The organism is Adlercreutzia sp. CNCM I-6216 (assembly GCF_977113345.1).
The window spans coordinates 1-57,671 of the sequence record NZ_CDSBIE010000001.1 but is presented as its reverse complement, the minus strand read 5'-3'; the positions used below and the strand labels follow the sequence as shown (position 1 = coordinate 57,671).

Here is a 57,671-nt window from a genome sequence, read left to right as displayed (position 1 = left end):
ACGAGGGCCCACTGGTCGAGCGGCTCGAGCGCGTCCCAGTCCTCCACGAAGTCATCCGGCGTGAAATCGTTCAAGTTGCCGAGCAGGAAGCGGAAGGTGTTGCGGAAACGGCGGTAGGCGTCCGAGACCTGCTTCAAGATGTTCTCCGAGATGGACACGTCCTGGGAGTAGTCGCAGGACGACACCCAAAGGCGCAGCACGTCGGCGCCGAACTTGTTGCACATCTCCTCCGGATCGATGCCGTTGCCGAGCGACTTCGACATCTTGCGGCCCTCTTCGTCCACGGTGAAGCCGCAGTGCATGACCGACTTGTAGGGAGGCACGCCGTAGGCGCCGATGGAGGTGAGCAGCGACGACTGGAACCAGCCGCGGTGCTGGTCGGAGCCCTCCAGGTACATGTCGGCCGGGAAGGTGAGGCCGTCGGTCTCGGCGCGATGGCGGCAGACGCTCGTGTGCGAGACGCCGGACTCCCACCACACGTCCAGGATGTCCTTTTCGGGGATGAGCTCGGTGCCCCCGCACACCTCGCACTTGGTGCCGCGGGGCAGATACTCGCTCGGAGCCTCGGTGAACCAGGCATCGGCGCCCTTGGTGTTGAACAGCTCGATGACCGCATCGAAGGTTTCGGCCGTGGCCACGGTGTTGCCGCACTTGGCGCACTTGAACACGGGAATGGGCACGCCCCAGCTGCGCTGGCGCGAGATGCACCAGTCGGGACGGTCGGCCACCATGGCGCCGATGCGGTTCTTGGCCCAAGCGGGAATCCACTCCACTTCCGAGTTGATGGCGCGCAGGGCGTCCTCGCGCAGGGCGTTCTTGTCCATGGAGACGAACCACTGGTCCGTGGCGCGGAAGATGACCGGCTCGTGGCAGCGCCAGCAGTGCGGGTAGGAGTGGTTGATCTTCTTCTCGGCCACCAGCGTCCCCTGCTCGCGCAGCCAGTCGATGATGACCGGGTTGGCCTCGTCGGTGGAAAGGCCGGCGAACTGGCCCGCCTCGCCGGTGAACACGCCGTTGTCGTCCACGGGCATGAGCATGGGGATGTCGAACTCCAGCGCCACGAGGTAGTCGTCCTGGCCGTGGCCGGGGGCCGTGTGCACGGCGCCGGTGCCGGTGTCCAAGGTGACGTGGTCGCCGTAGATGACCGTGCCTTTGATGTCGCGGCGGACGGGCGCGGTGTAGGTGAGGCCGAACAGCTGCTTGCCCGTCAGCGCCACCGGCTCGCCGTCGGCGCCGCGCACAAAATCATAGTCCTCCCAGCCGGCCACCTCGGCCACGGTTTCCACCAGCTCCTTGGCCATGATGAGGTTGTCACCGCCCACCGTGACCATGACGTAGTCGGCGTCCGGCGCCAGCGACACCGCCGTGTTCGCCGGCAGCGTCCAGGGGGTGGTCGTCCAAATGAGCAGGTAGGCGTCGCCCTCGGCTCCGGAGGCCTCGAACACGCCGGGCATGGCGTCCAGCTTGAACTTCACGTAGATGGAAGGCGACACCTCGTCGGAGTACTCGATCTCCGCTTCGGCGAGCGCCGTATGGCAGTGGGTGCACCAGTGGATGGGCTTGCGGCCGCGGTAGACCGAGCCTTTCAGGTACAGATCCTTGAAGATCTCCACGTTGCCGGCCTCGTAGTTCGGAATGAACGTGAGGTAGGGGTGTTCCCAGTCGGCGTTCACGCCGAGGCGCTTGAAACCGTTGCGCTGGATGTCGACGTACTTCTCGGCCCACTCGCGGCAGCGTTGGCGCAGCTCCACCTGGGAGATCTCGGCCATCTTCTCTGGCCCGAGCGTCACTTCCACCATATGCTCGATGGGCTGTCCGTGGCAGTCCCAACCGGGGATGTAGGGGGTGAAGTACCCGCGCTGGGCGTGGCTTTTAACGACGAAGTCCTTGAGGATCTTGTTGAAGGCGTGACCGATGTGAATGGGGCCGTTGGCATAAGGAGGGCCGTCGTGCAGCACGAAGGGCTTGCCGTCGGCGTTCTTCTCCAGCACATGGCGGTAGATGTCCATTTCCTGCCACTGGGCGAGCCGCTCGGGCTCGCGGGCCGGCAGGTTCCCCCGCATGGGGAAATCGGTCTCGGGCAGGTTCATGGTGTCCTTGTAGCTGTTCGACACAGTTCGTCCCTCTTCCACGTCTCGGGTTCCTCTATATCACGGCCGTCGAAGTGCGACGGCGGCGCCTGTGAGCGTATCTTGCAAAGTATACGGCAAGGGGGCGCGACGCGGGCAATGGTTACAACTTTTTCTCAGGAAAGGCTTCATTAGCCGCAGCAGGTGCAATGGGTCCGATTTGCGCTAGAATATCGGATGCGCAGCAGCGTGCCGCAAAATGCAGCCCCCTACCCGATAAGGAGCCCTCCATGGCCTTCGCCATCGTCACCGATTCCTCCTCCAATCTCACTGAGGAGGTCATCGACCAGTTCGACCTACATATCCTTCCGCTCACGTTCATGGTGGATGGCGAGGAGCATCACAGTTACCTCAAGGGGCAGAAGACCGACCTTAAGCAGTTCTACACCATGATGCGCGAGGGCAAGGTCATCACGACGTCGCTGCCGAATCTGAAGGACTCCCGCGAGCTGCTGAAGGGGCTTCTTGCCTCGGGCCAGGATGTGCTCTACATCGGGTTCTCCAGCGGGCTTTCCGGCACCTACCAGGCCATCGACCTTCTGCTGGCCGAGCTGGCCGACGCCTACCCGGACCGCACGGTGCTCGCGGTGGACACCCTGGCCGCCTCCATGGGCGAAGGGCTGCTCGTCTGGTACGCCGCCAAGATGCGCGAGGAGGGTGCGTCCATCACCGAGGTTCGCGACTGGCTGGAGGCCAACAAGCTGCATCTGGCCCACTGGTTCACCGTGGACGACCTCATGTTCCTGTTCCGCGGCGGCCGCGTCTCCCGCACGAGCGCCTGGGCCGGCACCCTTCTGAACATCAAGCCGGTCATGCACGTGGACGACGAGGGCCACCTCATTCCGCTGGAGAAGGTGCGCGGGCGCAAAAAGTCGCTGAAGGCGCTGGTCGATCATATGGAGCAGACGGCCACCTCTCCCGTGGCGGATCAGACCGTGTTCATCAGCCACGGCGACTGCATCGAGGACGCCGAGTACGTGGCCGACCTCGTGAGAGAGCGCTTCGGCGTCACCGACATCCTCATCAACTACGTGGATCCGGTCATCGGCGCCCATTCCGGCCCCGGCACTATGGCCCTGTTCTTCCTGGCCAGTGAACGATAGCGACGCTTACCTGCCGCCGTGGGAGGGCCCGGCCATCCTGTTGGTGGATCTGGACGCCTTCTTCGCCTCCGTCGAGCAGCTTGACCACCCGGCCTGGCGGGGCAAGCCCGTCATCGTCGGCGGCGATGCGGACGCCCACGGGGTCGTCTCCACCTGCTCCTACGAGGCCCGCGCCTTCGGAGTGCGCAGCGCCATGGCCTCGTCGCTAGCACGAGCGCTGTGTCCCGAGGCCATTTGGACGCATGGCCATTTCCACCGCTACCGCGAGGTGTCCGCCGCCATCATGGCCATCCTGCGAGACGAGACGCCCCACGTGCAACAGGTCTCCATCGACGAGGCCTTTATGGACGTCACCCCCACTGCCGTGAACACCGAGCACCCGGTTCTCGTGGCCCAGCGCATCCAGGAGCGCGTGACCGCCCTCGGCGTCACCTGCTCCATCGGCGTGGGCACCTCCAAGTCCGTGGCGAAAATCGCCTCGGACCGCGACAAGCCCCGAGGACTCACCGTGGTCTTCCCCGGCACGGAGGCGGCCTTCCTGGAAAAGCTGCCCGTGCGCACGCTCTCCGGCGTGGGGGCAGCCGCCGAGAGGACGCTCCTTTCCCACGGCGTGCGCACCTTGGGAGCCATGGGCCGGGCCGACGGCGCCCTTCTGCGGAAGATCTTCGGGAAGAACGGCGAGATGATGCGCGACCGGGCCTTAGGGCGCGACCGGTCGGAAGTGGCCGAGGACGACGAGGTGAAGTCGGTCTCCAACGAGGTAACCTACGCCCATGATCTGGAGACGCGCGAGGACATTATGGCGGCGCTTTCCACCATTTCGGCGAAGGTGGGGCGTCGCCTGCGTCGCAAGGGGCTCAAGGGACGCACCGTGGCCGTGAAGATGCGCTACGACAATCGCACGACGCGCTCAGCCCAGTGCGCGCTGGTCGTCCCCACCGACGACGACATCGCCTTCGCCCCCGTGGTGCACCGCCTGGCGAGGGAGCTGTGGGCGCCGGGCATGAAGGTGCGCCTGCTCGGCGTCGCCGTGACTCATTTCGAGGAGGACGGCGCCCCGGTGCAGGAAGCGCTTTTCGACGCCGCCGTCCTTGGGGGCGATGACAACGCAGACGCGGTTGAAAGCGAGGCGCTCATCCGCGACGAGGAAAAGCGCCGCAGCCTTCTGGCCGCCACCGACGCTTTGCAGGAGCGTTTCGGCGACGGCACGGTGCGCTTCGGCTTCGAGCTGCGCCAATCCGGCAACACCACCGGCTCCTCCTCCAAAAACGTCGAGGACTACAAGTAGCTCCCTACCAGCGGGCCCATCATGTACTCGAGTTTTTCGAAAACTCACGAGCAAATGCCACTTCGAGCCCGTTTTGGCACCCCGGGATGCCAGTTGAAGCCCGTAATGGTACGAAATGCCATTTGAGGCCCGAAATGGCCATGGGTGGATTACCATTTCGGGGTCGAAGTGGCATTCACTCATCCCCAAAACGAAAAATTTCCGCTAAAACAGGGCCACGCGAGACATCACTGGCGGAAAGTACACGAGCGGAACAAGTGAAAAGAGGAGCGATTATGGCGCTGGTTTTGGCGATCGACATACGGAACACGCGGACGCGGATCGGGCTGGCAGTTGATGGACGACTCGTCTCCCAGTGGGCCGTTCCCACAGATTCCGCCGAGACAGCCGACGGCGCCGTGGCCTGCGTTCTCGGCTTCTTCGACGCCCTCGCCCGCAATCTCGCGCCCATCGAAAAGGACGCGCCCGACGCCATCGACCTGCCCGAGAGCGCTCCTTTGGCCGACGGGACCATCATCGCCTCGGTCATCCCTGCCCTCACCGGCGTGTGGTCCGATGCGGCGCGGCGCCTCACGGACGCGCGCCCGCTCACCGTAGGCCCAGGTCTTAAGACGGGGCTGAAGATGAACTTCTCCGATCCCACGGCCGTGGGCGCCGACCGCGTCGCCGAGATGGTGGGCGCCAAGAGCACCTACGGCGCGCCGGCCCTCGTCATCGATCTGGGTACCTCCACCACCTTCGAGCTTTTGGACGAGACGGGAGCCTTCCGCGGCGGCATCATCGCCCCGGGCATGAAACTCGGCGCCCAGGCGCTGGCCCGCGGGGCCGCCCAGCTGGCCGCCGTGGAGCTTCGAGCCCCCAAGTCGCTGCTCGGCCGCACCACCGTCGAGGCCATGCAGGCGGGCATCGTCATGGGGGAGGTGGCCCGCATCGACGGCCTCATCGACATGATCTGGGCCGATTGCGGCTACACGACCCCCGTCATCCTCGTGGGCCAAGACGCCGAGACCATCGCCGCGCTCATGGCGCACGCCGTCACCGTCGACCAGACCCTCGCCCTCCGCGGCCTTCTGGAGCTCTATACCGCGAACACACGACGTTAATTAAACTTGAAGATTTTCTGGGCGATCTGGTAGCCCTTGAGTCCGATCTTCTCGCCGGCCTCCGTGGGCAGATTCGTGGCCAGATTCAGCGCGTTGGAGCGGACCCGGCGGTACAGCGACGGGTTTTGCTCCTTCAAATAGGCCCATATGTCCTTCAGATCCTGCTCGTCGGTCTCGCCTCCGCGCATGCGCAGAAACACCGAGCAGATGCACATCATCATGGAGAGGTAGTTGCGCAGGTAGTGGCGCAGATGGCGGTTGCGCACAGCCTGCGGATCCACGTTGTCGATCATCTGCCGCGTGACGCGCAGCTGCTGGTCCATGCGACCCATCATGACCTTCTCGTTGACCGACTGGTCCTCGCGCCCGATGAAGTAATGGTAGGCGTCCACGTTGAAGTAGCGCATGGTGCGCACGTAGACCAAAGGCTCGTAGACGAAGATGTTGTCCACGTAGAAGGTGTGCTCGGGCAGCGTAAGATGCATCTTGCGCAGCATCTCGGTGCGGTAGTACACCGAGTGCATGAGCAGGTACTGGCTCGGCAGGAAGGTGCCCACCTCGTCCCAGCCGAACTCATAGCCCTCGGGCAGCACATTGCCGTAGCCCATGACCTTTTGCTCGCCTTCGTCTACCTTGTCGTAGACGTAATTGGCCACCACCATGTCGCAGGGTACCGGCGCGTCCAGCTGGCTGCGCAAGTACACCATGAGCGGGAACATGGCCGCCGGATCGAGCCAGTCGTCGGAGTCGACCACCTTGAAGTAGAAGCCCGTCGCGTGAGCGAGCCCCGTGTTCACTGCGCCGCCATGGCCCTTGTTGGGCTGATGGATAGCGCGCACGATGTCCGGGTACTCGTTCTGCCAGCGGTCGCAGATGGCCGCCGTGTCGTCCTTGGTCGAGCCGTCGTCCACGAGCAGGATCTCGATGTCCTCGCCGCAGGCGAGCAGCGTCTCCACGCAATGATCCATGTAGGCTGCCGAGTTGTAGCAGGGCACGGCGAACGTGATGGTCTTCAAAAGCGCCTCCTTCGTCGGGGTCTCGGTGCGCGGGCGTGCTGCCTCGCGCGGCGTCCTAGGCGTCGGCCGTCTCCGTCAAGATCTTCTCGGAGGCAGCCAGGGCGTCGGCGACCACCTTGTCCATGTTGAAGTAGCGGTACTCGGCCAAACGTCCCAGCGGATGGAAGTTCGGCAGCGCGTCGGTCAGGCGGCGGTAGCGCGCATAGAGCGCATCGTTGTCGTCGTTGATGATGGCATAGTAGGGAATCTGCGTCGCCGGATCCTCGTAGGCCCGGGAGTACTCGCGCATGATGGTGGTCTTGTCGCCGGTCTGCTCTGTGAGCCACTTGAACTCCGTGATGCGGGTGTAGTCCTCGGTCACCGTGTAGTTCACGGTGCCGCAGGGCAAGTGGTAGGTCTCGTCGAAGGTCTCGTAGACGAAATCGAGGGAGCGGTAGGGCAAACGGCCGAAGCGCCCCAGGAACAGCTCGTCAAGCGGACCGGTGTAGACGATAGGGCCTGCGAACGGCACGCCCTTGATGTGGATGGCCTCCAAAGGGGCATCCTCTTCGCGGCCGGCGAAGACGAGATCGAACACGCTCTCCGCCTCGGTGTTCAGGCAGACGGTGATCTTCTCGTGGCCGAGCAGGTTCTCGAACAGGCGCGTGTAGCCATCGACCGGCATTCCCTGGAAGGCGTCCTGGAAGTAGCGGTTGTCCCGGGAGATGAACACCGGCACGCGCGCGGTCACCGAGGGATCCACTTCCTCGGGAGTGAGGCCCCATTGCTTCTGGGTGTAGTAGAGGAACACGTTCTGGTAGACGAAGTCCGCCACCTCCTGCAGCTCCGGATCCTCCTGGGCGCGCAGCTCGTTGATGGTGACCTTGCGCTCGTCGCCGAAGGTGTCGACGAGCTTCTCGATGAGCCGGGCCGCCTTCTCGTCGCCGAAGGCGATTTCCATAGAGTTCTTGTTGAAGGGCACGGGCATGTAGGTGCCGTACCAATCGGCGAGCACCCGGTGCTGGTAGCTCGACCACTCGGTGAAGCGGGCAAGATAGTCGTAGGCGCGCTGATCGTTGGTATGGAAGATGTGCGGCCCGTAGCGGTGCACGAGCACCCCGGCCTCGTCGTACTCGTCGTACATGTTGCCGGCGATGTGCGCGCGCTTCTCGATGATGAGCACGCGAAGACCGCCCTCTTCGGCAAGCTGCCGGGCACTGACAGCCCCGGCAAAACCGGAGCCGACAACGACGGCGTCGTAGTCTTCGATGGCGATATCGCGGAAATCGGCGTAATTAACGGCCATAACGGGTTCTCTCCCTCGTACTCGTTGATGCGAATGGGGCGCCGGCGCTCGGGCGGCGTCGTTCGGAGGATATTGTACCCAGCCCGCATCCGATGGCCTCCAAACCCCATACAAACCGAATAAATGAACCTGCCGCGCGGTCGCGCCGTGCGGGGCGGCGGCCCGTGCTCTATCATGAGGGCAGGATACCCGTGAGAAAGGACGTTCCCGTGAGCCAGTTCCTCGATTCCATGATCGCCCGCGCGAAGGCCGACAAGAAGACCATCGTGCTTCCCGAGGGCAACGACATCCGCACCCTCAAGGCCGCCGAGGCGATTCTCGCCGAGGGCATCGCCGACCTCATCGTCTTGGGCGACGCCGACGACATCGCCGCTGCCGGCTGCAACTTGGAGGGCGCCCGCATCGTCGACTTCCGCACCTCCGAGCTGCGCGAGCCCTATGCCGAGAAGCTGGCCGAGCTGCGCGCGGCGAAGGGCATGACGCTCGAGCAAGCCCTCGAGCTTATGGACAACGAGCTGTACTTCGGCATGATGATGGTGAAGATGGGCGAAGCGGACGGCCTCGTCTCGGGCGCCTGCCACTCCACCGGCGACGTGCTGCGCCCGGCCCTTCAGATCCTGAAGACCGCTCCCGGCGCGCAGATGGTGAGCTCGTTCTTCGTCATGAACGTGCCCGACTGCGACTTGGGCCACCACGGCACCTTCATCTTCTCCGACTGCGGCCTGGAAGTGCAGCCCGATGCCGACCGTCTGGCCCAGATCGCCATCAACGCCGAGGCGGCGTGGCGGTCGCTGTTCGCCGATGCCGAGCCGGTCATCGCCATGCTGTCGCACTCCTCCTACGGCTCGGCCAAAAACGACGATTCCGACAAGGTGGTGCGCGCGACGGCCAAGGTGAAGGAGCTCGCGCCCGAACTCGCGGTAGACGGCGAGCTGCAGCTGGACGCCGCCATCGTTCCCGAGATCGGCGCGGCGAAGGCGCCGGCCTCCCCTGTCGCGGGCCGCGCCAACGTGCTCGTGTTCCCGGACATCGATGCGGGCAACATCGGCTACAAGCTAGTGCAGCGCTTGGCGAAGGCCGAGGCGCTCGGCCCCATCCTGCAGGGCATCGCCGCCCCGGTGAACGACTTGTCCCGAGGGTGCTCGGCTGACGACATCGTGGGCGTGGTGGCCATCACCGCCGTGCAGGCGCAGGGGAAATAGCGCTCCTTCTTGCCTTTCCATCCCTCCGGGCGCGAGGTGGCCGAGGGGGTGTCGTGCTCAGACAACATTGAAGTGCAGGGCTCGACGCGGGTCGTCTCATTTTTCTATGCACTTCAATGAACTGCGCGCGGCACCCCCTCGGCCACCTCGCGCCCTGCTCTTCTGGGATTGGGCGGATTTCTCCTCTCTACCCTTTTTTCTCTTCTCTCTCGATGCCGAGTTTCTCGAAGAGCTCGTCGCGGCTGTGGACGCCGAGCTTCTTGTAGACGTGGCGGATGTGCGACTTCGCCGTGCCGTTGGCCACGACCATGGCAGAGGCCACCTCGCTGGCCGAGCACCCCTCTAAGAGCAGCGTGAGCACCTCCTTCTCGCGCTCGCCCAAACCGCAGGCGGCAGCCACGCGATCCACTTTGGCGCGACGGGCCGCATCGAGATCTCCCGTCGCCTGCTCGCCCTCGAAAAGCTCCGCCGAACGAGTCGGCGTGACACCCCGTCTCACGAGGATGATCATGGCGGCGTTGGCAGCCAGAATAGACAGCAGAACCATGATGTTCGACGCGAATTGCTCGGCGAATGCGAAGCAGAGCGCCATGCACAGGCGGCCGACGAGACATCCGGCGGCAAACGCCACCATGAGGCTCGTGAAGGCCGCAAGAGTGCGCCGCCGACTCCCCTGCGCGCTGGCGCACAGGAGCACGACGGCATAGGCGAGGAAAAGGAACATGCCGAGCGCTGCCAGATCGAAGGAAAGCGCAGGCTCGAGGTGAAGATAGGAGGCAGCTATGACGGCCACGATGATAGCGGGCACGGCGATGGTCGTCAGCGGGAGGACTGCCGCATTTGCCAAGAGCACCACAGCGCAGATAAGCAGCATCGGGGCGAAGAAATCCCCCGAAGCATAGGAGGCGCTGTCGCCCCCGATACCGGCAAAGGCGATGGCCGTGATGAAGGAGAAGCTGAACAGAAACGTCGCCGAGGCCGGGTAGCGGAAGGCATCCGCCGGCACGGCCGCGGGCGCAGCGGCGTCGTCTCCCTCCTTGGCCTGCTCCGTGCGCAGCTTGCGAGAGAGCACGAACGTCCCCAGGAACATGAGCACCCCCATGCACACGCACAGCTTTACCGCCTCCAGGCCCGAGAACACCCAGATGACGAAGGAGGCGAACACGCCCGCCAGCACGATATTCCAAATCACCGAAAAGGAGCGGCGATCGATGTGCACGGCGAACCACGAGGTCATGGCCACGGGCAGATAGACGCCGAAGATAGCGCCGCAAACCCAGTTGACGGGCTCGGGCACGTGGATGCCCGCCCCGAACAGCACGCAGTACAGCACCAAGCTCGCCTGCACGAGGAGGGCCAAAGTCCAAAGCCATCGGCTGCCCACGGCAAGGCGCCCGCTCTGCCGCAGACGCAGCCCAAGCATCAGCGCGCAGAGGACCTCGGCGACATAGGAAGCATCGGTATAGGAGAACATGAACGCCGAGGTGTGCCACATGGCCGGCCAGAAGTACACCTGGCCCACGAAGGCCAAGTTGCAGGCCAGACCTACGAACAGACTTATGGATCCAGCGCTTCTGAAATGCTCCTCGAACCCGAGGCGCAGCCCCGCGATCGTGTCTCTCAGATGTTTCATCGATTGCCCCTCCCCTTTTCGCTGCCACCCATGAAACCACAAAAGGCAGATAAGCGCCAGCGGCAAATTGGCAGTCTCTCCTCATTTCCAGAAAGGTGGGTTAGCGGGATAGGTTAGCAAGTTCCGCCATCGCTAACCTACAGGTTATCTCTCACGCTAACCTCAATGCTGCCGCTAAAGTGACCAGCGTGATCGGGGACACCGCGATCCCCGGAGCGCCGGAGCGAATGCGTCACGCGACGTCTTCGCCAGACATCAACCCGGCGCGAAGACACCGACCACAAGGGAGTGGAAAATGGGAAAATATACCCGCCGACAGTTCATCACCAGCGCTGGTGTCGGCATGGCCGCCGTCGCCGGCCTCGGCCTTGCCGGCTGCGCGCCGCAGACCCCGGCCGATAAGGCCATGGCCAACACGGGCAACGGGGGAACCACCTTCGCCGACACCATCGCTTGGGACGGCGAGTACGACGTCGTCGTCATCGGCTTCGGCGGCGCCGGTGCCGTGTCCGCCTGCTACGCCGCCGACGCCGGCGCGAAGGTGCTGCTCATCGATAAGGCCCCTCAGGGCATGGAGGGCGGCAACACGCGCTTCTGCGGCCAGATCATCCTGAACTCCGACGACAAGGAGGCCATGCTCGCCTACAACAAGGCCATGGCCGGCGATTTCGCCGTGGACGACGAGCTCATGGACGTGTACGCCGAGGGCCTGACTCAGACGAAGACCATGCTGCGCGACTTCTTCGGCGTCCCCGAGGAGAACTTCCTCGATTGGAAGGAGGACTCCTCCGCCCAGCCGATGATCGCCATGTTCATCCCCGAGTACCCCGAGCTCGAAGGCGGCGAGGCGCTGCACGTGCTGACCGTGAGCGACAACGTGTGCAACTCCGCGCTGTGGAAGACCTACCGCAACAAGGTCATGTCCATGAGCGACAACATCGACGTGTGGTACATGTCCCCGGCCACGAAGCTCTTCCAAGACCCGGTCAGCCGCGCCGTCATCGGCGTGGAGATCGACAAGGCCGGCGACACGGTGAACATCCGCGCCAAGAACGGCGTCGTCATGACCATGGGCGGCTTCGAGAACAACAAGCAGATGGTCGAGGACTTCCTGGGCCTCACCAAGAGCACCCCGGCCGGCACCCTGTTCAATACCGGCGACGGCGTGAAGATGGCCATGGGCGTCGGCGCCGATCTGTGGCACATGGAGGCCTACGAGGGCAACTGCTTCGCGCTCGGCGGCATCTCCTTCGTGGTGAACGAGGATCAGCACGCCAAGACGTTCAACGACCTGCGCAACCTTTCCGGCAGCGTCATCGTCGTGGGCAACGGCGGCGAGCGCTACCTGCGCGAGGACGTGTACAACCGCCACGGCCATGTGCCGAGCAACGGCGACTGGGTAAATGTGAAGCGCCCGCGCAACACCTACATGGTGTGGGACGCCGCCCAGAACGAGGCCATCGCCGAGTACCACGGCATCCCGGCCGGGTTCGAGGATCAGGTCGTCTCCGCCGCCACCATCGCCGAGCTCGAGAGCGCCCTCGGCATTCCGGCCGGCAAGCTCGAGCAGACCGTGACCGATTTCAACAAGATGGCCAACGATGGCTATGACCCGGCCTTCTTCCGCGCCGCCGAGACCATGCGCGCCTTCGGCGAGGGCCCCTTCTACGCCATCGAGATGATCCAGGCCTTCCTGAACACCCAGGGCGGCGCCCGCCGCAACGCCCGTGCCGAGGTCGTGGGCACCGACGGCGAGCCCATTCCGCACCTCTACTCCGCCGGCGAGTTCGGCGGCATGACCCCGTACCAGTACAACGGCGGCGGCAACATGGCCGAGTGCCTCATTTTCGGCCAGCTGGCCGGCGTGGGCGCGGCGGCCGAGAAGGATCCGCTGCCGGTGCTCCCCCTGGGCGTGGCCTCCGAGATCGTCTACACCCAGGGCAGCGGCAGCCACGAGGTCGATCCTGACCCGACCGCGTCCGCGAAGCTCGGCGAGAACGAGTACCTCGGCACCTCGACCCTGTGCATGGGCAACGAGCTGGCGGTGAAGGTGAAGGTGGAGGGCGGCAAGATCGCTGCCATCGACATCGTGCAGCAGCAGGAGACCGCTGGTGTGGGCAGCTTGGCACTCGACGCCCTGCCGGCCCGGATCATCGAGGCCCAGTCCACCGAGGTGGATGCCGTAGCCGGCGCCACCGTCTCCTCCACGGCTCTGAAAGACGCCGTGAACAACGCCCTCGCCCAGGTGAAGTAGCTCGCCTGATGCGATAGGGGCGCACCCGAGCGCCCCGCAATCCCTCCCCACGAGATCGTGGCCCGCTCTGGGCCTCGATCTCGTTTTTTTCAGCCGCAAATCGACGATTGTTCCGTTAGAACCGTCGATTTGTGGCTAGCATTTTCCCGAAACAGCCTGATCCGGAGAAAAAGAAGCCCCGGATTGACGATCTTTACAGAACAACCGTCAATCCGGGGCTAGTTTTTCGGAGCCGAAAGCGCCTACGCAAGCTCGGTGATCTCGAGCGTGCCCTCCTTCACCAGCTGATAGGTGTCGCGGGCGATCATGTACTCCTCGTCGGTGGGAATGATAACGATGCGCACCTCGGAGTCGTCCGTGGAGATCTCGCGCTCGCCGCGCAGGCCCTTGCGGTTCTTCTCCAGGTCGATCTTGATGCCGAGCGGCTGCAGGCCCGCGAAGATCATGCGGCGCATCTTGTCGCAGTTCTCGCCCACGCCGGCCGTGAGCACGATGGCATCGACGCCGCCCATGACGGCGATGTACTGGCCGATGTATTTCTTCGCGGAGTTCGAGTACATGTCGTAGGCGAGCTGGGCGCGCTCGTCACCCTCCTCGGAGGCCTGGCGCACGCTGCGCAGGTCGTTGGAGATGCCAGAGATGCCCAAAAGCCCGCTCTTCTTGTTCATGAGGTCGTTCACCTCGGCCGCCGTGAGGTTCTCCTTCTCCATGATGAAGGGGACGATGGCCGGGTCGATGGCGCCGCAGCGGGTGCCCATCATAAGGCCATCGAGAGGCGTGAGACCCATGGAGGTGTCAACGGCCACGCCGTGGTCGATGGCGGAGATGGAGCAGCCGTTGCCCAGATGGCAGGTGATGAGCTTCAGGTCCTCCAAGGGCTCGTCCATGAAGGCGGCCGCGCGCTCGGCAATGTAGCGATGCGAGGTGCCGTGGGCGCCGTACTTGCGGATGGCGTGCTTCTCGTACAGCTCGTAGGGCAACGGGTACATGTAGGCCTTCGGCGGAATGGTCTGGAAGAACGAGGTGTCGAAGACGGCCACCATGGGCTTGCCGGGCATCTGCTCGCGGCAGGCCTCGATGCCCATGAGCGCGGCCTTGTTGTGCAGAGGCGCGAGCTCCGCCAGCTCGTCGATCTTGGCGACGACATCGTCATCGATGAGCACGGAGCGATCGAAGTACTTGCCGCCCTGCACCACGCGGTGCCCCACGGCGTCGATGTCGTCCAAAGAGTCGATGGCCTTGGTGGGGCCGCTCGTCAGCGCCTCCAGCACGAGGGCCATGGCGGCGTTGTGATCGGGCATGGGGGTGTCGATGACCACCTCATTCTCGTCGATGCCGTGCTTGTGGAAGGCCTCGGCGGAACCGACACGCTCGCAGATGCCCTTGGCGAGCACTTCATGGGTTTCAACATTGATGAGCTGGTACTTCAGAGAGGAAGAACCGGCGTTGAGGACGAGGACGTTCAATGACTTACCTCCTAATCAATAGTTTCCCCTATTTTAGGAGTGCACGCAGGGCGCGTCGCACCTGCTCGCGTCCTTATCGGCAAGCGGAGCGCCGCTCACCGATTGACACCCCGTCATCTTTTCCGTTGAATTGCGGAGGCGGCTCCCCGTAGAGGGCGACCTTGATCCCCCCCCTTCCAACTGAAGACATCATTCCGGTCGAATGGGCAGATCAAGGTCTGCCCCTACGGAATCTGTCGCGCCGTCACCGTTCTAGGAGAGGGTCGTGTCCTGGGTCTCGTCGTCGGGGGCGGCCACCAGCTCGCCCATGAGCACCTCCACCTGCTGCTCGGCGGCGCCCAAGCGCTTCTGCAGCGAGCCCAAGAGCACCACGCCGCGCTCGTAGGCGGCGAGGGACTCCTCCAGTTCCAGCGTATTGCTCTCCAGCACGGAGACGATGGACTCCAGCTCGCTCAAGGCCTCGCGGAAGGTCAGCTCTTCCACCGGCTTCTTCTCGTCAAGGTTCGCGGCATCGCTCATGGCGCTTCCTTTCTCATCGTTGCGTGTATCACTCGTCGCTGCGCGTATCGTCAGTCCCAAGCCTCGACGGCGCTGTGGATGCGGCGGATATCGTCCACCGTGCAGTCCAGCTCACCGTCGGAGAGGGTCACCACGAGGCGCCCCCCCGCCGCGACGCCGTCCACCGAGCTCACCACTCGGCCGTCCTCCCCCTTGGCCATGGCGTAACCGCGGCCGATGATGGCCAGAGGCGACAGATCGTGCAGGCGCGCCGCGCTCACGGCCACCGACGCGCGATAGGGGTCGGTCATCGCCGCGCCGGCGCGCATCAGGCGCCCCCGCGCCCCATCGAGCTGCTGCCGGGAGCGCTCGCCGAAGTGCTCGCCGAGGTAGCCGAGGCGCCCTGCAGCGGCGCCCACCGCTCCTCTGGGCGCCGAGAGCAGCCCGGGCAGCATGCGGCCCAGCGCCTCGCCGATAAGCCCCAGCCTGTGGCGATCCTCGCGCAGCGCCTCCGGCAGCGCGCGGCCGAGGCGGTCGGACAGGTCGTCCAAGGCCAGCGCCTCGCCGTCGAACAGGCGCGTCGGCTCGCGGAACAGCGGCAGGGAAGCCACCCGTTCCATCTTGATCGACAGCGCGTCCAAACGACGGCTCTCGGCATGGCCCATGGCGGCGCCGAGCCCCTGGATGCGGGCGGCGATCTCGCCCTGAGCCGGCGCCACGGCCTCGGCGGCCGCCGTGGGAGTCGAGACCCGCACGTCGGCCACCATATCGGCGATGGAGGTGTCCGGCTCATGCCCGATGCCTGTCACCACGGGCACGGGACAGGCGGCAATGGTGCGCGCCAGCCGACGGTCGTTGAAGGGCATGAGATCCTCGAAGGATCCGCCGCCGCGCACGAGGAGCACCACCTCAGCGCCGGCAAAGACCACCTTGGCCAGACCGTCCACGAGCCCATCGGCCGCCCCGGGGCCCTCCACGGGAACGCCGGCGAACAGGATGCGGGCCAGAGGATAGCGCCTGCGCAGGGTTCGCAGCACATCGTGGACGGCCGCGCCGCGCGGCGAGGTGACGAGCCCTATGGTCTCGGGATAGGCGGGCAAAGGACGCTTGCGGGCCGGATCCATCAGCCCCATGGCCTCGAGCTCCCGCGCCAAGTTGGCCACCTGCAGCCGCAGCTGCCCTTCGCCGGCCAACGACACCGAGAACACGTCGAAGTTCATGCGCCCCTTGGCCGCGTACAGGGAGAAACGCCCCGTGAGCTCCACCAAAGCGCCGACGGAAAGCGCCACACCCGAGGCCTGGTAGCGGTTCATCCACATCATGCACGGAAGCGAGGCCTTCTCGTCCTTCACGGTGAAGTACACGGCCTTGTAGCCGGGCTTGTCGTTCACCTCGGAGACCTCGCCCACCAGGCGCACCACGACCTCTTCCAGGGCATTCTTGGCCAGGCCCATGGCCGCCGACACCGACAGGGCCGGGGCGGCCTCCTCTTCCGTTGTCGTCTCGCGCTCTTCCACCGCCACAGCAGGCTCCGTTTACTCCTGGCGCTGGCCGAGCAGCCACAGAAGCTGCAGGATGGAGGTGAGGGCCGCGGCCAGATAGGTGAAGGCGCAGGCGCGCAGCACGTCGAAGGCGCCCTTGCGCTCCTGGGCGGGCAGGCCAATCTGGCCCATGTAGGCCATGGCGCGCTGGGAGGCGTTGAACTCGACGGGCAGCGTGACCAGCTGGAAGAGCACCACCACGGCGTACATGATGATGGCCGCCGTGGTAAGCCCGGCGATGTTTAAGACGATGCCGGCCATGAGCAGAAAGATCCAGGCGTTCGAGGCCAGGTTCACCGCCGGCACGATGGCCCCGCGGATCTTCATGGGCGTGTAGTCCTGGGCGTACTGGCAGGCATGGCCCACCTCGTGGCAGGCCGTCGCCGTGGCGGTGATGGTGCGCCCATCGAAGGCCTCGGGCGAGAGCGTCACCGAGTTGCTGCGCGGATCGAAGTAGTCCTGACCCGGGCCCCCGCGGAAGACCTGCACATTCGAGATGCCGTAATAGGAAAGCATCTGGCGCGCCGCCTCGGCGCCGGTCAGCCCCGTGGAGTTCGCCACATGGGAGTAGGTCTTCAGCTTGTGGTTCACGTACCATTGAGCGCCCATGCCGATGACGAGCGTCGCGACGATGAGCATAAGGTAACTGCTGGAAATCATAGGGTTCTCCTTGCGTATGCCTTGCATTTTTGGCAGTCAATTATAGGCATGGGAGCGCCCCGGTCGCCCGGGAGGCGCCGAAAGCGTGAAAGATACGTAACCGCCTCAGGAACGCGGCGTCACCACGAGTCCTTCGGGGCCGAGCGATAGGGCGAGCCGGCCGGCGAGAAGCTCCAGCAGCTCGTCGCCCACCATAGCGCGGCGCCAGCCGCGCAGCACATCGACGTCGGCGGTGTAGCCCCGGGCGACGCGGGCGAGCTCCGACCGGGAGGCCAGCGTCTGCATGGCGATGTCGTTCTCCTTGGCGCGCAGCCGCACGAGCGCCTCCATGAGATCGAGCTCGGCATCGACGTTGCGCTCGCTCTTCGGCGACTTGTCCAGCTCGGGCCACGTATCGGGCGCGGCATCGAGACCCCGGACGAGCACGGTGGCCACAGCCCGGGCGTCCCGAGTGTTCAGCTTCTCGCGCACGCCGCGGATCAGGAACAGGTCGTCGATGGTGCGGGACTCGCGACGGCAGGCCTCGACGATCTGCTCGTCGGTGAGCACCCACTTGCGCGGCATATCGCGCTCCTGAGCCGTCACCTCGCGCCAGCACGCCACCTCCCGAGCCGCCGAGAGCTGCCGGCGCGTAAGCTGCCCCACGCGCTTGAGCCGCTTGTAGCGCTCGAAGGGGTCGCTCTCGTAGTTCGCCGGATCGCTCATGGCGGCGAAGTCGTTGTCGAGCCAGTGCAGGCGCCCCTTCGATTCCAACTTCTCCACCATGATGCGGTACATCTTCGGCAGATAGATCACGTCGTCGGCAGCATATTCCAGCTGAGAGGCGGAAAGCGGCCGACGCGACCAGTCGGTGAACGAGTCGCTCTTCTTCAGGTTCACGCCGCACAGGCTGTGCACCAAAGGCCCGTAGCCGATCTGCTGGGTGTGCCCCAGAAGCGTGGCCGCCACCTGGGTGTCGAACAGGGGCGCGGGCAGCACGCCCAGCTCGCGGTAGAGGATCTCCAGATCCTGGCCGCCGGCGTGGAAGAGCTTCACGATGGAGGGGTCGGAGAGCAGCGGGGCGAGCACCTTCAAATCCTCGATGGCGAAGGGATCCACGACGGCCACTACCGTATCCGTGGCCAACTGGATGAGACAGAGGTTCGCGTAATAGGTCTTCTCGCGCAGAAACTCGGTATCGATGGCCAAGACCGACGAGGAAGCGGCGCGCCGCACGAAGGCCTCCAGGTTTTCTTGGCTTGCAATGTATTCCACGACGGTCCTTGTCTGTATGGGATGAGGTTGTAGTACCATCCCATAATAGCAAGGGAAAGGAATTATGTGAAACTCCTCATCGTGAACAACCTGGCCTCCGGCTTCCGCGACGGGGCCATTTACGATTTCATGCGCGCCTTCGCCTCCGACGGCGACGAGATTTGCGTGCGCTGCACCGACGGCGACACCGACCTCGCCGACTTTCTGCGCGACGCCGAGGACTTCGACGCCGTGGTGGCCGCCGGCGGCGACGGCACGGTGGCCTCGGCAGCCTATCTTTTGGCCGAGACCGGCATCCCGCTGCTCCCCTTCCCCGCCGGCACCGCGAATCTGCTCGCCATGAATCTCGCCTCGCCGGCCGAGCCCCACGCGCTCGCCCATCTCATGCGCGAGCAGCGCCTCATGGATTTCGACATCGGGGAGATCGAGCTCTCCAACGGCGAGCGCTTCGGATTCTCCATGATCGCGGGAGCCGGCTACGACGCCGCCATCATGGAGGGCGCGGAGCCCTCCAAGCGCCTTCTGGGCCCCATGGCCTACTTCACGGCGGCCTTCGCCAACTTCGCGCCGCAGTTCTCCCGCATCACGCTCACCATCGACGGGAAGACCGTCGAGACCCAGGGCGTGGGGGTGCTCGCCATCAACTTCTCGAAGCTGCAGTTCGACATCTCGCTCGTCCACGAGAACCTGCCGCGCGACGGCATGTTCGACATCGTGGTCATGAACACCCACGACGCCGTGGGGCTTATCCCCGCGATCTTGAGCTGCATGCTCGACCGTGCCGGCGAGTTCCCGAGCCGCCCCGACGCCATGGAGGTGTTCCGCTGTCGGGAGTGCACCGTCGTCGCCGATCCGCCGCTGGCGGTGCAGTACGACGGCGAGGTCACCGGCACCATGACCCCGTTCACCGTGCGCATGCTGCCCGAGGCGGCCCGCTTCGTCGTGAGCGAGGAGTGCCTGGCCCTCTACGGCGAGGAGAGCGCCACGCCGCTCGACCTCGACTAGGGCCGCGCACGACGGGGACCAGCCCTGACGGCCAAAGATTCGTTGCCCCTCCTCGCCTTTCGCCCGTGAATTCCCACCCATTCCTTCCACGCAAAAAGCGGCCCCGGAATTGCTCCAGGGCCGCTTTCTCGTCTCAGTTGAAGCGCCGCTACACGAGGCCGGGCGTCGTCACCAACAGGAAAATGGACAAACAGGCCGCCGCGACGATGATGACAAGCACCACCTTGTCCAGCGTGCTCTGGAAGTACTTCTCGCCGCGTTCCCTCTTGCCCCAGATGTACATGAGGATGCCGGGCACGTACAGCAGGCACATGAGGATGACGCCGAGCACGCCCGCGGCCCAGGACAGAAACAGGCTGTAGACGACGCCCACGCAGCCCAGGATGCGCCACATCAGGATGGGGCCGTTAAGACGCCCCTTGAACGCGTCGGGCTCTTTGAAGGCCACCTTCGCGAAGTAGGCGGCCGAAAGCAGGTACGGCAGAAGGATCATACCGGCGGACAGCGTATAGAAGAACTGGTAGGTGGAATCGGTGAACAGCCAGGTGATGAGGAACAGCTCGATGATGATGTTCGTCACGACGAGGGTGACCACTGGCGCGCCCTTGTCGTTGGTCTTGGCGAAAGCCCTAATGAACACGCCCTCCTCGGCGGCCTCGAAGGGTGACTCGCTGGCGAGCACCGTATAGCCGAGCATGGCGCCGATGAGCGAGAGCGACACGGCAAAGTTGATCAGCACGGCGCCCCAATCGCCCACGGCGGCCTGCATCACGTAGGCCAGAGCCGGATTCTCGAGGTTGGCCAGCTCGGAGAGCGGCATGACGCCCATGGAGAGGATGGACACCGTCAGGTACAGCGTCAGCACGCAGATGAACGCGATGATGGTGGCCTTGCCCACGTCCTTCGCCTTCTTGGCGCGGCCGGAGATGGCCACCGCACCCTCGATGCCGATGAACACCCAGATGGTCACCATCATGGCCGTCTGTACCTGGTCGACGAAGGCCAGCGACGGGTCGGCTCCAGTGGTGAGGTTCGCGATGAAGATGTCGGGCTTGAAGGCGCCGATGAAGATGATGGCGATGATGCCGATGAGCAGGGGCACGAACTTCGAGATGGTGATGACCGCGTTGATGAGGGTCACCTCGCTGATGCCGCGGCTCACAAGGAAGGCGTAGAACCAGATGATGCAGGAGGCTCCGATGACGGCGTAGAGGTTCGTGCCGTTACCGAAGATCGGGAAGAAGTACGACAGCGCGCCGAACAGAAGCGCCGAGAAGCTGACCGTGCACAGAAGGGCCGAGATCCAGTAGCCCCAGGCACTGTTGAAGCCGAGGAAGTCGCCGAATCCCGTGGCGGCGTAGGTGTAGATGCCGCCCTTGAGGTCGGGCTTAACCCGGGAAAGCGCGAAGAACGTCATAACGAGGCAGAACACGCCGATGGCGGAAATGCCCCAGGCGGTCAGTATCGCCCAGCCGCTCGCGCCGCCGGCCGCCGCATCGCCCGACAGCGAGAACACGCCCGCGCCGACGATGAGCGTGATGACCGTGGTGACCATTCGAAACAAGCCGATGCCCTTGGGGTTGGTCACCCCGTCCGCTGCGGCCTGGGGCACGGCGGCCCCTGTCGTGGTCATTGATTCTGTGCTCATGGAAAGACCAACTCCTCGGTAGGGGAACATTGAGAACAATGATACCCCAGGTGAGGTTATTTCGCTTCCACAACTTTTCCACGTAAGGGCGGCGTTACAAAATCAGAGCGGCATAACATGCCATCTGCGAAAACTTCAGCTCATATTGCTCGAAACTCAAACTCAAACGTAGCAGATGCTCACCAATTAGAAATAGCTGCAACTCGCACTTCGCGAGGACTAACCAATAAAAGGCGTTTCTCGACTCGATCAATCGCGTGTTTTGCAGTATTTTGCTTAATTAGTCCTTCATTTGCAGTAGCCGCAAACTCGACCTTGTCTTTGCCCATTTTTGTCACAACCAACGCGATGTTCATGTTGGCCACACCAGCACCAACTACTGCCACGCATTCCATCCCATCATCCGACTGTTCAATGACCTTGCCGACTTCCATGAATGCCTCGGCAAGCTTCTTCGGCGTACAGTCCTTCACCTCAACGGTTGCATAAGCACTGCCGTCAATCAGCTTCCTCACGGACTTGTCGGTAACGACGAACCCGTAGTCAGCCCCGTAGCGCCTCAAGGCCTCCTCGAGCTTTTGTGCTACTTCTTTCTCGTCACTCATCTAAACCACTACCTCCCAACTCCAAAGCGATGTCCATGACCACGGAATCGATGCTTTCCTCCATTAAATCCTCGCTGGGCGCCGCGATGCGCGGGCGTATTTTTACCTGCTCGTTCGCAAGTGGCTCGATGATACCTCTCGCATGCCAGTACCTGTCCTTGCTTGAATGCATCTTCTTCAATGCCTTCTCGTTAATCTTAGCCACAAGCTTGTCCGATATCTTCTCGGCCTCGTCTTGGCTCAGGAGGTACTCCTCGCTTACGTCCCGGAAGGCTGCCTGTATCAACCTGATCATCTTGTCGGTATCTGAGTCGAAGAACTTGCCGGTAGCCTTGTCGATTAGCACGCCAAGCCCACCGCCAGCAACCAGAGAACCCACAAGACCGCCCACGACCGTGCCGACGCCGGGAAGCACCATCGTGCCCACGGTCGATCCGCCGAGCCATCCCGCCGTGCCCCCGACAACCGTTGTGGTCGTCTTGGCGAAGTTGACCGCCAGCTGCGCCCCGGAGATCCTGCCGAGCACTATGTCCTTGACGTCGAACGACGTCAGCACCGCGGTGGTCACCACAGCCGTGATAGCGTTGCCCTTCAGCAATTTGGCGGCGCTGTTGATCGCAGCCCCTCCCGTAAGCGTGGTTCCGCTCCTGAAGGCGTTCGCCAGCGCTGCGTAGGCCTTGGGGCTCAGGGTCTTCGCCAACGCCTGAAAGCTGGGGGTCATCGCGCCGCTGATGCTGGACTTAGCGATCTGGCTTGCCAGGACGGTCGTGACCAGCGTCGTACCGCCTATCTTGATTCCGCTGAATGCAGCGTTCTTCAATGCAACGGTCGGCTCCTCGCCATTCCATATGCTAATGGCCAAGGTTATGGAGGCGCTTACCCCGAAGGCCGAGAGGGAGATGACGGCTCCGGACTTCGCGTCATAGATGATGGAGTCCAGGTTCCCGGCTTTGGCGATGTTCTTCGCTTGCTGGTAGGTGAAGTGTCCCGGCTGCACTATCTCCTTGGCCTTCTCAGGATCCGTGACTCCTTTGACCTGCCCGTTTTCGATTTTGCCGGCCATCGCCTTGCGCGCATCTTCGATGGTGTCGGAGGCCACCTCGATGACCATGGGCTTTCCGTTGCTGTCGAAGTAGCGGAACTCGCCGCTGCCGCCGTTCTCGAAGCAGCCGTTTATGCTCGTTCTTCCGGTCGCGCAGTACTTCGATTGGATTAGAACCTTTGCCCCGTCCGGCTGGTGGATCGCCCTATCAGGGCCGTTCTTGACGTTGTTATCGCCCTCGATGGTAGCTTTCTTGCCATGCAGGCGGTCCTCTAGATTGTTTGCTCTTTCCGCGGCGAATCCGTGGCCTTGCCGAGCATGGAACCTCTCTTCGTCGTACACCTTATTGACGACGCCCCTGCTCCCGACGGTCAGGCCGCCTACTTCTATTCCAGCAGCTTCGTTCTCGTACTCCAGATTGACTCGGCTGTATTCCTCTGCCGCGGCACGGTTGATCCTCTTGATACTTTTGATGAGCTTTGTGATGGCCTCGCAGTCTACGACGTCGCATTTCCACAAATAATCGGCGTTGCTATCGAGCTCAAATTTTACCCCGTAGTCGAATCCTTCCTCAGTTCTCAATATCGCGATTCTACTAACCTCGTCGTACCAGACCTTCTGAGGTTTATTGCGACCGCCGTAGAAATAAGCTTTTGTGTCGCACACTAGAATGCCCGCAGTCGCATCGTGCCTCTTTGATACGTCGACGAGACCGATAACTCTATTCCAATCAAGCTGTGCCGCATATTGGTTGAGCCGATTAGCAATCATCTTTCTTGTGCCATCATTTAAAGTTCGAGTAAATATACAGGACATGCCATCGTTAGCCCGACAGCATCTCCCAAACTCCTGCTGTATTTCTATGAAAGTAGTCATAAGTTGTTGCATGCCTCAGTGAATTGCCACGTCGCCTTCGCTTTCTCCGGTTGGTTCATATGGCAACCTTAATCTCTGATCAGGAATGCCATTCATTGCTAGTCATTACAGGAGCGTTGCCTTCCAGCTACCTGAGACAAAGACAAAAACCAGGATAACCCACCTATAGACTCACAGCACTCGATACAAGGTCTGACCATGCGGTCAGCAATCGGTGCGCAGTACGTCCACCGCAGCTTTAAAACATTACGTTCCTGCAACCTAACGACTTAACTGGATTTGCGGTCGGCCGCATATTGATCCCTTCGATACCACCTCAACCACCTCGCGCAAGGTCTTGCCATCTTTGACTTCCTGCAGACCCATTTATCCACCTTCCAGCGGAGCTATATCTTTCTAAATCATATTGGTTAAATTCATGCACGGTGTCGCGTAGCAGCATGCGCGCGTGCTCAGCGATGGCATTGTAGATGCTTCAATCTCCAACAACTAGAAAACTCTCAGCTTGCCCTCACAAGAAACATACGTGGCAATAGCCTTCACGCCTGAGGTATCTTTGATTTTTCGAGCTTCATACCCGAAGCGTCACGGACTGTTGCGAGCGTTAAACTATAAGGTCGCATCTTTTGCTTCCTTTCGTCAGCACAATTTATCACAAACTTTAGTAAAACTAAAAAAATAATTGAGATTTTTTTAATTGGTAGTAAAATGCTCATAGAAATTGAGTTTCATTGAAGGAGGCGATATGGGTATCCCTGAAAACATTGATGCATTACTGGTCAAATACGACATTAATCAAGACCATCTGGCACGAATAGCAGACGTGACACCCGGAGCGGTTACTGGCTGGCGCAAGGGCTCCACCCCCCGCAAAGATGCCGTGCGCAACATATGCGATTACTTCAATCTGAGCGAGGACGATATTCTCTCCGAGAATTACGGCCTAGCGGCAAAAGAGTATGGAGACTTTCCAGGAATATCTAACGCCCGTCCCGCCGTAGGCATGGCCATGGGCCTAGCGCCGCGCCTGGGGAAGGTGCACGCGGGGGTTCTCGCCCAGCCGGACGTGTGCGACGAGGCCACCATGGTGAGCATCCCGCAGTTTCTCGTGGACGAGGATCCCGACTGCTTCGTGGTGTCCAGCGAAGGCGATTGCATGGACAAGGTGCTCTCCGTCGGCAGCGACCTGGTAGTGTCGCGGAAGAAGCAGCCGCGCGACAACTCGATCGTGATGGCGTCGGTGGACGGCTGCGACTACATCGTGCGCCGGCTGCGCATGACGGCCAACACCATGATCCTCTCGCCGGAGAGCCACAACCCCGACCACGAGGACATCATCATAAGGCGGGACAGCGAGCACAGCCTAGAGATCCCGGGCGTGATCACCTGGTATCAGGCCCCGAGGGAGATGGAGTAGGAGGACCCAGTAATGGAGCACAGTTCGAACTACATTTCAGCGCAAAATTTTAACAGGATTTTCTCAGGATCTGAATTCAACGTCTACTGCGACGAGAGCTGTCATTTGGAGCACAGCTCATCCAATGCCATGGCACTTGGGGCCATATGGTGCCCGAAACAGAAAACGCGGGAGATCAACCAAAGATTGATCGAGATCAAGAAGAAGCATCGCATAAAGCCAGAGGCCGAGGTGAAGTGGACGAAGGCCGCCCCGGGAAACCGATCTCTGTACGTCGATTTTCTCGACTACTTCTTCGACGACGACGATCTTCATTTCCGTGGCGTGGTCATACCGGACAAGAAGAAGCTCGATCACGCGCGCTACGGTCAGACTCACGATGAGTGGTATTACAAGATGTACTTCGTGCTTCTGAAGGCGATATTCCGCCGAGATGCGAGGTACTACGTCTACATAGACATCAAGGACACTCATTCGAGCGAGAACGCCCGTCGGCTCGAGGATGTGTGCGCCGCGAACGCCCACGACTTCAGCCATGAGATAGTGAGGCGCGTCCAGCCAATCCGTTCCGACGAGGTGCAGATCATGCAACTCGTTGATATCCTGACAGGAGCCATCTGCTACCGCCACAACAACCCCTATATCACCCCTCAGATGAACTCGACGAAGGTCGAATTGGTGAACAGGACCATCACTCGCTCGCAGATAAATCTCACGAACACCACGCTGTCGAGCGAGGACAAGCTGAACCTGCTGGTGTGGGAGCATGATTGGAGGTAGACCGTGGTTGAGGACTGGTGCTGGCTGCCTGATCTTCTCCCATGCGATGACCTTGCGCAATGGGAGGCTTACGAGGATCATCTGTACGAGATATTCGAGCGCGACTTCCTGCTGACGAAACCCACCTTCGAGGGACTTCCCGTCAACACGCGAAGACATCCAATGGAGCACGGTCGCGAAGAGGCGTTCTGGCACATAACGTGCTGCGACTACGGAAAGGACGGGGAGAGGCAACCCGACATGAACCGGTGCGAGCGCATTAGATGGGCGCGAGCGTTCATCGAGAATTGCGGCTGCAATCGCCCCGAATGCACGGAGTGCGAAGGAATGCTCGTATGGTCGACTCCTTACAAGGGGCACAGCCGGGTGAAGATGCTCCTTGAGGACGAGCAGTATCTCGTCGTGCTAGAGAGGAGGGAGAAATACTGCCTCCTGATAACAGCGTTTTACGTCGATCAGGAACACAGGCTTGAGAAACTGAGGAAGGAATTTGACAAAGTGTCCAGAGAAGCAGGAAGCGCCCCGAGAGGGACGCAACCAGATACTCCTTCTACACTTACGAGTCGGTAGATGAGCTATCTCGATTATAAGTTTGCAGCGCTGCAAAAGTAAAGGCACAAGATATTGAACGTTGATTTCGAATTTTGCAGAAAACCTTCCATAAATGAAGGATGAAACACAAGATGTTGCGGTTGAAGGATAGTGAACCTTTTCGCAACAAAACACTGTCTCGACAGTGCAACGGCAGTGCTCCGGCACTGTTCCGGCAGTGGGCGAGCAGTATTAAGAGAAGGAGCCCCGCTTTGATCTTGGCGGACTGGCGGGGCTCGCAGAAGAAATACCATCCTACGAATAGGAAGGCAAGGTGAATTGTACCATGGCCAAGGTAAAGGTTCGCGGCAAAGGCTCCGTGTACAAGATGGAGCGCGGCAAGTCGCGCGGCAAGTGCCGCAAGTGGCAGCTTCGCGCGGAGATCGATGGCGAGTTCGAGGGCGACGAGGGCTATGTCAAGACGAGGGTGTTCCACGGGACGTACTCCGAGGCGCAGGACGCCAAGGACGAGTTCGTGGCCGCCATCGAGCGCGGCGAGGTTAGGCGCGAGAGGGGGATGCTCTTCCCCGCCTACGCGGAGGCGTGGCTGGCCGAGCGGGCGGCGAAGGTCGCCTACGACACGTTGCAGAAGAACAGGTGCCACATCGTGTGCGCCAATATGCACCTCTCTAAGGCCCGGATCGAGGAAATTCGGCCTGGGCGCACCTGGATGCGATGTACAAGGCCCTCAGAAACGGCGAGAGCCCTTCAGGCAGGCCCTTGTCCGGAACCTACGTGCGCGACATATCCGTGACGCTCCACAGGATGTTCCGGGATGCGGTGAAGGGGGGCGACGCCGACTCCAACCCGTGCGAGTACGCCGAGCCGCCGGCCATAGACACGGAGCAGCGCACCCCCCTCCCGTCGAGGGCATCAGGGCGCTCGTCGATTCCCTCGATCCGAGGAAGCCCATGGAGTTCGCGCTTCGGGCGGCGGTCGGGTCGGGCATGAGGCGCGGCGAAATCGTGGGCCTAGACGTGCGGGACATAGACTTCGAGGCCGGAGAGATACACGTGGTGCACGGCACCGATAGCCTGGGGCGGCAGAAGGACACGAAGACCGCCGCGTCCAAGAGGGCGCTCCCCATGCCCGCGAGCCTCAAGGCGGACTTGAGGGAGCGCATTGCCGCCATAGAGGAGATGTTCGCGGAGACGCGGAAGGAGACGGGCAGCCCGTGGCCCGTCCTCGGAGACGACACGCCGCTCATGTGCAACGAGCTGGGCGAGAGGATGCGGCCCCATTCCGTCACCCGGTGGTGGGAGTGTCACAGGGACGGCTACGGCTGCCAGGGCATGACGCTGCACGATATGAGGCACAGCTACCTCACGGCCATGGCCCGCAAGAAGACCGACCCGAAGGTTCTCCAAGTGCTCGCGGGCCACGCGAAGTACTCCACGACCATGGACATTTACACCCATGTGGACATGGCCCAGAAGCACGAGGCGGTGGAGGCGATGGACTGGTAATGAAGTCACGGGGGCGGATTTTGAGTCCATTTTGCTTCCATTTGGACTCGGGAAAAGAAAAAGGTCAGAAGCTTTCAAGCCTCTGACCTGGTGTTTCATGGTGCGCGATACAAGATTTGAACTTGTGACCCCCACCGTGTCAAGGTGGTGCTCTCCCCCTGAGCTAATCGCGCATTCGGGGTTGCCGCCTCGCTTTCGTTCAGCAGCGAGTTAGTAGTTTAACAGATCGCCGTTCCCTGTCAAAGGGTTTTTCAGGATTCTTTGGAATTGGCGGCAGATGGCGCGGATGCGGGGGCAGGAGCCTGGCTTCCCTCATCGGATGCAGGCTCCCCTTCGGGAAGCTCGCGGCCCGATGCCGGGGCAATCTTGTCGTAGTTCCAACCGTTGGTGTACTTGGGAGGCTGCACCACCGCATAGCGGGCGCCGCACTTCTCGCAGATAACGACCTTGCCGGCCTTCGGGCGGAACATCCACCACACCACCCCGGCCGTGGCAAGGGTGACGACGACGGCCAGCACGATGAGCATATCCATCATGCCCACCTCGGCAGCATCGCCGGTCGTGAAACCCGCCAGAGCCACGAGCACCCACAGACCGAGAATGTAGATGGCGAACCCGGCCACGAGGACCTTCGCAACGCCCCGGGTCGGCAACGCCCCCTCGTATTGGGTGGCGCGAGCCTTGCACTCGCGGCATTTTACCTTGCTCGTCTCCATGGGCAACCGCCTCTCACGGCCGAATCTTTTCCGTATCGCCATACTACCATAGGGTGACGCTCATTTTGTGCACGCGATCAACAATTGAGGATGGACGATCTCTCCGCGTGGTCGTACCATCGAACAAGCCACCCGCAGCCTGAGGCTCTCTTTTGCCAGTTCCTTTTCCCGCTTTAGACAAAACAGCCCCTTGGGCTACAGGTTGCAATTCGAAATCGGGCAAAAACCCGCAGCTGGACACTGAGTTCTGTCAGGCTGGTTGTAGCCAAAGGGGGCAAAATGTCGTAGCACCTATCGTTCGGGATAAAAAGCCACGCTGGCACTGCGCTCTGCAGGCACGCTGCTTGACAAAAGCCCTCATACAGAAAATCGAGAGCCCGCAGGCTCCCGATTCGTGAAATCATGGAGCGGACAACGGGATTCGAACCCGCGACCCTCACCTTGGCAAGGTGATGCTCTACCAGCTGAGCCATGTCCGCATATAAGTTCCAGGTTGGAGGCGACGCCCAGATTCGAACTGGGGGTGAAGGCTTTGCAGGCCTCTGCCTTACCACTTGGCCACGTCGCCATTCCCTGGCGGCTGTCATTGCAAAGGCCGGTCAAACAAGAGCCTGACCGGCCTTCTGATGACAATGGAGCGGACAACGGGATTCGAACCCGCGACCCTCACCTTGGCAAGGTGATGCTCTACCAGCTGAGCCATGTCCGCATCGCGAGGAGATACTATAAGGGAAGCAGCCAGGCGATGCAAGCCCTAATTTCAAGAAATTCAAGACTCGTCCGCAAACGGCCGCCAAGGACGCCAGGAGCACCGAAAACGCCCTCCGACGCCCGCACCGCTAGTCGATCCGTTCGGCGTTCTCGATGGCGGCATCCACGCGGGCGCGGGCCTGCTCGCCCACCTTCGCCGGCTCCTCGCCGCCCTCGGCCTCGCGCACCGCCGCGTCGATGGCCTCGTCGGCCAGCTGCTTCTTCCACGCGTTCAGGCGGGAATTGAAGGCCATCTGGATGAACTCCAAGACCACGGCGAAGATCATCGCGAAGTAGACCATGAGCTTCTCCATGTGCATGTCGAGCACCTCGATGGAGGTGTGGATGCCGGCGGAGTCGAGCACGAGCAGAACGCCGATGGCGCAGATGAACACCAGTGCCAGGATCTTCATCTCCGGATGACTGTTGATGAAGTTCGAGATGGGATCGATGAAGATCATCATGATGAACACGGCGATCATCACAGCCAGGATCATGACGATGAGATGCTCGGCCAAGCCCACGGCGGTAATGACCGAGTCGATGGAGAACACGAGATCCATCACCATGATGGTGCCCACGGCCTGGGGCAGCCCGATGAGATGGCGCGCCTTGTGCTCCTCGGAGGTCTCGGCCTTGATCTCGGTGAGGGCGAGCACGTCGGTCAGCTCGCGGATGCCCTTGTAGATGAGGTAGCCGCCGCCGACGAGCATGACGATGTCGCGCACCGAGAAGCCGTGGCTGTAGGCGCCGAGGTTCACCGTGAACAGCGACGCGGTCATATGCACCAGGTAGGACGCGAAGCAAAGGAACAGAATGCGCATAACGAGGGCGCCGGCCAGGCCCAGCTTGCGGCCGATATGCTGCTTCTCCGGTGGAAGGCGGTTGGTGGTGATGGAGATGAACACCAGGTTGTCCACGCCCAAAACTATCTCTAGGAAAATGAGCGTGAGGAGGCTGATCCAAGCCTCCGGCGTCAGAAAAATCGAAAGATCCACGTCTTCCTCCTCGGTCCGCGCGGGCCGGCCCATCCGACCCACAAAAAAAGACTCATGGTGCAGAACAGACCTTCGCGGTCAATCCTGCACCATGAGTCTCGCTAATTGAGGCTCGCCAGGTCCGCCGTTGCCGCCCATGCGCGCAACCGTGGCCACGATGTTGACGAGCCGCGCCCGAAGGCGCCAGCTACTCCCCCATGGAGTCCGTTTATCCTAGCAGAGAGCCAACGGGGAAGCAATGGTATAATCGGCAGCAACACCGTAACGTACAGGAGCGCCATTCATGACCCAAGACGAGAACCTGCGCGATTCCGTAGATTCAACCGAAGCCGCTGTAAGCCGCGCCGAGGAGGCGCGCCGCCGCAAGGCCAGCCATGCCCGATCGGGCGAAGCCGAGGTGCCTCCCACCCGCCGTGCAGGCTTCCACCCGCTGGCCCGCGAGCCGAAGAGCACCGTGCAGATCGGGGACGTGCGCTACTACGACGGCGCCGAGCTCTCCCGGCCGTTGGAGACGCCCCCTCGCGTGAGGGCCATCATGCTGGCCGCGATGGTCGTGGCCGCCGTCATCGGCTGCCTCTTTTTAGGTCGCTACTTCGACCAGATCATGAACGAGCCCATCCGCCAGCAGCAAACGCTGCAGGAGAATCTGGCCCGCGAGGTCTCCTACGACTTCCCTTTGCTCTCGTCGCTCATGCCGCTTTCCGACGAGGAAATCATGACCGCGCTTACCGATGCCGGCTACACTTTATACGAGCGCACCCCCGTGGGCACCGACCCCGACGGCGGCTTCGAGGTCATCAAGCTGCCCGCCGACGTCTCCCTGGAAGAAGCGGGGCTCATGTACGTGCAGGGCATCGACAAGCTGTCGGCCGGCGACGCCGTGAAGCTTTTGAAGGGAGCCTGGACGCTCACCGTCTCGCGCAAGGCGGGCGACGACATGCGCCTGCGCTACGCCGATTTCGCCTCGGGCACCATTGAGAAGGCCGTCCAGGGGGCCATGCAGGTGGAGGGGCTGGAAAATGCCGAGGTCACCGACAGCGGCGTGGACGACTCGGGCAACACCTACCAGGCCGGCGTCGTGTCCACGGACAACGGCACCTACAACTGGCGCGTGTCGGTCATCGAGCTGGACGAGGTCTACGACATTTCGGGCCTGCCGAACACCGCCTTCTACGTCGGCATCCGATTCACCGCCCAGGCCTAGGAAAGACGCCCTGGCCGTCCCCGCAGATTACCGAAAGCCGCCGCCCGCGAAATCGGACGGCGGCTTTTTTGCGCTAGCCCTCGGCGCGCTCGGCGGCCGTATCCGGCTCGATATGCACGAGCACTTCCTTGATTTGAGGGAAGGCCGCGGCCACGACACCTTCCACCTTATCTCCCAGGTCATGGGCGGCAAGCACCGTCATCTGCGGATCGACGAGCACGTGCAGATCGCAGTAGACCTCAGCCTCGGTGCCCCGGGTGCGCACGGCATGGATCGACCGCACGCCATCCACCTTCTCCGCCGCACGGGCGATGTCGGCGGCGGGAATGCGCGCGTGGTCGGAAAGGGTGCGCAGCCCCGTGCGGAACACGCCCACTGCGGAGGCGAGGATGGCCACGGTCACGAGCAGCGCCATAATGGGGTCGGCCATGGGGAACCCAGCCACGACGAAGCCGAGGCCGACGATGACGCCGATGGAGACGAAAGCGTCGGAGAGCGTGTGGGCCGCATCCGCCGCGAGGATCTCGCTCTTGAGCCGCTTGCCCGCGCGGCGCTCGTACAAGGTCACGAACAGGTTCACCACGAGGGTTCCCACCATGACGATGAAGGACACGGGCGTCACCTGAGCCGTGTAGGTGCCGGCGACCAGCTTCTCCACAGCCGAGGAGCCTACTTCGAAGGCAGCGAAGAGGAGCAGCACGCCGATGGCGAGCGAACCGTAGGTCTCGAACTTGGAATGGCCGTAAGGGTGCCCCGCGTCGGCAGGACGCGCCGCCAAGCTGATGCCGACAAGCCCGATGACGTTGCCCAGCGAGTCGAATACCGAGTGGATGCCATCGGCCTGCATGGAGGCCGATCCCGACGCCAGACCGTAGAAGTACTTGGAGGCGGCCACCACCAGGTTCAAGACGAGAACGATCCAAAGAACCCTCTCCACCTGCCGCCCATGAGCCGTCTTGCCATCTGTCGTCATGCAAATCACCTCTTACTATTCAGAACCGGAGAAGAGCCCCGAAAGCGCCCAAGGAAGTCAGCGAGGTTCCGACAGGTGCCTGGAATTGCCCCGCCTTGGGGCCAAGTTGGCTTGGGCCAACGCCGTGCCCCAAACAAGGGGCACGGCCAGGTGCCTGTCGGAACCGCAGCATCGGCGAAATGAAAAGAGCCCTTACGGGCTCTTTTAATTTCTCTGGTGTCGGAGGCGGGATTTGAACCCGCACACCCGGTAAATGGGCACTAGCACCTCAAGCTAGCGTGTCTGCCGTTCCACCACTCCGACATGCTATTTGCAGCGACGATTATTCTAACAGAACTCCCGCGCGATGCAAGAAGAAATTTCCAATTACTGGGTAATGGTTCCGTGGGGGTAAATGATCATGAGAACCACCAGCGAGAGCAGGAACACGATAGCGCAGCCGATGGTGATGCGGTCGAGGTTCTTCTCGATGATGCTCGTGCCCGTCTGGGTAGAATACATGGAGCTCGCGATCATGTCCGAGATGCCCGTGCCCTTGCCCGAATGCATGAGAATGAAGATGATAAGGCCGACGCCGGACAGAACCAGCAGAACCAAGAAGACGATTACCAGGGGATTCAACGTGTCACGCTTCCTTTACGTTTCCAGTGTTTTGCGTACGCAAGTTGACTAGTATAGCCGATGCCGCCGGCGCCTTCAAGGGTCACGCGGCGGCATCGAAACGATTTCAAGCCAGAAGGCTCTCGCCGGTCATCTCGGACGGCTGCGGCAGGCCGATCATCGCCAGCAGCGTGGGCGCGATGTCGGCCAGGCACCCTTCTGCGCCGGAAAGGGCGAGGTCCGACCCGCTCGCGTCCACGAGCACGAGCGGCACCGGGTTGGTGGTGTGCGCGGTAAACGCGCCGCCGTCCTCGGCGATCATCTTGTCGGCGTTGCCGTGGTCGGCCGTGACCAGCGCCACGCCGCCCTTGCGCTCGATGGCGGCGAGCACGCGCCCCACGCCGGCATCCACCGCCTCTACAGCCGCGCGGGCCGCGTCCACGACGCCGGTATGCCCCACCATGTCGCAATTGGCAAAGTTCACGATGTACACATCGGCCTCATCGGCGTCAATGGCCGCTGCCAGGGTGTCGGCCACTTCGGGCTCGCTCATCTCCGGCTGCAGATCGTAGGTGGCCACCTTGGGGCTCGCGATGAGGCATCGGCTCTCCCCCGCCTTCTCGGCCTCGCGACCGCCATTCAAGAAGAAGGTGACATGGGCGTACTTCTCCGTCTCGGCGATGTGGTACTGGGTAAGCCCCGCGTCAGCCAGCACATCGGCCAGCACGTTTTCCGGGAACTCCTTGGGGAATGCCACAGCCGCCGGAATGTCTGGGTCGTACTCCGTAAGGCACACGAAATGCACGCTCGGCCACTTCTTGCGTTCAAAGCCGGCGAAGGCCGGATCGGTGATGGCGCGGGTGATCTCGCGGGCGCGGTCGGGGCGAAAGTTGAAGAAGATGACGGCATCCCCGTCGCGCATACCGCGGGCATCCAGGGCCACCGGCTCGACGAACTCGTCGGTCACCTCGCTTCCGTAGGAGGCCTCCATGGCAGCCACGGCAGCCAGGTCGCGGAAGGGCTCGGCGCAGACGACGGCATCGTAGGCTCGCTCCACGCGTTCCCAGCGATTATCGCGATCCATGGCGTAGTAGCGGCCCTCCACGGAGGCGATGGAAATCTCGCAGGGCGCGCCGTCCGGGGCCTTCGATGCGGCCCGCTCCAGATGATCTACGAGCTCGGCCATATAACCGGCCCCACTGGCGGGCGGCACGTCGCGGCCGTCCATGAAGCAGTGCACCATGATGCGCGGCACCCCGGCCGCCACGGCGGCGTCCACGAGCGCGTAGAGGTGCTCGTTGGAGGAGTGCACGCCGCCGTCGGAGAGCAGTCCCATGAGATGCAGCGCGGCTCCCTGCTTCTTGGCCGTCTCGAAGGCCGCGACGATCTCCGGATTTACGGCGATCGATCCGTCGCGGCAGGCGCGGTTGATGCGCGTGAGCTCCTGGAACACCACGCGCCCCGCACCGATGTTCAAATGCCCTACCTCCGAGTTGCCCATCTGCCCCTCGGGCAGGCCCACGGCCTCGCCGGAGGCCGCCAGGCGCGTGGTGGGCGCCTCGGCGAACAGGCGGTCGAGCACCGGTGTTGCGGCCAGCGAGATGGCGTTGCCGGGGCCCGGCTCGGCCAGGCCGAAGCCGTCCATGATGATGAGACAGGCGGGAAGGCGCAGCTCTTCGCGGGCCGGCGCCACAACAGGTCGTTCCATTTAGCAGGCTTCTTTCACGATCTGGATAAACGAATCGGCCTTGAGCGCCGCACCGCCGATAAGGCCGCCATCGATGTCGGGTTCGGCGAGGAGCAGCGCCGCGTTCCCCTCGTTCATCGAGCCGCCGTAGAGCACGCGCAGGCTCTCGGCCACCTCAGCGCCGAACATGTCCGACACGGTGGCGCGGATGGCGGCGCAGACCTCCTCGGCCTGCTCGGGCGTGGCCGTGCGACCCGTGCCGATGGCCCACACCGGCTCGTAGGCCACAACGGTACGGGCGGCGTCGGCCGCGTCCATGCCGGCATAGGCCGCGCGCACCTGGGCCGTGACGAAATCGAGGTAGGTGCCCCCGTCGCGCACGGACAGCGACTCGCCCACGCAGATGATGGGGGTGATGTCGGCCTCGATGAGCGCGCGGGCCTTCAAATTCACTTCCTCGTTGGTCTCGCCGAACAGATTGCGGCGCTCGGAATGGCCGACGATGCAGAAGGCGCAGCCGATGTTCTTGATCATGGCGATGGAAATCTCGCCGGTAAACGCGCCCTTGGGCTCCCAGTAGACGTTCTGGGCGCCCACGGCGATATCCACGCGGTCGAACTCGAAGACGCTCTTCACAGGCTTGAGATCCACAAACGGCGGGCAGACGGCCACGTCCACCAGCTCGAGCCAGTCGCGCTCCATGCGGTTGGAGATCTCCTGAGCGAGCACCACGGCCTCGGGGATGGTGTTGTTCATCTTCCAGTTGCCGGCAATGAGGTTCTTGCGGGGCATATTGCTTCCTTTCTAGCGAAGGGCCTCGACGCCGGGGAGCGCCTCGCCCTGGACGAGCTCCATGGAGGCACCGCCGCCCGTGGAGATGAAGGTCATCTTGTCAGCCAGGTCGAACTGGTTCACCGCGGCCACCGAGTCGCCGCCGCCGATGATGGTGTCAGCCTCCTCGTTGGCGGCCACGGCCTCGGCCACCGCCCGGGTGCCGGCCTCGAAGGAGGGCATCTCGAAGACGCCCATGGGGCCGTTCCAGAAGACGCTCTTGGCCATGCCGATGGCCTCGGCGTACAGCTCGGCCGTCTCCGGGCCGATATCGAGGCCCATCATGTCGTCGGGAATCTCGTCCACCGAGACGGTGGCGAGGTTGGCGTCGTTCGCGAAGGCATCGGCGCACACGACGTCCACGGGAAGCAGTAGCGACACGCCGCGGTCGGCGGCCTTCTTCATCATGTCGCCGGCGCGCTCGACCCAATCGGCCTCCATGAGCGAGGTACCCACGGATTTGCCCTGGGCCGCCAGGAACGTGAAGCACATGCCGCCGCCGATGATGAGGGTGTCGGCCTTCTCCAGCAGCGCGTCGATGACCTTGATCTTGTCGGAGACCTTCGAGCCGCCGAGAATGGCGACGAAGGGGCGGCGCGGCTCGTCGAGCATGCCCGTGAGCGTGGCCACCTCGCGCTCCATGAGATAGCCGGCATAGGAGGGCAGATAAGCCGCAACACCGGCCGTGGAGGCATGGGCGCGATGAGCCGTGCCGAAGGCGTCGTTCGCGTAGGCATCGGCGAGGTCTGCCAAGGCACGGGCGAACTCGGGGTCGTTCTTCTTCTCGCGCTTGTCGAAGCGGATGTTCTCCAGCAGCAGCACGTCACCGTCTTCCAGCGCGTCGACGGCTTCCTGAGCCGCAGGTCCGATAAGCTCGCGCGAGAGCACGATGTCGCGGCCGAGCAACTCCTGCAAACGGCGCGCGATGGGGCCCAAGCTGAAGGACTCCTCGAAGCCCTCCCCCGCCGGTCGGCCGCGGTGGCTCGTGAGGATCACTCGGGCGCCGTCGCCGACGAGCTTGTTGATGGTGGGCAGCGCCGCGCGGATGCGCGTATCGTCGGTCACGTTGCCGTCGGCGTCCACCGGCGCGTTGAAGTCGACGCGCACGAGCACCTTCTTGCCCGCGAAATTCTCGTCGTCAATAGTCTTGATATCCGCCATGTCGTTCCTTTCCCAAAGAGAAAACCCGGCTCATTAAGGGAACCGGGATTCTCAAAATACTAATTATTTTGCCTCACTGGTTCGCCCAAGGAAGTCAGCGAGGTTTCGACAGGTGCCTGGAATTGCCCCGCCTTGGGGCCAAGCGGCCTTCGTGCCGCGCCGTGCCCCAAACAAGGGGCAAGGCCAGGTGCCTGTCGGAACCGCAGCGTCGGCGATCTTGATTAAAATTCTTATTCCTCCGGAAGAAGAATTTTAACAAGATCCTTCACGCGGTTGGAATAGCCCCACTCGTTGTCGTACCAGGAGATGCACTTGACGAAGTTGCCCTCGCCGCCGAGCACCATGGTCAGCTGCGAGTCGAAGATGGAGGAGTGGTCGTTGCCCACGATGTCGATGGACACGATGGGATCCTCGGTGTACTCCAAGATGCCCTTCAAGGGACCCTCGGCCGCGGCCTTCATGGCGGCGTTGATCTCCTCGGCGGTCACGGACTTCTCCAGCTCCACCGTGAGGTCGACCATAGAGCCGTCGGGAGTGGGAACGCGGGTGGCGAAGCCGTCGAGACGGCCCTTGAGCTCGGGGAGCACGAGGGACACGGCACGGGCGGCACCGGTGGTGGTGGGGATCATAGACACGGCGGCAGCGCGGGCGCGGCGCAGATCCTTATGGGGAAGATCGAGGATCTTCTGGTCGTTGGTGTAGGAATGGATGGTGTTCATGTAGCCGCGCTTGATGCCGAAGTTCTCCAACAGCACCTTGGCGAAGGGAGCCAGGCAGTTGGTGGTGCAGGAGGCGTTCGAGATGATGTTGTGCACCTCGGGGTCGTACTGGTCGTCGTTGACGCCCATGACGATGGTGATGTCCTCGTCCTTAGCCGGGCAGGTAATGACGACCTTCTTGGCACCGGCATCCAGGTGCTTCTGCGCCAGCTCGCCGGTCTTGAAGATGCCGGTGGCCTCTACGACCACATCCACACCCAGCTCGCCCCAGGGCAGGTTCGCCGGATCGCGGTCGGAAAGCATGGTCACGTGCTTGCCATCCACCACCAAGCCGTCATCCGTCACTTCGATATCAAAATTGCGGATGCCGTGGATGGAGTCGTACTTCAGCAGGTGAGCAGCGGTGGCTTTGTCGCCCAAATCGTTGACGGCGATCACCTCGACCGCGGGATCGTCGGCCATGGCGCGGAAGACGAGGCGTCCGATGCGACCGAATCCGTTGATGCCTACCTTGGTTGTCATGCGTATCTCCTTTCACAAGATACTCGCGAAGCCCGATGGGCACGTATCAGCTGTTAGGCCTCTCACAAGTTTACTACGAAGCTAAGCGATTCCCACCACGATAAAGCCGACGGCCCCGAAAACCGTCCCGCCTGCACAAAAGCGAGCGCAACAACTTGCCGCCTATTTCCTCCAGTAAATTGACTCGGACACAACTTACTGGAGGAAATACAGCACAAGGGAGAAGTTAGAGAAGCCGTTTACCACCTCGATGGGGCTGCCGGCGCTACTCCCCCGCGTCCAGCTCGGCGGCCAGCTGCTCGAGGCGGCGGACGCGGTGGTAGACGGCGCTCTTGGAAAGAGGCGGCGTCGCCCGCTCGCCGAGCTCCTTCAGCGACGCCTCGGGGTAGGTGACCCGCAGGCGGATGAACTCCTGTAGCGCGGGGGGCAGGTCCTCCATGCCGTAGTGCTCCACCACGCGCCGGATGGCGTAGATTTGCTCCACGGCGGCGCTGGCGGCCTTCTGCTGGTTGGCCAGCTCGGCGTTGATCTGGCGGTTCACGTCGTTGCGCACCGACTTCACGACGCGCTCCTCCTCCATGGAAAGCGCCGCCTGGTGGGCGCCGGCGAAGGCGAGGAACTCCGTGATGGCGTTGCCGCTCTTCAGGTAGACCATGTACGAGCTGCGCCGTGCCATGATGCGGGCCGTGATGTCCTTGCGGGCCATGAGCTCCACGAGTCCCTCGGCCAGCGCCTCGGATTCCACGGTGATTTCAAAGTGAAAGTCGCTTTTGGGGTTCGAGATAAAGCCGCTGCCCAAAAAGGCGCCGCGCAGGTAGGCCGCCGCGCAGCAGGGCTTGGCCACAAGCGATTCCTTGATACCCATCTCCAGGCCGCCCTCGGCCGAGAGCACCCCCATGTCGCGCAAGGCATCGGCCAGATGGGGCTGGGCCGGCACCTCGATGAGATAGTTCGGTGTCTTGTGCAGCACCGAACGGCGCATGGTGAGGTTCGTCTTCAACGAATAGATGCCGTGCAAAAGCCGCACGACGAGCCGCGCCGAGGCCGGCGCGTCCGTGGCGATCTCCACCCGGTAGCGGGCCGGTCCGCTCACGAACAGCGTCCCCTCGATGCGCACCAGCGCCGCGAGCGTCGCCTTCTCGCACTGCGGACAGGCGGGCACGACCCGGGCCAGCTCGTCTTTCACCTCGGACGTGAACGACATGGCCTAGCTCCGGCGCGCCCGCGAGAGCTTGATGACGTTCTGGAAGGCATCGCGCAGCGCGAAGGGCGAGTGCCACGTGGGCTGCTCGGCGTCCACGAGGTTGCGGCTGATGACGATGGGACCGCGGGACTGGATGGCGAGCATATCGGCGTAGGAGATGGAGATGGGACGCACCCCCTTGATGAGCTGGTCGTCGTTCAAGTCGCTCGTGGAAGCGTGCTCCAGCTCGGCCCCGGAGATGGCCGCGAAGCTGCCCGTGGCGGGGCTTTCGGCGCGCAGAGGCACCTTCGAGTGCACGAGCATGTAGTCGATGAGCCCCTCCATGCCGTGGGCCGTCAGCGCCTCGAAGTGCTCGCGGGCCGTCAGCCCCCACGTCTCCCCTTGCACGTCGGCCAGGGCGCACACGAATAGCACGCGGCCCCGAGAGGCGCGGATGGCCTCGACGACGCCGGGGATGAGCAGGTTCGGGATGATGGAGGTGAACAGCGACCCCGGGCCCAGCACGATGAGGTCGGCCTCGCGGATGGCCTGAAGCGCCGGCTCGTAAGGGCGCGGCGGCCGGCCGTCCTCGGCGGAGAGCCACACCTGCGCAAGCGCCGTCTTGGAATGGCAGGCCACGGCCTGACCGTCCAGAATGCGCCCGTCCTGGGTCTGGGCCGACAACACCACGTGGTCCAACGTCGAGGGATACACGTGCCCCTGGGCGTCCACCAGCTTCTCGCAGATGGCGATGGCCTCGGGAAACGACCCCGTCGCATCTTCCAGCGCGGCCAGAAGGAGGTTGCCCAGAGCATGGTCGCGGGCCACGGCGAAGCGGTACTTGAGCGCCCGCACAAGCGGGTCGGCGGGATCCTTCGCAAAGGCCACGAGGCACTTGCGGATGTCGCCGGGCGGCGTGACGTCGGCCTCCTCGCGCAAAACACCGGTGCTGCCGCCGTCGTCGGCCATGGCCACGACGGCGCTCGTCTGCACGCCTAAGGAGAGCAGCGTCCGGATGGAGACCGGAGCGCCGGTGCCCCCGCCGATGACCACCGCCTTCAGTGCGCGGGCGTCCTCATCCAAAGGCCGCAGGTTCGGAAGCGCGCTGCGCAGGGCCGAGAACGCCGCCGTGGCCGCCGGATCAACGCGGAAGGCCTCGGTGCTCTTCTTTATGCCGGCCACCTTCTACGCTTCCTTTCCGCCGCCGGCACGGGCGTCCAGCACGTTGTCGCTCTCGCGCTGCACGTCGTGACCGCGCTCGGCCAGACGCAGATCGCGATGGGCAACGCTCACCCGATAGCCCTTCGACTTCAGGTAATCGCCCGTGGCCTCGGCAAGCGCCACCGACCGGTGCTGGCCGCCGGTGCAGCCCACGCCGATGGCCAGCTGCTGCTTGCCCTCGGCGACGTACCCCGGCATGACGACGTCCAAAAGGTCGTGCCACTTCTGCTCGAACTCGATGGTCTCCTCGCGCATGCGCACGAAGTCGCGCACCGGGGCGTCCAGCCCCGTCAGCGGCCGCAGTTCCGGATCGTAATAGGGGTTCGGCAGGAAGCGCACGTCCATGACGAGATCCGCATCGTAGGGGGCGCCGTGCTTGAAGCCGAAGGAGTACACGGTGACCGCAAGCCCCTTGCGCTCGCTGCCCGTGGCGAAGAGCCCCCGGATGGTGCTGCGCAGCTTCTGGGGCAGCATATCGGTGGTGTCGATGACGTAGTCGGCGCGGTCGCGAAGGCCCATGAGCATGAGCCGCTCGCGCTGGATGCCCTGCCAGATGGTGGTGCCGTCGGTGCACAGCGGATGCCGGCGGCGGCTCGACTTGTAACGGGCGATGAGCTTGTCGTCGGCGGCATCGAGGAACAGCGTCTTGTAGGAGACGCCGGCCTCTCGCATGGAGGAAAGCTCGGCCTCCAGATCGCCGAAGAAGTCGCCGTTGCGCGAGTCGCAGACCACGGCCAGACGACGCCGGCCGCCCTCGTGCTCGGTACTCTCGTTCACGCGCACGAGCTCGGCGAGCAGGCTCGAAGGCAAGTTGTCCACGCAGTAGTAGCCCAAATCCTCGAAGACGTGCATGGCTTCCGTGCGCCCGGCGCCGGACATGCCCGTCACGATGACGAAGTCGGGCATCTGAGCCTCTTCCATTACCTCCTCGGCCACAAAGGCCTCCTTTCCTGAAAGGATCGCTCTTCTTCACAGAGGCTTTCCGTTTGTCTGAACGAGCTCTCCGTAGGGGGCGATCTTGGTCGCCCCTCATAAGCATGGCTATCCCGCTCGGAAGGGCAGACCAAGGTCTGCCCCTACGGGATGGTGTTCGCCAGGACGCTATCGGCCAGCTGTTCTTCCTTCTCTTCTTTCCGCTCATTATACTGCGCGAGAACGCGCACCAGCTCCTCGGCCACCTCTTCGGGGATGACCTTGGCGGCCTTGATGTCCTCGAGGCTCGCGGCCTTCAGGTTCTTGAACGACTTGAAGTGCTTCATCAGCGCCTTCTTTCGCACGGGCCCCAGACCCGCCACGTCGTCCAGAATACTCGCCGTCATACCCTTGCCGCGCAGCTCGCGGTGGAAGGTGATGGCGAAGCGGTGGGCCTCGTCGCGCACCTGCTTCACCAGGTACAGCGACGCCGAGCCTGAGGGCAGCACCACCGGTCCCGTGTCCTGCCAAGGCACGAACAGCTCCTCGTCGCGCTTGGCCAGACCGCAAATGGCGATGTCGTCGATCCCCATCTCCTCGAACATGGCGAGCGCCGCCGTCAGCTGCGGCTTTCCGCCGTCCAGGATGATGAGGTCCGGCTTGCTGCCGAAGCGCTCGTCGCTCAAACGTTCCGGCGCGTAGCGGCGCCGCATCACCTCCTGCATGGAGAGGAAGTCGTTGGCCTCGTCGAGCGGCGTCTTTATCTTGAAGCGGCGGTACTGGTTCTTGTCCGGCTTTCCGCCGGTGAACACCACCATGGAGGCCACCGTGTAGGAGCCGTGGATGGTGGAGATGTCGAAGCACTCGATGCGCATGGGCGGCGCGTCCAAGGCCAGGGCGCTCTCCAGCTGCAGAAGGGCGTTGTTGATGCGCTTGTCGTCGTAGTTCGTGCGCACCTTGTAGCGCATGAGAACGTGGCGCGCGTTGGTCTCGGCCATGGTCAGAAGGTCGGCCTTCTCCCCCTTCTGCGGGGCGCAGAAGCGCACCTTGGCGCCGTGGGCCGAGTCGAGCTTGCCCGTGAGCCATTCCCCCATGGCCTCGGCGTCCTCGGGCAGTGCGCGCACGATCACCTCGCGCGGGATGGAGGTGGTGGTGTCGTAGTAGCGCATGAGGAAGTTGCGCAGCAGATCCTGATCGGGCACGTCGGTGCCACGGTTCAAGACGAACTCGTTGGCGTTCACGATGCGTCCCTCGCGGATGACGAGCACGTTCACCCCGGCCACGGTCTCCTCGCGGAAGAACCCGACGACGTCGGCGGACAGGTCGCGCGAGGACACGGCGTGCTGCTTGTCGGCGAGCGAGTTGATGGTGTCGATGCGCGCCTTCAGCCGTCCCGCCCGCTCGAAGTCGAGCTCTTCGGCGGCCTCCTGCATTTCCGCCGTCAGCTCGTCGACGAACTCGCGGTGGTTGCCGGCGAGGAAGCGCTCGATGCGCCGCACGTTCTGGGCGTACTCCTCGGGCGTAATGGCCCCGCAACAGGCGCCGGGGCCGAGGCCCACGTGGCAGTCGAAACAGGGACGCGCATCGCGCTTCAAGAAAGCGAGCGGGTCCTTCTCCAGCGCGCGCGTGAGTCCCCGCCAGTCGGCGCAGGTGGCGGCGCACAGGGGCACCACACGCCGGGCGATGTCGATCATCTCCCGGGCGGCGCGGGCGTCAGTGAAAGGACCGAAGTACTTCGTGTCGGACTTGTGTTTCTCGCGAGTGTACTTGATGGCCGGGAACACATCGCCTTTGGTGAGCGCGATGAAGGGGTAGCTCTTGTTGTCCTTGAAGTCCGCATTGAAAAACGGGCTGTACTGGTTGATGAGGTTCTTCTCCAGCACGAGCGCCTCGTGCTCGTTGTCGACGACGAGGTAGTCGAAGGAGTCGATGGCCTCCACGAGCAAGGGAATCTTCGCGCGATCGTCCTGGAAGTTCACGTACTGGCGCATGCGCGCCCGCAGCTGCTTGGCCTTGCCGACGTAGATGACCTCGCCGGCGGCGTCTTTCCACAGGTACACGCCGGGCTCGGTGGGCACCGCCTCCAGCTCGCGCTTGATGCGCGCGAGCTTCTGCTGCTGGGTCTCGCGGGAGCGACCGGGCTTGGCGCGACCGCCTTCGCCCACGGCTTCCGCGACGGCTGCCTCCGCGACCGCTCCCATGGCGGCCGCGTCGTCGACGACGTCCATGGCGGCCGCCTCGCCTTCGCCGTCCGCCCAGACTGCCTCCGCGACGGCCTCGTCAACAGCGTTGCCCGCGGCTTCATGATCGCGCACGGCGCGGGCGAGCGTCGGCCTCATGCGGCCCTCGCGCTCCAACTCGTCGGGGTATTCGTTTTCCCAGGAAATTCGTTCTTTACTCATGGGTGCAGTATACCCGCAGATTCCAGCCTGTGTCCTTCCAGACGATTTCTCACCCATTTTTTCGCCAAAATTTCGAGTTGTTAGCATTGATGAGATCGCTTATGGCGTTCTTCGAGCTTCGCTGAAAGAATTTGCCTCATCGACTATTCGTTTATCGATAGTTTCAGCCTTCTTGTGGAATTGGTGGGATAGCGGGAGGCCATTCGCAATGCTAACAACTCGAAAATTATGGCCCGAATTGCCATGGAGATTTTCCCGAGACGGGCGGGACGTTCCGTTCCGTCCAAAGCGAAGCAGCTCCAGCCGTGGTAAGTTGTTGTTTTACTCTTGAACCGGAGGGGTTATTTGAATAGGGAACGAACTGAAACCAGCTCGGGCGCCACGGGGCGGCCGCGGGCAATGGACGCGCTGCGACGCAGCGTCTTCTTCGCGCTCGCCGTCGTTTTGGGCTTTCTGCTCCTCGAGCTGCCGTGGAACGGCGATGTCTTCGCCATTCCCCAGCGCTACGTCATCGACAACCTGCTCATCCTGGGGCTGGGCTGCGCCATCACTTTTCTGGCGGGACAGCGCACCCGCGCATCGCTCGCCGCGTTCGTGGGACTGTGCCTTATGTGGGGCACCGCCAACTTCTTCATCATCGCCTTCAAGGGGCAGCCCATCGTGCCGGCGGATCTGTTCGCCCTCGGCACCGCCGCCTCGGTGGCCGGCGGTTACAGCCTGTTTCTCACCGGTCGCCTCGCGTTCTGCTGGGCGCTGTTCGCCGCCTATTGCATCGCCCTGGCGAAGCTGTGCCCCCAACGAAAGCGCGCCCGCTGGGACATTGCCGCCAACATGCTGGCGGCGGCCCTGCTGGTGTGCCTCGGCGCCATGCAGTACCAGGCCATCGATATCAAGAAGGACTGCGAGGTGACTGTGGACGTATGGGACGTGCGCGGCTCCTACGCCACCCAGGGCACCGCGCTCTGCTTCCTCTCGCGGGCCCAAGAGCTGACGCCCAAGCCTCCGGAGGGCTACTCCGCCGAGGCCGTGGACGCCATCCTGGCCCCCTTCGCCGAGGATCCGCTGACGGGAACGGACGGCACGGTGGCAGAGTCCCCCTCGCCCGACACAACGGGCAACCAAAACTCAACGGCGCCCACCACTGGCGATGCAGCGCCGGAACAGCCCGAAGCACTCCCCTACGACGGCCCCAACGTCATCGCCATCATGAACGAGACGTTCTCCGATCTCTCCGAATACCCCGGCCTTGAGGGAACAAACGCCGCGCCGACGTTCTTCCACGAGGTGGCCAACGATTCCCTGGCCGCGGGCGACGTGTACGTCTCGGCCATGGGCGGGGGCACCTGCAACAGCGAGTTCGAGTTCCTCACCGGCGCCTCCATGGGCAACATGGGCGGCGGCGTGTACCCCTACGTGCTCTACGATTTGGAAGGGGTGGACAACCTCGCCTCCTACTTCCGCAGCCTGGGGTACGGCACCCATGCGATTCACCCGGCCGAGGCGGCCAACTGGCGGCGCGACCGCATCTACGAGCAGCTCGGATTCGACGCGTTCGACGACATCACCACCATGGAAGACGCCGACACCTTCCGCGACCTCGTCACGGATCGCACCACCTACGAGCGCGTGCTGGAGAAGATCGACGAGGGAGAGGGGCCCCAGTTCGTCTTCGATGTCACCATCCAGAACCACGGCGGATACGACACGGGGCTCGTTCCCGCCGCTGATGCCGTGCATCTGGAATCGGACGAGGTGGAAAACCCCGAGGTGGACGAGTTTCTGGCGGCCATCCGGCGCTCGGATGAGGATCTGCGCTGGCTCGTGGACGAGCTGAACGCGCGGAACGAGCCCACCATCGTCGTGTTCTTCGGCGACCACCAACCCGGCTTCGCCGACTGGCTCTTCGAGGAGACCTTCGGCAAGCCCGTGGAGGACGCCGGCTTGGAAGAGGTGCAGGCACGCTACCGGACGCCCTATTTCATTTGGGCGAACGGCGCGGCCCGCGGGAAGTACGGGGACACGCTCACGCGCATCGAGGACGCCGACATCACGAGCTTGAACTATCTTTCAAACCTGCTTCTCGATGCAACGGGGCTGCCCCGCGACTCACGAGCCCTGTACCGCTCGGCCCTGCGCCAGGCGCTGCCCGCCGTGAACCTGAACGGCTACCGGGATGCCGAGGGAGCGTGGCACTGGTTCGGCGAGACCGTGGAAACCGACGCCCAGCAGAGAGCCGAGGACGCCCTGAAGTCCTACGCCATCGTCCAATACGACCAGCTCTTCAAAGACCGCTCGAACCGATAGGCTCGCTCCCGGCTCGACCCGATTTCGCTACAAATTCTCCCGGACCCAGGCTATGTTGGACTGGACAGTGGCGATGAGCTCGTCGGTGCTCTCGAAGGCGCGCATGGGGCGCAGCCATTCGATGAACTCCACCTCGATGTCCTGGCCGTAGATGTCCTCATCGAAATCGAGGAGGTGCACCTCAATGTTCTCCTTAGCCGTGTCGGCGAAGGTAGCGGGAACGCCCACGTTCACGGCCGCCTTGTAGCGGGCGCCTTCCACTACGGCATAGCAGGCGTACACCCCCTCGCCGACGGCGAGAAGCATGGGCGGCACCTCCAGATTCGCCGTGGCGAAGCCGAAGTCGCGACCCTCGCCGCGGCCCGGGCGCACGAGGCCCGAAAGCTCGTAGGGGCGCCCCAGAAGGTCGGCCGCCTCGCGGGCCCGGCCCTCGGACAGAAGGCCGCGGATGCGCGTGGCCGTCACGGGGCGGCCGCCCTCGGAGAGGAGCTCGTGGCCGTGCACCTCCATGCCGCGCTCGGCGCCCCACACGCGCAAGCTCTCCACATTGCCCGCGGCCTTGCGACCGAAATGGAAATCGCTGCCGATGTGGATGTGGCTCGGCACGCCGCCGCCGAAGCAGGCGTCGAGGAAGTCCTCGGGGCTCTGGGCCGCGAACTCGCGGGAGAACGGCAGCACCACGACCGCGTCCACATCCAGCTCGGCCAGCTTGGCGATGCGCGCCTCGTTGGTCATGAGCTTCTTCAGCCGATCAGCCGCGAACACCTCGTCGGGATCGATGTCGAAGGTGATGACGGCGCTCGCGCGCCCCTCTTCGCGGGCCGTGTTCACCGCCTCGCCGATGATGAAGCGGTGCCCCTCGTGGACGCCGTCGAAGACGCCGAAGGCCACCGAGGCGCGATCGAGCAGGGCCTCGTCGAAGGCGGGATCGTTCCTAGAGATCACTGCAGCCACGAGAAACTCCTATCGGGAACACGCAGCGGGGGGCGAAGCGCCCCTTATCGCTCTGATACTCGTATAATGCCACGATGCGGTTGTCGGCCACAAGGGCCACGACCTCGCCATTTTGCGGCGGCTCGCAGCTGGGGCGCACCCCGGCCGTGCAGGCGCACAGCTCCGCCGCCGGGTCGACGCTGCGGCGCTCGAAGAGCTCCACGGCGCGCCCGTTCAGCGGGTTGCCGTTGCGCACCCGCGCCGCGGCGGCATCGTCGAGGTAGATGAAGCGCATGCCGAGCACCTTCAGCGGATCCAGGGCGGCGCGCTCCCCCATCTCCTCCAAGACCTCCAGCGTCACGCAGTCGGCGATGCCGATCGCGCCGGCCGCCGTGCGGCGCAGCGCCCCCACATGGGCGGGGCACCCCAGGCTGTTGCCGATGTCACGGGCGAGTGCGCGAATATAGGTGCCCTTCGACACCTTGAAGGCGATGTCCCAGCGGGCCGGTTCCGTGCCGTCGGCGCCCCCGATGCCCAGAAGCTCGGCGGAGTACACCTCGATGTCGCGCGGCGCCAGATCGATAACGCGCCCCTTGCGAGCCGCATCGCAGGCCTTGGTTCCCCCCACCTTGATGGCCGAGTACACCGGCGGCAGCTGCTTGGACTTCCCCACCAAACCGCCCACGAAAACGCTGGCGAAGAACGGGTCGAACACCTCATCGGGCACAACGCCCGTGCGGATGACCTCGCCGTCGCAGTCGTCGGTATCGGTGGCGGCGCCAAAGACGACTGAGACCACGTAGGACTTGTCGTGGCCGGTGAGGAACTGATCGAGCCGGGTGGCCGGCCCCACGCACAGAGGCAGCACCCCCGAGGCGAGTGGATCTAAAGTGCCCGTGTGCCCGATGCGCTTCTCGCCGAAGATGCGCCGGGCGCGGCTCACCACGTCGTGGGAGGTCATACCGCTCGGCTTATCCACGGCCAGCACGAGGCACAGATCGGTCGTCCCCCGCTTCACAGACGCTCCTCCGGCAAGGTCGGGCTCTCGATGCCCAAACGGCGCGCGACGGTCTTCACGGCCCCGCGCAAATCGTCGTGAATGGTAAATCCAGCCGCGGCCTTATGTCCGCCGCCGCCGAACTCGCCGGCGATGGCGGCCACGTCGGTGTCGTCCTTGGAACGGAAGCTGCCGCGCACCTCTCCGTCCTGCTCCCGCAGCATGCAGGCAACGCGCACGCCGCGCAGGGAGCGCAAAAGATCGATCATGGGCTCGGCATCGGCCTTCACGGCCCCGCACTCGGCGAAATCGGCGAGCGAGAGCCACGAGAGCACCGCCTCGCCGTCGCCGGACAGGCTCATATGGCCCACCGTGCGCCCCTCCAGCTCGATAGAGGCGAGACTGCGGTTCTGATAGAACTCCCGGGCGATATCCCCGGGCCGCGCGCCGGCGGCCACCATCTCGGCCGCGCCCTTGAACGCGGCAGCGTCGGTGTTGCCGTGCTGGAAACGGCCGGTGTCGGTCATAAGACCGGTGTAGCAGCAGGTGGCGATGAGGCGCTCGCGATCGGCGCCCAAAAGCGACGCCAGCTCCCAGATGAGCAGCGACGTGGAGGCGGCGTCCGGATCGGTGTAGCTGAGGTCGCCCATGGCCCGGGGCACCGCATGATGATCCACCGTAACGGTGAAGGGCGCCGCCTCGTGCAGGCGCGCCCCGTCGCCGAGTCGCTCCGGCGTGGGCACGTCCACGGCGATGAAGCACTCGCAGGGCCCTTCGAAGCCCGCAGCGGGAACGAGCCCGTCGGCCCCGGGCAGAAACATGAGGTCGCTCGGCGGCTCCTCGCCGCGGGCGAGAACGCACGCGACCTCCTTGCCCAATTGCCGCAGGGCCCAGGCGAGCCCCAGAGCCGAGCCAAGGCAATCGCCGTCGGGGCTCACATGGCCTCCGATGACGAAGTGGTCGCGCTCGGCGAGCGCGGAGGCGATCTCGGAAAGCGTCGTGTTGGTCTGGGGCGTCACCGTCATGAAACTAGTACTCCCGATCTTCCCCGATGGTCTCCTCCTCGATGCGCTTCTCCTGATGCTCGCGCTCAGAATTCAGCGCCTGGGAGATGGCCTCTGCCTGATCGACAGACGTGTCCACGTAGAAGCGCAGCTCCGGCGCTACGCGCCAGGAGAGCTTCTTGGCCATGAGAGAACGGATGTGGCCCGCGGCGGCCTCGAAGGCGGCCTGGGCGCCGGCGTAGCGCTCGGGGTCGGTGGTGTAGTAGACGTTGCAGACGGAACGGTCGTAGCTGACCTCACAGCCGGTGATGGTGACCAAATGGAGGCGCGGATCGGACACGTCGAACAGAAGGATGCTCGCGATCACCTCGCGGGCCTGCTCGTTGACCTTGCGGTTGGAAGCGCTCTGCTTCATGACGTCATCTCCTCAATCGAGGCGGACAGATAGTTTTAGTATAGAGTTGAAACCAAGAGCCATGCACCAGTCGTGGAAAACTAAGCAAAACTGTAACGGTAGGCGTCGAGGAAGCCCCGTGTCCCCGCGCGCAGGTTGCGCAGCGAACGGAACAGCCCAGTGGACTGTTCCGCCGAGCGAGCCATTGCTTGAGCACGGGGATGCGGGGCTTCCTCGACGCCGGACAGTCGAGTTACTCCGTGCGCTCGACCTCTTTCACCTGGTAGCCCTCGATGGTGTCGCCCACCTTCAGGTCCTGGAACTTCTCGATGCCGATGCCGCACTCGTAGCCCTGCTTCACGGACTTCACGTCGTCCTTGAAGCGGCGCAGCGACGCCATGTGGCCCTCGAAGATGACCGTGCCGTCGCGCACGATGCGCACCTTGTCGTCGCGGTGGATCTCGCCTTCCACGACGTAGCAGCCGGCGATGGTGCCCACCTTCGGCACCTTGAAGGTCTCGCGCACCTCGGCGATGCCGGTGTCCTCTTCCACGATATCCGGCGACAGAAGACCCACGCGCGCGGCGTTGATGTCCTCGATGGCCTGATAGATGACGCGGTACAGGCGGATGTCCACCTTCTCCTTCTCGGCCTGCTGGCGACTCTTGCCCGTGGGACGGACGTTGAAGCCGATGATGATGGCATCGGAGGCGGCGGCCAGGGTGACGTCGGTCTCGGTGATGCCGCCCACGGCCGAGTGCACGATGTTGATGCGCACCTCGGACTGATCCATCTTGTCGAAGGCGTCGCGCAGAGCCTCGATGGAGCCCTGGACGTCGGCCTTCACGATGAGGTTCAGATCGGTGGTCTTGCCGTCCTCGATGCGGCTGAACAGGTCGTCCAGGCTCATGTGGCTCTTGGTCTCCTGGGCGGCCAGGCGGGCGCGCAGCGCGCGCTCCTCGGCCAGCTTGCGGGCATCGCGCTCGTCCTCGAAGACGCGGAACTCGTCGCCGGCGGTGGGCACCGAGTTCAGGCCCAGGATCTCCACCGGGTCGGCGGGCTTCGCCTCGGCGACGTGCTCGCCGCGCGGGTTCACCAGAGCGCGCACGCGGCCGTAGCTCGTGCCGGCCACCACGACGTCGCCGGTGTGCAGGGTGCCGCGCTGGATGAGCACCGTGGCCACGGGGCCCCGGCCCTTGTCCAGGTTCGCCTCGATGACGAAGCCGGAGGCAGAAGCGTCAGGGTTGGCCTTCAGCTCCAGCACGTCGGCCTGCAGGATGATGGTCTCCAGCAAGTCGTCGATGTGCAGCTTCTTCTTGGCCGACACCTCGACGAACATGTTGGAGCCGCCCCACTCCTCGGGGATGACGCCGTACTCGGTGAGCTCCTGGCGCACGCGGTCGGGATTGGCGCCGGGCTTGTCGATCTTGTTCACGGCCACGACGATGGGCACCTCGGCGGCCTTGGCGTGGTTGATGGCCTCGATGGTCTGCGGCATGACGCCGTCGTCGGCGGCCACCACAAGCACGATGACGTCGGTGACCTGGGCGCCGCGGGCGCGCATGGCGGTGAAGGCCTCATGGCCCGGGGTGTCGATGAAGGTGATCTGGCGGTCGCCGATGTTCACCACGGAAGCGCCGATGTGCTGGGTGATGCCGCCGGCCTCGCTGGCCACCACGCCGGTATCGCGGATGGCGTCCAGAAGCGAGGTCTTGCCGTGGTCGACATGGCCCATGACGGTGACCACGGGGGGACGCGGCTTCAAATCGGCCTCGGAGTCGTTGTACACCACGGCGTACTCCTCCTCCGGCGACACGACGCGCACCTTGCGGCCCATGTCGTCGGCGATGAGCTCCATGGTCTCGTCGCTCATGGTCTGGGTGAGCGTGAGCACCTGGCCGAGCATGAACAGGCGCTTGATGACGTCATTGGGCTGCACGCCCAGAAGCTCGGCGAACTTGGCCACCGACGCGCCCTGCGGGATCTCCACCACGGAGTCGTCCAGCACCAGCGTCGGGTCAAGACCACGCTCGATGGCCTCGAGCTCGGCGCGCTCGCGGGCCTCGGCCTCGCGCTTCTCCTTGCGCTTCTTGCGGCGGCCCTCCCCCTCGTGGGTGTTGGCCGCGGCCACGGCGGCGCGGGCCTCGGCGAGCACCTTGTCGCGCTGCAGCTTCTCGGCCTGCACAGCCATCTGGGCATAGCGGTCCTCGCCGGCGGTCATCTGGGCCTCGAGCTCGGGCACCACCTGGTGAGCCCCGCCCTTCTTGCCCTTCTTGCCGCCGCGGGGGGCGCGGGTGTCGGCTTGGGCGCTCTTGGCCGCTTCCATGCGCTGCTTCTCGGCCTCGATCTGCGAGAGCAGCGAGTCGAAGTTGTTCTTGGGACGGGACGGCGCGGGAGCCGGAGCCGGACGGGCCGGCGCCGGGGCGGGCGCGGCCTTCGCGGGCTTCTTGTGGCCGCGGCGCAAGGCCTCCTCCACGGCGCGCTTCTTGGCCACCTCGGCGGCCGCCTTCTCGGCGCGGGCGCGGGCCCGGGCCTCCTGGCGCTCGCGCTCGACGCGCTCCTTCTCCGAGGCGATCTGCTGCTCGAGGCTCGCGAAGGCGGAGGGCTGCTTGGGCGCCTGCTTGCGCGCCGGGTGCTCCTCGCCCTCGGCGTCGTCGTCGGAGCGCGACCCCTCGCGGCGGGCGCGGGCGGCCTCGCGCTCGGCGAGCTCCTTCTCGCGCGCGGCCTTGCGCTCGGCCTCCTCCTCGGCGCGCTTGCGCTCGGCCTCCTCCTGCTCGGCGGCCAGCGCCGCGGCCTCCTCGGCCTCGAGGGCGCCGGCGCGGGCGCGGATCTCCGGCTCCAGGTTCTTGCGAATCTTGTCAACGTAGGCGTCGTTGAGCATGCTCGCATGGGACTTCGCCGGTATCTTCATTTCTTTCAGGCGATCGAGCAGATCCCCGCTCGACATATCGAATTCCTTCGCCAACTCGTGTACGCGCATGCTGGCCATATATCACTCCTCATTCTTTCCCGGTGCCTCGGCGAGGGCAAGCTCGCGAAGAACGCGCTCGTAATCTTCGTCGGTCACTTTGCAGCGCAGGGCGCGCTCAAGCTTCCTGGTCTTTCTCGCCGCGGCGAGGCAGTCCTCAGAGCAGACGTAGGCGCCGCGGCCGGCGAGGCGGCCCGTAGGGTCGAAGCTCACAAGGCCCTCGCCGTTGCGCACGATGCGGCGAAGCGCGCCCTTCCCAAGGGTCGCGCCGCAACCGATGCAGGTGCGCTGGCGCTTTGTCGTCTGTGCTGCCATCAGGTTCTACCCCTTAGGCCTCTGCCTCGGCATCGGCATGGACGCCGCAGTACTGGCTGTTCGGTCGGGCGTGGTTGCGGCAGCGGTTGCCGTCCTCGTCGACGAAGATGCAGAAGCCGTCGTCCTCCTCCACCTCGTCGTCCATCTCGACATCGACCAAAGACGCGCCCTGGAAGCTCTGGGGCTTGATGTCGATGTGCCAGCCGGTGAGGCGGGCGGCCAAGCGCGCGTTCTGTCCCTCCTTGCCGATGGCCAGCGACAGCTGGTCGTCGGGCACGATGACCGTGGCGTAGTTGTTGTCCTCGTCGATGCTCACGTGGCTCACCTTCGCCGGCGACAGGGCGTTGGCCACGTAGACCGCCGGGTCGGGGCTCCACTGGATGACGTCGACGCGCTCGTTGCGCAGCTCCTCGACCACCATGCGGACGCGGGAGCCCTTCGGCCCCACGCAGGCGCCCACCGGATCCAGGTTCGCCTCGCGGGAGAACACGGCCACCTTGGAACGGGCGCCGGGCTCGCGGGCCACGGACTTGATCTCCACGACCCCCTCGTAAATCTCCGGCACCTCAATCTCGAAGAGACGGCGGATGAGGTCGGGGTGGGTGCGGGAGACGACGATGGCCGGACGCGCCTGCTCGCCGCGGGCGCGGGGCGCGTCGGCGTTGGGGTTGCGCACCTCGATGATGAGCACTTTCAAGCGCTGGTTGTGGCGGTAGTGCTCGTTGGCCGGGCGCTCGTTGCGCTCGCCCGGGTTACGCTTGGCGTCGTAATGGGGCAGCTCCGCCTCGACGCCCTCGCGGATCTTGATGATGGTGAAGTCCGGCGTGCCCTGCAGCACGGTGCCCGTGACCAAATCGCCCACGCGGCCGCGGAACTCGTCGTAGATGGACTGGCGCCCGGCCTCGCGCACGAGCGACGAGATGACGCCCTTGGCGTTCTGGGCGGCGATGCGGCTCACGTCGTCGGGGGTAACGTCGCGCTCCTCGAACTCGCTGTACTCGCCGGTCTCCTCGTCGGGCTCGCCCACGGGCACGAGCTCGTAGACGTAGATCTTGCCGGTCTGGCGGTCGATGGTCACGCGCGCGTCCCATTCCAGATCGAGGATGCGCTCGTAGCTCTTCGCCAGGGACTGCTCCAAGCGCTCGATGAGGTAGAACTCGTCGATCTTGCGCTCGTGGGCCAGTGCCTGCAAGGCCTCGATCAGTTCTGAAGTTGCCACGTATCTAATCCTTTCCCTAGGCGCTGAAGTCGATGGTGCCCTTAACGCGGGCCTTTTTGATGTTGTCGTACGGAATGCGGAAGGTGCCGGCGCCGTCTGCGGCCACCATGACGCAGCCGTCCTCAAAGCCGAGAAGCTCGCCGGTAAACGAGCTGCGGCCGTCGATGGGGCCGGTCGTCTTCACCGTCACCGTCTCGCCGGCGAAGCGCGCGAAATGCTCCGGCGTGCGCAGCGGCCGGTCGATGCCCGGAGAGGACACCTCCAGCATGTAGGCCCCGGGGAACGGGTCCAGCTCGTCCATGACGTCCCCGACCCAGGCCTGAGTGCGGGCCAGCTCGTCGAAGCTGATGCCGCCGGCCGCATCGATGTAGACGCGGATGGTCGGCGCCTTCTTCGAGCCGACGATCTCCAGCGTGACGATCTCGACGCCCTCGGAGGCCGCTCGGGGCTCCAGGGCGGAAAGAAGCGATTTCTCCTTGGCCGTCAGCACCTCGTCTGCCTCCTTTTCCGTTGCCTACGCTCCCATACTTTCCGGGCCGCAAAAAGCCCCCTACAACAAAAGAAAGCGGGAAAAGTCCCACTTTCTCCAGAAGCGAAAGTATGTCCGTGCAGCCGATCTGCACAGCAGCCGTATTTATACCACAACGGGTCGCGCTTTGCCAGCCTCCCGCAACAAGTGGCCGCATACGGCGCAAAATGACCACAGACGGCAGTCAGGCGGCCTGGGCGGTCGGGCGGCTCCGGCGATCGGACGACCAGACACCCAAACGTCCGCCGCGCGCCCGCCTCGGCCGATCGGGCCCGGCGCCCCTACTCGCCCGCCGCCTCGGGCAGCACCTGGCCGATGAGGTCGTTGCCCGGGTAGGCCTTGACGAAGTCGATGAAGTCGGTGACGGCCCGCGAGTGCACGTGCTTCTTGTGATAGGCCATGTACACCGTGTAGAAGTGCTCCGGGACGCCCTCGACGCGCGCCTGGTGCAGGTTACTGAACAGCTGGGCGCCCAGCGAGCTCAGCATAAGCGCTCCGGCGTTGCCGCCGTTGCAGGAGAGGAACGACCCCATGGACACATCGTCGTCGTAGCCCAAGGAGGCGCCCCGCACGTCGGCCTCCTCCAGCATCTTCGCCACGCGCTCGCCGATGGGGGTGCCGCGGCGGTAGGTGCGCAGATCCACGTCGTTCAGTTCGCCGAAGGTGATCGTTTCGCGAGACGCCAGCGGATGGTCGTCGCGCACGTAGAGAGCCAGCTCGCAGTGCTTCGTCGGGAAATACGCGATGTCGGGCTCGTTGTCGCGCTTGCCGCAGAAGGCCACATCCAGCGTGCCCCGATGCAGCTGCTCGGTGAGGTAGTTGGTGAATCCCTGGGACACCTTCACGATGACCCGCTTGTCGAAGGCCTCCTCGAAGTCGCGGATGAGGCTCGGCAGATAGTGGTCCTGGATGGTGAAGGTGGTGCCGAGGTTCACGGTGCCGAACGAGGCCGAAGAGCGCGCGCTCACGGCCGCCACGCCGTCGTCGATGGCGCGCAGGGCGAGGCACACGTGCTCGTAGAACACCTCGCCGTAGGGGGTGAGGAGCACCGAGCGGCCGTTGCGCTCGAACAAGGGAGCGCCCAGCTCCTTCTCCAAGGACGAAATAGCCCCCGAGAGGGTCGGTTGGGTGATGAACAGCTCCTGCGCCGCTCGCGTGTAGTGAAGCACCTCGGCGAGCTTCTTGAAGTAGTTCAGCTGAGAGAGGTTCATGGTTTCCCCCTAAGGCAAAGGGCGTGCGTTCGGCCCGATCTCAGATTGCGCGTTTCTCTCTTGATCGTAGTTTATCAGGCTTGGCCTGGCTCATAGAGATTTCCTATAAGTGCGAAAAGCGGGGAGTCTCCACTCCCCGCTTTTCCCTTTGAGCCCGCCAGCGGCATGAGGGACCCGACTATTCGGTCGTCCAGTCCTTCTTGTAGCCGGCAGCAGCCTTGAAGATGTACAGGCCGAGCAGCAGGATGACCACGAGCATGGCGAGCGCCACGATGAACTCGACGGTGAAGCCGAACGACGAGCCGAGCCACGCCCAGATCATAGCGGCGAAGGCAGCGATGAGGTTGAACACCGTGGAGACGCGAGAGTAGATGACCGAGTACTCGCGGGTGCCGAAGGACTGGCGGCAGATGACCGGCACGAGCACCACGGCGGTGGCGTAGCAGCCGCCGAAGATGAAGGCGCCCACGTACATCACGTACTCGGAGAAGGTGCCGAACCAGCACAGCAGGATGCCCGCAACGCCAGCGGCGAAGGCGAAGATGAGGGCGCCCTTGGCGTTCTTGTCGGCCGCCGCGCCCAGCACCACCTTGAAGATGGCCTGGCCCACCATCATGACCGAGGTCATGACGCCGCCGACGACGGCCACGTCGAAGGCCACGTCGGTGAGCGATTTGGTGTAGGTGGGGAACTGCATGGCGATGAGGATAGCGATGTTGATGAGGCCGGCGAAGACGCAGATGGCGTAGAACATCGGGGTCTTCATGACGAAGCCGGCGGACAGGCCCGCGGGCTTCGCGGCCACCTCAGCGCCCGAGGCCGCCTTCTGCATGGAGGCGCCGTAGGGGGCCAGCCCGCAGTCCTCGGGAGAGTTGCGCACGCAGAACAGCGTGAAGGGCAGGCTCGTGACGAGCGCGATGACGCCCCAGATGAGGTAGATCGTGTGGAAGTCGATGCCCGAGGCGGTCAGCGCGGTGAACACGGCGGACCAGATGGCGCCGCCGATGCCGGTGAAGGCCATGCACAACCCGATGAAGAAGCCGGCGCGCTCCACGAACCAGCGGTTGATGAGCGTGGGGATGGCCAGCCACAGGATGGTGATCTCGCCCAGGCCCAGCATGACGGCGGCCACGTAGAACAGCACGATGGTGTTCGAGAAGCTCATCAGCAGGAAGGCGCAGCCCACGAGGGCGGCGGAGGCGGACAAAAGGATGCGGATGTCCATGGTCTGCAGCAGCTTGCCCGCAAACGGCGAGGCGATGGTCATGGTCAGGTACATAACGGTGACGTACATGGCGAAGGCGGTGACCTCCACGCCCAGGCCCTCAGCCACGACCGGCTGGAACAGGCCCCAGGTGGAGAAGCACAGAGCCGAGCATCCGAACGTGATCATGATGCCCGTCAGCACGACGAGAAGGTGACGCACGGTCAGCTTCTCTTTGGTAGCGGTCCCACTCAAGGTAAACCTCCTCTATCGATTTCTTCTACTCTTGCGCAAACGTCGAACCCCTGTTGGCGTGAGCCGTGGACGGCGATCTTTCGCTGCTATCGTATTTGTACCGTAGAACGATTCCCTTGAGGATGGTCAAAAAGGGATGCTTTGTCCCATAATCTTTGCAAAAATAGGACAGATTCAGTTAATTTGTCCTAATATCGAAAGGATTTATGATTGATAGGTTTCACAAATCATGAACCACCCCTCAAAGGGGTGGTTTGCTCTGGGCCTATAAGGCCGAGGGGGGCCGGCAGCGTCTAAAGGCGCTGCCTCTCACTTCGTTCAAGCCGTACCGCCCTTGTCTCTCGCGGGCCGCACAAAGCGGCCCTCGTACTACCGGGCAGCCCCTAAAGGGGCTCCCCTACTTCCTCTTGAACGGGTCCTCGTACTCCTTGACGCTCAACTTGTCCAGCGCGATGTCGTGGGCCTCCTGCTCCCTGATGTACTTCGCTATCGTCGCCTCGTTCAGGCCGACGGTCGACACGTAGTAGCCCTCGGACCAGAAGTGCCTGTTGCCGAACTTGTACTTGAGGTTGGCGTGCTTGTCGAACATCATGAGCG

Annotated in this window: 48 protein-coding genes and 5 tRNA genes (1 of these 53 running past the window's edge); 13 read left to right on the top strand and 40 right to left on the bottom strand. The window is 63.7% G+C overall.

From position 1 onward, the window contains the following. On the bottom strand, positions 1-2,114 hold the 5' portion of the coding sequence (gene ileS, locus ACYVRU_RS00265; protein WP_461185576.1) for an isoleucine--tRNA ligase. 733 nt of this gene lie to the left of the window's left edge; 2,114 of the gene's 2,847 nt are visible here — the first part of the coding sequence; the start codon lies at positions 2,112-2,114; its stop codon lies beyond the left edge, outside the window. Between the two features lie 245 nt (positions 2,115-2,359). On the opposite strand from ileS, the gene ACYVRU_RS00260 reads away from it, so the two are divergent. The 3 genes from ACYVRU_RS00260 (at position 2,360) to ACYVRU_RS00250 (ending at position 5,623) form a co-directional block, all read left to right on the top strand. Further along, entirely contained in the window at positions 2,360-3,232 is an 873-nt protein-coding gene (locus ACYVRU_RS00260; protein ID WP_161127212.1) for a DegV family protein, read from the top strand. Further along, entirely contained in the window at positions 3,222-4,520 is a 1,299-nt protein-coding gene (gene dinB / locus ACYVRU_RS00255) for a DNA polymerase IV (RefSeq protein ID WP_278982080.1), read from the top strand. Before ACYVRU_RS00260 ends, dinB begins: the two co-directional genes overlap by 11 nt. Positions 4,521-4,795: 275 nt before the next feature. Beyond that, entirely contained in the window at positions 4,796-5,623 is an 828-nt protein-coding gene (locus ACYVRU_RS00250) for a type III pantothenate kinase (RefSeq protein ID WP_114548379.1), read from the top strand. Here ACYVRU_RS00250 and ACYVRU_RS00245 read toward each other — a convergent pair. Beyond that, positions 5,620-6,639 (bottom strand): glycosyltransferase family 2 protein, encoded by a 1,020-nt coding sequence (locus ACYVRU_RS00245; protein WP_278572078.1) that lies wholly within the window; start codon positions 6,637-6,639, stop codon positions 5,620-5,622. The genes ACYVRU_RS00250 and ACYVRU_RS00245 overlap by 4 nt on opposite strands. Positions 6,640-6,694: 55 nt before the next feature. Beyond that, positions 6,695-7,924, bottom strand: a complete 1,230-nt coding sequence (gene glf / locus ACYVRU_RS00240; protein ID WP_461185575.1) for a UDP-galactopyranose mutase — start codon at positions 7,922-7,924, stop codon at positions 6,695-6,697. Positions 7,925-8,133: 209 nt separating this feature from the next. Here glf and pta point away from each other — a divergent pair, with 209 nt between their 5' ends. After that, complete coding sequence (pta, locus tag ACYVRU_RS00235; RefSeq protein ID WP_223901415.1) at positions 8,134-9,126, top strand: phosphate acetyltransferase; 993 nt, start codon at positions 8,134-8,136, stop codon at positions 9,124-9,126. 187 nt (positions 9,127-9,313) lie between these two features. Here pta and ACYVRU_RS00230 read toward each other — a convergent pair whose 3' ends face one another. After that, entirely contained in the window at positions 9,314-10,759 is a 1,446-nt protein-coding gene (locus ACYVRU_RS00230; protein ID WP_461185574.1) for a response regulator transcription factor, read from the bottom strand. Between the two features lie 295 nt (positions 10,760-11,054). Between ACYVRU_RS00230 and ACYVRU_RS00225 the strand changes: the two genes are divergently transcribed. After that, positions 11,055-13,013, top strand: a complete 1,959-nt coding sequence (locus ACYVRU_RS00225; RefSeq protein WP_117284603.1) for an FAD-binding protein — start codon at positions 11,055-11,057, stop codon at positions 13,011-13,013. Positions 13,014-13,255: 242 nt separating this feature from the next. On the opposite strand, the gene ACYVRU_RS00220 is transcribed toward ACYVRU_RS00225, so the two are convergent. The 5 genes from ACYVRU_RS00220 to rnd form a co-directional block, all read right to left on the bottom strand. Beyond that, complete coding sequence (locus ACYVRU_RS00220; protein WP_022739855.1) at positions 13,256-14,479, bottom strand: acetate/propionate family kinase; 1,224 nt, start codon at positions 14,477-14,479, stop codon at positions 13,256-13,258. A gap of 252 nt (positions 14,480-14,731) precedes the next feature. Further along, a complete protein-coding gene (xseB, locus tag ACYVRU_RS00215) occupies positions 14,732-14,998 on the bottom strand; it encodes an exodeoxyribonuclease VII small subunit (protein ID WP_022739854.1) in 267 nt (88 codons plus the stop codon). 50 nt (positions 14,999-15,048) lie between these two features. Then, the gene (gene xseA, locus ACYVRU_RS00210; RefSeq protein ID WP_461185573.1) at positions 15,049-16,500 is read right to left on the bottom strand and encodes an exodeoxyribonuclease VII large subunit; all 1,452 of its coding nucleotides are present in this window, start codon (positions 16,498-16,500) and stop codon (positions 15,049-15,051) included. 12 nt (positions 16,501-16,512) lie between these two features. Further along, positions 16,513-17,178, bottom strand: a complete 666-nt coding sequence (locus tag ACYVRU_RS00205; protein WP_022739852.1) for a zinc metallopeptidase — start codon at positions 17,176-17,178, stop codon at positions 16,513-16,515. Positions 17,179-17,283: 105 nt separating this feature from the next. Continuing rightward, on the bottom strand, positions 17,284-18,471 hold the full coding sequence (gene rnd, locus ACYVRU_RS00200; RefSeq protein ID WP_461185572.1) for a ribonuclease D: 1,188 nt from the start codon (positions 18,469-18,471) through the stop codon (positions 17,284-17,286). Positions 18,472-18,498: 27 nt separating this feature from the next. Here rnd and ACYVRU_RS00195 point away from each other — a divergent pair, with 27 nt between their 5' ends. Further along, entirely contained in the window at positions 18,499-19,437 is a 939-nt protein-coding gene (locus ACYVRU_RS00195) for a diacylglycerol/lipid kinase family protein (RefSeq protein ID WP_227069500.1), read from the top strand. A gap of 148 nt (positions 19,438-19,585) precedes the next feature. On the opposite strand, the gene ACYVRU_RS00190 is transcribed toward ACYVRU_RS00195, so the two are convergent. The 3 genes from ACYVRU_RS00190 to ACYVRU_RS00180 form a co-directional block, all read right to left on the bottom strand. Then, positions 19,586-21,070, bottom strand: coding sequence for a basic amino acid/polyamine antiporter (locus ACYVRU_RS00190; RefSeq protein WP_114539105.1), 1,485 nt, complete (start codon positions 21,068-21,070; stop codon positions 19,586-19,588). A 194-nt stretch (positions 21,071-21,264) separates the two neighbouring features. Next, on the bottom strand, positions 21,265-21,690 hold the full coding sequence (locus tag ACYVRU_RS00185) for a hypothetical protein (RefSeq protein ID WP_114539106.1): 426 nt from the start codon (positions 21,688-21,690) through the stop codon (positions 21,265-21,267). Next, on the bottom strand, positions 21,683-23,503 hold the full coding sequence (locus ACYVRU_RS00180; protein ID WP_114548384.1) for a hypothetical protein: 1,821 nt from the start codon (positions 23,501-23,503) through the stop codon (positions 21,683-21,685). The genes ACYVRU_RS00185 and ACYVRU_RS00180 overlap by 8 nt, the downstream gene beginning before the upstream one ends. An 850-nt stretch (positions 23,504-24,353) precedes the next feature. On the opposite strand from ACYVRU_RS00180, the gene ACYVRU_RS00175 reads away from it, so the two are divergent. The 5 genes from ACYVRU_RS00175 (at position 24,354) to ACYVRU_RS00155 (ending at position 27,862) form a co-directional block, all read left to right on the top strand. After that, positions 24,354-25,025 carry a helix-turn-helix domain-containing protein gene (locus ACYVRU_RS00175; RefSeq protein ID WP_114548385.1) on the top strand — a complete coding sequence of 224 codons (672 nt, stop codon included), beginning with the start codon at positions 24,354-24,356 and terminating at the stop codon, positions 25,023-25,025. Between the two features lie 12 nt (positions 25,026-25,037). Next, a complete protein-coding gene (locus ACYVRU_RS00170; protein WP_114539109.1) occupies positions 25,038-25,805 on the top strand; it encodes a DUF3800 domain-containing protein in 768 nt (255 codons plus the stop codon). A 3-nt stretch (positions 25,806-25,808) separates the two neighbouring features. After that, positions 25,809-26,375, top strand: a complete 567-nt coding sequence (locus ACYVRU_RS00165; RefSeq protein ID WP_114539110.1) for a hypothetical protein — start codon at positions 25,809-25,811, stop codon at positions 26,373-26,375. Between the two features lie 307 nt (positions 26,376-26,682). Continuing rightward, positions 26,683-27,150, top strand: a complete 468-nt coding sequence (locus ACYVRU_RS00160; RefSeq protein WP_114548386.1) for a hypothetical protein — start codon at positions 26,683-26,685, stop codon at positions 27,148-27,150. A gap of 157 nt (positions 27,151-27,307) precedes the next feature. Next, positions 27,308-27,862 carry a tyrosine-type recombinase/integrase gene (locus ACYVRU_RS00155; protein WP_114539112.1) on the top strand — a complete coding sequence of 185 codons (555 nt, stop codon included), beginning with the start codon at positions 27,308-27,310 and terminating at the stop codon, positions 27,860-27,862. A gap of 98 nt (positions 27,863-27,960) precedes the next feature. Here the strand turns inward: ACYVRU_RS00155 and ACYVRU_RS00150 are convergent. The 6 genes from ACYVRU_RS00150 to ACYVRU_RS00125 form a co-directional block, all read right to left on the bottom strand. Beyond that, positions 27,961-28,035 (bottom strand) — tRNA-Val (locus tag ACYVRU_RS00150). 78 nt (positions 28,036-28,113) lie between these two features. Continuing rightward, a complete protein-coding gene (locus ACYVRU_RS00145) occupies positions 28,114-28,578 on the bottom strand; it encodes a hypothetical protein (RefSeq protein ID WP_114539113.1) in 465 nt (154 codons plus the stop codon). Positions 28,579-28,981: 403 nt separating this feature from the next. After that, a tRNA-Gly gene (locus tag ACYVRU_RS00140) sits at positions 28,982-29,057 on the bottom strand. A 15-nt stretch (positions 29,058-29,072) separates the two neighbouring features. After that, a tRNA-Cys gene (locus tag ACYVRU_RS00135) sits at positions 29,073-29,146 on the bottom strand. Positions 29,147-29,211: 65 nt separating this feature from the next. After that, positions 29,212-29,287 (bottom strand) — tRNA-Gly (locus ACYVRU_RS00130). A gap of 130 nt (positions 29,288-29,417) precedes the next feature. Further along, positions 29,418-30,326 (bottom strand): TerC family protein, encoded by a 909-nt coding sequence (locus ACYVRU_RS00125; RefSeq protein ID WP_114539114.1) that lies wholly within the window; start codon positions 30,324-30,326, stop codon positions 29,418-29,420. Positions 30,327-30,609: 283 nt separating this feature from the next. On the opposite strand from ACYVRU_RS00125, the gene ACYVRU_RS00120 reads away from it, so the two are divergent. Then, on the top strand, positions 30,610-31,530 hold the full coding sequence (locus ACYVRU_RS00120; protein WP_227070300.1) for a teichoic acid transporter: 921 nt from the start codon (positions 30,610-30,612) through the stop codon (positions 31,528-31,530). 73 nt (positions 31,531-31,603) lie between these two features. Here the strand turns inward: ACYVRU_RS00120 and ACYVRU_RS00115 are convergent, their stop codons facing one another. From ACYVRU_RS00115 to uvrC, 11 genes are all read right to left on the bottom strand, one after another. Beyond that, a complete protein-coding gene (locus tag ACYVRU_RS00115) occupies positions 31,604-32,503 on the bottom strand; it encodes a cation diffusion facilitator family transporter (RefSeq protein ID WP_114539115.1) in 900 nt (299 codons plus the stop codon). A gap of 214 nt (positions 32,504-32,717) precedes the next feature. Next, positions 32,718-32,806 (bottom strand) — tRNA-Leu (locus ACYVRU_RS00110). 63 nt (positions 32,807-32,869) lie between these two features. Then, complete coding sequence (gene secG, locus ACYVRU_RS00105) at positions 32,870-33,124, bottom strand: preprotein translocase subunit SecG (protein WP_022739837.1); 255 nt, start codon at positions 33,122-33,124, stop codon at positions 32,870-32,872. Between the two features lie 106 nt (positions 33,125-33,230). Next, entirely contained in the window at positions 33,231-34,811 is a 1,581-nt protein-coding gene (gpmI, locus tag ACYVRU_RS00100; protein ID WP_256156368.1) for a 2,3-bisphosphoglycerate-independent phosphoglycerate mutase, read from the bottom strand. Further along, positions 34,812-35,582, bottom strand: a complete 771-nt coding sequence (tpiA, locus tag ACYVRU_RS00095) for a triose-phosphate isomerase (protein WP_256156369.1) — start codon at positions 35,580-35,582, stop codon at positions 34,812-34,814. Between the two features lie 12 nt (positions 35,583-35,594). Beyond that, on the bottom strand, positions 35,595-36,782 hold the full coding sequence (locus tag ACYVRU_RS00090; protein WP_256156370.1) for a phosphoglycerate kinase: 1,188 nt from the start codon (positions 36,780-36,782) through the stop codon (positions 35,595-35,597). Between the two features lie 230 nt (positions 36,783-37,012). After that, positions 37,013-38,023: a type I glyceraldehyde-3-phosphate dehydrogenase gene (gene gap / locus ACYVRU_RS00085; RefSeq protein ID WP_114539120.1), complete on the bottom strand. Its 1,011-nt coding sequence runs from the start codon at positions 38,021-38,023 to the stop codon at positions 37,013-37,015. A 265-nt stretch (positions 38,024-38,288) separates the two neighbouring features. Further along, a complete protein-coding gene (gene whiA, locus ACYVRU_RS00080) occupies positions 38,289-39,227 on the bottom strand; it encodes a DNA-binding protein WhiA (RefSeq protein WP_256156371.1) in 939 nt (312 codons plus the stop codon). Between the two features lie 3 nt (positions 39,228-39,230). Next, positions 39,231-40,388, bottom strand: coding sequence for a gluconeogenesis factor YvcK family protein (locus ACYVRU_RS00075; RefSeq protein ID WP_231699472.1), 1,158 nt, complete (start codon positions 40,386-40,388; stop codon positions 39,231-39,233). A gap of 3 nt (positions 40,389-40,391) precedes the next feature. Beyond that, positions 40,392-41,348 carry an RNase adapter RapZ gene (gene rapZ, locus ACYVRU_RS00070; RefSeq protein WP_114539183.1) on the bottom strand — a complete coding sequence of 319 codons (957 nt, stop codon included), beginning with the start codon at positions 41,346-41,348 and terminating at the stop codon, positions 40,392-40,394. A gap of 155 nt (positions 41,349-41,503) precedes the next feature. Then, positions 41,504-43,741 (bottom strand): excinuclease ABC subunit UvrC, encoded by a 2,238-nt coding sequence (gene uvrC, locus ACYVRU_RS00065; protein ID WP_231699473.1) that lies wholly within the window; start codon positions 43,739-43,741, stop codon positions 41,504-41,506. Between the two features lie 399 nt (positions 43,742-44,140). Between uvrC and ACYVRU_RS00060 the strand changes: the two genes are divergently transcribed. Next, positions 44,141-46,045 (top strand): LTA synthase family protein, encoded by a 1,905-nt coding sequence (locus ACYVRU_RS00060; RefSeq protein WP_302011888.1) that lies wholly within the window; start codon positions 44,141-44,143, stop codon positions 46,043-46,045. 27 nt (positions 46,046-46,072) lie between these two features. Here ACYVRU_RS00060 and ribF read toward each other — a convergent pair whose 3' ends face one another. From ribF to ACYVRU_RS00005, 11 genes are all read right to left on the bottom strand, one after another. Further along, a complete protein-coding gene (ribF, locus tag ACYVRU_RS00055) occupies positions 46,073-46,999 on the bottom strand; it encodes a riboflavin biosynthesis protein RibF (protein WP_114549267.1) in 927 nt (308 codons plus the stop codon). Next, a complete protein-coding gene (gene truB, locus ACYVRU_RS00050) occupies positions 46,980-47,996 on the bottom strand; it encodes a tRNA pseudouridine(55) synthase TruB (protein WP_173113096.1) in 1,017 nt (338 codons plus the stop codon). The genes ribF and truB overlap by 20 nt, the downstream gene beginning before the upstream one ends. Beyond that, positions 47,993-49,000 (bottom strand): DHH family phosphoesterase, encoded by a 1,008-nt coding sequence (locus ACYVRU_RS00045; protein ID WP_461185571.1) that lies wholly within the window; start codon positions 48,998-49,000, stop codon positions 47,993-47,995. Before ACYVRU_RS00045 ends, truB begins: the two co-directional genes overlap by 4 nt. A 4-nt stretch (positions 49,001-49,004) precedes the next feature. Then, on the bottom strand, positions 49,005-49,394 hold the full coding sequence (rbfA, locus tag ACYVRU_RS00040; protein WP_022739824.1) for a 30S ribosome-binding factor RbfA: 390 nt from the start codon (positions 49,392-49,394) through the stop codon (positions 49,005-49,007). Positions 49,395-49,626: 232 nt separating this feature from the next. Continuing rightward, complete coding sequence (gene infB / locus ACYVRU_RS00035; protein ID WP_022739823.1) at positions 49,627-52,362, bottom strand: translation initiation factor IF-2; 2,736 nt, start codon at positions 52,360-52,362, stop codon at positions 49,627-49,629. A 3-nt stretch (positions 52,363-52,365) separates the two neighbouring features. Next, positions 52,366-52,656 carry an RNase P modulator RnpM gene (gene rnpM / locus ACYVRU_RS00030; RefSeq protein WP_114539129.1) on the bottom strand — a complete coding sequence of 97 codons (291 nt, stop codon included), beginning with the start codon at positions 52,654-52,656 and terminating at the stop codon, positions 52,366-52,368. Positions 52,657-52,669: 13 nt separating this feature from the next. Continuing rightward, positions 52,670-53,875, bottom strand: a complete 1,206-nt coding sequence (gene nusA, locus ACYVRU_RS00025) for a transcription termination factor NusA (protein WP_022739821.1) — start codon at positions 53,873-53,875, stop codon at positions 52,670-52,672. Positions 53,876-53,891: 16 nt separating this feature from the next. Further along, positions 53,892-54,365, bottom strand: a complete 474-nt coding sequence (locus ACYVRU_RS00020) for a ribosome maturation factor RimP (protein ID WP_022739820.1) — start codon at positions 54,363-54,365, stop codon at positions 53,892-53,894. 320 nt (positions 54,366-54,685) lie between these two features. Then, positions 54,686-55,615, bottom strand: a complete 930-nt coding sequence (locus ACYVRU_RS00015; RefSeq protein WP_461185570.1) for a LysR family transcriptional regulator — start codon at positions 55,613-55,615, stop codon at positions 54,686-54,688. A gap of 178 nt (positions 55,616-55,793) precedes the next feature. Next, entirely contained in the window at positions 55,794-57,074 is a 1,281-nt protein-coding gene (locus ACYVRU_RS00010; RefSeq protein WP_270357665.1) for an MFS transporter, read from the bottom strand. A 397-nt stretch (positions 57,075-57,471) separates the two neighbouring features. Then, positions 57,472-57,671: transposase (locus tag ACYVRU_RS00005; RefSeq protein ID WP_461185569.1), on the bottom strand; the 200-nt coding region annotated here is incomplete at its 5' end.

Excerpts from the sequence above, each read along its gene's own strand:
- ACYVRU_RS00160 (WP_114548386.1), top strand. The coding sequence starts at position 26,683 with ATGGCCAAGGTAAAGGTTCGCGGCAAAGGCTCCGTGTACAAGATGGAG.
- xseB (WP_022739854.1), bottom strand. The coding sequence starts at position 14,998 with ATGAGCGATGCCGCGAACCTTGACGAGAAGAAGCCGGTGGAAGAGCTG.
- whiA (WP_256156371.1), bottom strand. The coding sequence starts at position 39,227 with ATGTCGTTCACGTCCGAGGTGAAAGACGAGCTGGCCCGGGTCGTGCCC.
- ACYVRU_RS00060 (WP_302011888.1), top strand. The coding sequence starts at position 44,141 with ATGGACGCGCTGCGACGCAGCGTCTTCTTCGCGCTCGCCGTCGTTTTG.
- ACYVRU_RS00260 (WP_161127212.1), top strand. The coding sequence starts at position 2,360 with ATGGCCTTCGCCATCGTCACCGATTCCTCCTCCAATCTCACTGAGGAG.
- ACYVRU_RS00170 (WP_114539109.1), top strand. The coding sequence starts at position 25,038 with ATGGAGCACAGTTCGAACTACATTTCAGCGCAAAATTTTAACAGGATT.
- ACYVRU_RS00190 (WP_114539105.1), bottom strand. The coding sequence starts at position 21,070 with ATGACCACGACAGGGGCCGCCGTGCCCCAGGCCGCAGCGGACGGGGTG.
- uvrC (WP_231699473.1), bottom strand. The coding sequence starts at position 43,741 with ATGAGTAAAGAACGAATTTCCTGGGAAAACGAATACCCCGACGAGTTG.
- ACYVRU_RS00115 (WP_114539115.1), bottom strand. The coding sequence starts at position 32,503 with ATGACGACAGATGGCAAGACGGCTCATGGGCGGCAGGTGGAGAGGGTT.
- ACYVRU_RS00155 (WP_114539112.1), top strand. The coding sequence starts at position 27,308 with ATGGAGTTCGCGCTTCGGGCGGCGGTCGGGTCGGGCATGAGGCGCGGC.
- ACYVRU_RS00045 (WP_461185571.1), bottom strand. The coding sequence starts at position 49,000 with ATGACGGTGACGCCCCAGACCAACACGACGCTTTCCGAGATCGCCTCC.
- rapZ (WP_114539183.1), bottom strand. The coding sequence starts at position 41,348 with ATGGAAGAGGCTCAGATGCCCGACTTCGTCATCGTGACGGGCATGTCC.
- ACYVRU_RS00205 (WP_022739852.1), bottom strand. The coding sequence starts at position 17,178 with ATGATTTCCAGCAGTTACCTTATGCTCATCGTCGCGACGCTCGTCATC.
- ACYVRU_RS00175 (WP_114548385.1), top strand. The coding sequence starts at position 24,354 with ATGGGTATCCCTGAAAACATTGATGCATTACTGGTCAAATACGACATT.
- infB (WP_022739823.1), bottom strand. The coding sequence starts at position 52,362 with ATGGCCAGCATGCGCGTACACGAGTTGGCGAAGGAATTCGATATGTCG.
- tpiA (WP_256156369.1), bottom strand. The coding sequence starts at position 35,582 with ATGCCCCGCAAGAACCTCATTGCCGGCAACTGGAAGATGAACAACACC.
- ACYVRU_RS00015 (WP_461185570.1), bottom strand. The coding sequence starts at position 55,615 with ATGAACCTCTCTCAGCTGAACTACTTCAAGAAGCTCGCCGAGGTGCTT.
- ACYVRU_RS00120 (WP_227070300.1), top strand. The coding sequence starts at position 30,610 with ATGACCCAAGACGAGAACCTGCGCGATTCCGTAGATTCAACCGAAGCC.
- ACYVRU_RS00225 (WP_117284603.1), top strand. The coding sequence starts at position 11,055 with ATGGGAAAATATACCCGCCGACAGTTCATCACCAGCGCTGGTGTCGGC.
- ACYVRU_RS00185 (WP_114539106.1), bottom strand. The coding sequence starts at position 21,690 with ATGAGTGACGAGAAAGAAGTAGCACAAAAGCTCGAGGAGGCCTTGAGG.
- gpmI (WP_256156368.1), bottom strand. The coding sequence starts at position 34,811 with ATGGAACGACCTGTTGTGGCGCCGGCCCGCGAAGAGCTGCGCCTTCCC.
- rnpM (WP_114539129.1), bottom strand. The coding sequence starts at position 52,656 with ATGGCAGCACAGACGACAAAGCGCCAGCGCACCTGCATCGGTTGCGGC.
- glf (WP_461185575.1), bottom strand. The coding sequence starts at position 7,924 with ATGGCCGTTAATTACGCCGATTTCCGCGATATCGCCATCGAAGACTAC.
- ACYVRU_RS00230 (WP_461185574.1), bottom strand. The coding sequence starts at position 10,759 with ATGAAACATCTGAGAGACACGATCGCGGGGCTGCGCCTCGGGTTCGAG.
- ACYVRU_RS00180 (WP_114548384.1), bottom strand. The coding sequence starts at position 23,503 with ATGATTGCTAATCGGCTCAACCAATATGCGGCACAGCTTGATTGGAAT.
- ACYVRU_RS00145 (WP_114539113.1), bottom strand. The coding sequence starts at position 28,578 with ATGGAGACGAGCAAGGTAAAATGCCGCGAGTGCAAGGCTCGCGCCACC.
- rnd (WP_461185572.1), bottom strand. The coding sequence starts at position 18,471 with ATGGTACTACAACCTCATCCCATACAGACAAGGACCGTCGTGGAATAC.
- rbfA (WP_022739824.1), bottom strand. The coding sequence starts at position 49,394 with ATGAAGCAGAGCGCTTCCAACCGCAAGGTCAACGAGCAGGCCCGCGAG.
- ACYVRU_RS00090 (WP_256156370.1), bottom strand. The coding sequence starts at position 36,782 with ATGGCGGATATCAAGACTATTGACGACGAGAATTTCGCGGGCAAGAAG.
- gap (WP_114539120.1), bottom strand. The coding sequence starts at position 38,023 with ATGACAACCAAGGTAGGCATCAACGGATTCGGTCGCATCGGACGCCTC.
- ACYVRU_RS00250 (WP_114548379.1), top strand. The coding sequence starts at position 4,796 with ATGGCGCTGGTTTTGGCGATCGACATACGGAACACGCGGACGCGGATC.